Origin of the sequence: Vibrio sp. S11_S32 (assembly GCF_014694465.1) — a bacterium.
GTDB lineage: Bacteria > Pseudomonadota > Gammaproteobacteria > Enterobacterales > Vibrionaceae > Vibrio > Vibrio algicola.
Genome location: NZ_JAAUWS010000016.1, coordinates 1 through 57,671, shown reverse-complemented (window position 1 = coordinate 57,671; position 57,671 = coordinate 1). Strand labels below are relative to the sequence as shown.

The following is a 57,671-nucleotide window of genomic DNA, read 5'->3' as shown; positions in this document are numbered from 1 at the left end:
GGTGTCAGGTATCGCACAAGCCAAGGATTGGAAAACAGTGCGCTTTGCAACAGAAGGCGCTTACCCTCCATTTAACTACACTAAAGCTGATGGTTCATTAGCCGGTTTTGATGTCGATCTTGCCAACGCCATCTGTAAAGAGATGGAAGCGCAATGTAAAATTATGGCGCAAGATTGGGATGGTATAATTCCAGCGTTACTCGCACGTAAATACGATGCCATTATTGCGGGTATGTCTATTACCGAAGAGCGTAAAAAGAAAGTGGGCTTTACTCATAAGTACGCGTTGATCCCAAATAAATTTATTGCCAAGAAAGGCGCCGATTTAACCTTTACTAAAGAGGGACTTAAGGGCGTGAAAATAGGGGTGCAGCGTTCAACCACTCATGATCAATACATTGAAGATAACTATAAAGGTATCGTCGATGTCTCTCGCTACGGCACCTTTGATGAAGCTTACCTTGATCTTGAAAGTGGCCGTATTGACGCCGTATTTGGTGATGCATCAGCACTACAGAGCGGTATGCTAGATAAAGTCGAAGGTTATGAGTTTACTGGCCCATCATTAACCGATGAGAAATGGTTTGGTGACGGTTTTGGCATTGCGGTACGTAAACAAAACCAAGACTTAGCCGATCAAATTGATAAAGCGATTGCATCATTACGAGCCAAAGGTATTTATCAGAAAATTGCGGCTAAATACTTCGATTACGATGTTTACGGTAAATAAAACCGTTAACCCATTAAGAGGTTGTTTTCTGTTTATTTGGAACTCGACCTCTCATAAAATTAGACGCTTATGATATTTGATTTTTTACAAGGTTATGAAGAGACCATTTTAAAAGGCGCGATTGTAACCATTGAAGTTGCGGTGCTGTCTTTAGTAGTGGCAGTAATATTAGGTATGTTAGGCGCACTCGCTAAGTTATCGCCTTACCGTTGGGCACGAATGATTGCCACTTTGTATACCACGATTATCCGAGGGATCCCTGATCTGGTCTTGATGATGCTGATCTTTTTTGGTGGGCAAATTTTGCTCAATAATTCTCTTTATTCTTTGAATGAACAATTAAATGATTGGATGACAAGCTATAACACAGCGCATGAGTGGACGGCTTATTTACCCGATTATATTGATGTAAGTCCTTTTACTGCTGGTGTATTGACCATAGGTTTCATTTTTGGTGCTTACATGGCAGAAACCTTCCGTGGTGCTATTATGGCGGTGGATAAAGGTGAGCTAGAAGCGGCAAAAGCGTATGGAATGAGTGGCAGTCTAGCGTTTCGACGCATTTTATTACCACAAATGATCCGTCATGCTATCCCTGGTTTTGGCAATAACTGGTTGGTGTTATTAAAAACAACCGCGTTGGTCTCCATTATTGGTTTAGACGATATGGTGCGAGTGGGCGCATTGGCTGCCGGTTCAACCAAAATGCCTTTCACTTTTTACATGACGATCGCCGTTATCTTCTTATTTTTCACTAGTGTTTCAATTGCGTTGCTCAGGTTACTGGAACGCAAGTACACATTACATACGAGGTAAGGATGGATTTTTCAGTCATCATTGATAGCTTGCCTTTGTACTTAGAAGGCTTATGGACCACATTCTGGTTGGTGGGTTTATCGCTTATTATTGGTTTATTTATTGCTATTCCAGCGGGCGTGGCAAGAAGCAGTAAAAATAAATTAATCAACTTTCCTGTGTGGTGCTATAGCTACTTTTTTCGTGGTACGCCTTTATTGATCCAGTTATACCTGATTTATTACGGTATGAATCAATTTATGCAAGTCAAAGATACCTTGTGGGAGCATGCTTGGTTTTGTGCTTTAGTCGCTTTCGTTTTAAATACCGGAGCGTATACCGCCGAAATTATTGCAGGTGCGATTCGTGGCTTAGATAAAGGTGAGATAGAAGCCGCTAGAGCTTATGGTATGTCTAATTGGAAAGTGTATCGACGTATCATTCTACCGAGTGCCTTACGTCGAGCATTACCGGCATACAGTAACGAAGTCATTTTTATGCTACATGGTTCGGCGATTGCAGGTATTGTGACCGTAATGGATATCACCGGCGTAGCACGTTTAGTGAACTCAAGAACTTATGCGCCATTTGAAGCGTTCTTTACCGCTGGAGTGTTTTATATGATCTTAAGTATGTCGCTCATTTATGCGTTTAAATTAACCGAAAAACGATTACTGGCGTACACCAAACCATTAAGTTAAATGCCGATACTTACCTAGTCATAATGGCAATTATTTTGAGCATAGCTTAAGTTATAAACCAAAAGCGCCGACTTTAAATGTATTTAGAGTCGGCGCTTTTCTATTTTTATCTTTTGTTTTCTTTAATTTAATTTAATTTAATTTAATTTATTTAAATTCCGACCAAATTGGCGCGTGATCAGACGGCTTTTCAATGCCGCGTAATTCATAGTCGATCCCTGCATCAATACATTTAGCCGCCAGAGATGGGGTGGCTAAAATTACATCAATACGCAGGCCGCGGTTATCATCAAAGCCGCGTGAACGGTAATCAAACCACGAATATTGATCATCCACATTTGGGTGTAGGTTACGGAAAGTATCTTCAAACCCCCAATCCATTAATGTTTTCAACCATTGACGCTCTTCTGGCTGGAATGAACATTTACCGGTTTTTAGCCAGCGTTTAGCGTTCGGCTCACCAATACCAATGTCGAGATCAATTGGGCTAATGTTAATGTCACCCATCACGATCACTTGCTCTTCGTTGTTATGATTGGAGTTCAAGTGAGTCATTAAATCGGTGTAGAACTGGCGCTTATAAGGGTATTTAGTTTCATGGCTGATATTATCGCCTTGTGGGAAATATCCATTCATTACCGTTGTTTTTTGACCGGATGCATCTTCTAACGTCACCATGATCATGCGGCGTTGGTGCTCATCGGTATCGGTTGAAAAACCACGTTGTACTGCAACTGGTTTTTGTTTACACAGCATTGCCACGCCGTAATGGGCTTTTTGACCATGAAAATAAACGTGATAACCCATCGCTTCGACCGCTTCAACTGGAAACATTTCATCGTGAACTTTGATTTCTTGTAAGCCAATCACATCGGGTTGATGTTTATCAATAATGGCTTGCAGTTGATGAAGGCGGGCACGAAGGCCATTAATATTAAAGGAAATTACTTTCATTAGAATTCACTGTCCTGTGTTGGGTTTGTTCCATCTTAAAGAGATAAGTTCAAAAATAAAAGTGAGCGCGCTGATATTATTAGGCACGCTCACTTAATCGCTCGATTCTTTACCTAATCTTTATGTATTCAATATTGCAAGATCACTCAGTAAACCAATAACCACGGTTAAGCAACCTGATCAATAACTGCATTGCTTCAGGGAAGGCGGTTAATTGATTTAAAATTTTGTGATTAATCTCATCTTGCTCGGTAATAAACGGAATGAAGTTGAGCAAGCTTTCTTCGAGTTCAAATACCTCACCATTAACAAAAAGAGTGAGCGGATTGTTTTCATGGTACAGCGCGCGTAAGCCTTGCACTTTAAATAGGCTTTCACCCGACTCAATATGCTGCATAAACTCATCAATATCCCACTCATCTTCAGGCTGAACAATATTGAGTTGATGGCGTGATTGGCTCAGCATGCAACCTAAGAAGTTATTTAATAATTCTGGTTGTTGCGAAGCTTTTTGCAGCATGGAAATCATGATGTCAGCATCCGCGGTTTGGATCATGCCGTGCTTATCTTGTGCTTTTTGTTCAGGGTTGTGCAGGTGAACATCGCCAAGATCGCAAGCTAATACGTAATCGGCAAAATTGCTGACCAGTTCTTGCTCTTTTGGTGAGCGGTAACCAACCGAATAGCTCATTGAGGCTTCTAAAGCATAGCCATCGTGTGGGAAACCCGGTGGAATGTATAAGATGTCGCCCGGCTCTAATACATCATCAATAATTGCATCAAAACCTTCGATTTGACGCAGCGCTGAATGGCGACACACTTCTTGATATTGGCCTTCATCTTTAGCGCCGACACGCCAATGACGCTTACCTAAGCCTTGGCAAATAAATACATCATATTGATCGATATGCGGACCAACGCCGCCATCTGGCATGGCAAAGCTCACCATTAAGTCATCAAACAACCAACCCGGCATGCTTTTAAATGGTGCCAGCATATCGTTGGCTTGTGGGTGCCAATGGTTACTAGCTTGCACGATCAAAGACCAGTTAGTTTCGCCAAGCTCGGTAAATTTTTCTTCGCTAAATGGACCATGTTCAGCTTGCCAATCGTCATTTAAATTAGAAATAAAGCGCGAATCGATTTCTTCTTCCATCGCAAGACCGGCTAATTCGTCTGGGCTGATTGGATCGACAAAACCTTCTTCTGGAGTATTAAAGAAGAGACCGCCTTTGATGATGGTCGGTTTTTTCTGCCAATATTCAGTCAGAAATTCAGATAACGAAAATGATAATTGGTACATGGTAAGCCTTAGAAAAAGAGAAGCGAAACAGGGGCGCGATTGTAGCAGAAAAAGAAGAAAGGGAGTATTTATACCAATTAAAGTAATTATCAGATCATCTCATGACGTAGATTGGAATTAGAAATGGTTGAATTGAAAACAACAAAAAGGGCTAGCCTAAGCTAACCCTTTAGAAAGAAACGGCGGGAATAATTAAAGCTGATCAGTCAACTTTATTGCATCGCCAATGTAGTTAGCGGGTGTCATCAGTTTAAGACGCGCTTTTTCATCTTCAGGGATCTCTAGCCCATCGATGAATGCACGCATGCCTTCGCCATCAACACGCTTACCACGAGTCAGTTCTTTTAACTTCTCGTAAGGTTTTTCAATACCGTAACGACGCATCACAGTTTGTACTGGTTCGGCTAATACTTCCCAGTTTTTATCTAGCTCTGCTTCTAGCGCGGCGCGGTTAACTTCAAGCTTGCTAATACCACGCATTACTGAAGAATAAGCGATTACTGCATAGCCACAACCAACGCCTAAGTTACGTAGAACGGTGGAGTCGGTAAGGTCGCGCTGCCAGCGGGAAATCGGCAGTTTTTGCGCCAAATGACCAAAGATAGCATTGGCCAAACCAAGGTTACCTTCTGAGTTTTCAAAATCGATTGGGTTAACTTTATGCGGCATGGTTGAAGAACCAATTTCGCCCGCAATCGTTCTTTGCTTGAAGTGACCCAGTGCAATGTAGCCCCAAATATCACGATCGAAATCGATCAAGATAGTGTTGAAACGTGCTATAGCATCGAATAACTCAGCAATGTAATCATGCGGTTCGATTTGAGTGGTGTATGGGTTCCAATCAACGCCAAGAGATTGAGTAATGAACTCTTCGCTGAATGAATGCCAATCAAGCTCTGGGTAGGCAGAGATGTGTGCGTTGTAGTTACCAACAGCGCCGTTGATTTTCGCTAGGATTTCAACGTTAGCGATTTGCTTGTATTGACGCTCCATACGGTATGCTACGTTAGCCATTTCTTTACCCATAGTAGAAGGTGAAGCAGGCTGGCCGTGGGTGCGAGACAATAAAGGAATATCACGGTATTCCACCGAAAGGCCTTTAATCGCATCAATCACAGTACGGATTTGCGGTAAGATCACTTGGTTGCGTGCTTCTTTAAGCATTAAAGCATGTGAGGTGTTGTTGATATCTTCAGAAGTACAAGCAAAGTGAATGAATTCATTGACCGCGTGCAGTTCTGGCATTGCTGCCACTTTTTCTTTCAGGAAATACTCAACCGCTTTGACATCGTGGTTGGTGGTGCTTTCAATCGTTTTGATACGGTTAGCATCTTCTTCTGAGAAGTTAGCCGCCAGGTTATCAAGGTATTGATTGGCTTCATCACTAAAAGCTGGCACTTCTGCAATGGCTGCTGTGGCGGCAAGCTTTTGTAACCAGCGAATTTCAACGATAGTACGGTATTTAAGTAAACCGTACTCACTGAAGATTTCGCGTAACGCAATCGTTTTACTTCCGTAACGGCCGTCTACCGGTGAAACAGCAGTCAATGCTGACAACTCCATGTGGATCTCCTGAATTAAGTTTTAGTGTGTTTAAATTTGAGGTGAATTGGGTATTGGTTTTTCTTATTATTATGTTAATTAGGTTTTTTATGCACGCGCTAATAAAATTTTCGCTTGTTCGACCATTTTTTTGCGGCCTAACAATAAATGACGACGCTTACCGCCCACTTGACGCCACAATACCGCGCAACGCATGCCGGCTAATAATAGCGCTCGCACTTTATGTTGGTTAGTGGTTTGTTGTAATACGGCTGGCGTTCCCGCAATTTGAATGCGCGGGCCAACAGGGCTTATCACATCTAAATAGACGCTGGCTAAGTTGCTGATTATTTGGTCGTCGAGTGAATCGAAATGTTCGGTTTGGCGAGAGACGGTTTCTAGGCGATCGCCCAGTTGCGTCATGGCATCAGAACGAGCATTGAGCTTACGTTCTAGCGACATAATGCTGATAATGTAACGTGTCGCTTCGGTACCACTTGGGCTATTGTCGATGCCTTTAATTAAGGTTTCTAAGCCAAGTTTTAAATTGGATTCATCGCCAAACACATCTAAGGTGCTGCTTGGATTCATATTAACGATGGTTTTTAATGTTGCTTCAAACGCGTCGTCGTCACAATGCCCGTTTTTCGCCACCTGTTGAACAAGTGCGACGGCTTGGCAGATCCCTGCAAACGCTAAGGTACGGTCATAAAGTGTTTGTGCCACGTGTCGATCTCCAATTGAAACTTATAAATAGGGCCTCCGAATAGGAAGCCCAAAATGATAATGACTTAAAGTCGAGCCTCGATGATACCACCACCAAGGCAAACTTCGCCACTGTAGAACACCGCCGATTGTCCAGGGGTGACGGCAACTTGTGGTTGATCGAAAATAACTCGAATGCTTGGGTTATCTTCTGAAGTGGTTGCGTCCATCGGCTCAATGGTACAGGCAATGTCTTGTTGGCGGTAACGCGTTTTCACTGTGCAACGTAGCGGCTCGGTGATCGCCGTGCGATCAACCCAATCCAATTGAGCGGCGATTAAACCGGTTGATTTTAATAGTGGATGCTCGCCACCTTGAACTGCAATTAATACGTTCCGTTTTAAATCTTTTTCTGCAACATACCAAGGTTCTTCGTTACCACCGCCGCCTTTTTGGCCGCCAATGTGTAAACCTTTACGTTGGCCTAAGGTGTGGTACATCAAACCTTGATGCTCGCCAATCACTTGACCTTCTGGGGTTTCAATTTTACCGGGTTGCGCCGGTAAGTAACGTGATAAGAATTCAGTAAATTTGCGCTCACCAATAAAGCAGATGCCGGTAGAATCTTTTTTCTTGGCGGTGATCAAATCTTGCTCTTCAGCAATACGGCGAACTTCGGGTTTTTCAAGCTCACCGACAGGGAATAAACTGCGCGCCACTTGCTCATGGCTAAGGGTATATAAGAAGTAACTTTGATCTTTATTATTGTCGATGCCACGCAGCATTTTCGGCAAGATGCCAGCCGCTTGTTCTTCGACTGTCGGGAAGGTGCGACGCACATAATGACCCATCGCAATAAAATCGGCATCAAGTACTTCATCGGCAAATTCTAAGAAGGCTTTAAATTTGATTTCTTTGTTGCACAAAATATCAGGATTTGGAGTACGACCGGCTTTGTATTCGGCTAAGAAATACTCAAACACGTTGTCCCAATATTCAGCAGCAAAATTAATGGTATGTAAGTGGATACCGAGTTTGTCACATACAGCCTGAGCATCGGCTAGATCTTCCGCCGCAGTACAATATTCTTCGTTATCATCTTCTTCCCAATTTTTCATGAAAAGGCCTTCAACTTGATAGCCTTGCTGTTGAAGAAGGTAAGCTGAAACGGATGAATCTACACCACCGGACATTCCGACGATGACTTTTTTATCACTATTTGGGGACTTTTGGCTGTTATCTGACATGTATGACTACCACTTAATTTATCTGGGGCGAATTCTAACAGAAAGTTAGCAGTGGTTACACCTTTCTTAATGGCGATTTTGTTACGCTTAACCTAGGTAATATTGTCGTTATAACACTTGATATTGACCTGGCTGCAAGTCACCTAATGTCCAATCACCAATCGAATAACGAATTAAACGTAGGGTAGGGAAACCAATATTGGCGGTCATACGACGTACTTGACGATTACGCCCTTCAATAATGGTGATAGCAAGCCAAGTAGTTGGAATCGATGCACGAAAACGCACTGGCGGATCGCGCTCTTCAATGTGGGGTATCGGCATGAGTCCAACTTTAGCGGGCAAAGTCATACCATCTTTAAGTTCGACCCCACGGCGCAATTTATCGAGGTCACTCTCGCTTGGCGCACCTTCGACTTGAACCCAATAGGTTTTCGGTGATTTAGATTGTGGTTGGGTGATTTTAGCTTGCAAAATACCATCATTGGTGAGGATTAATAACCCTTCGCTATCACGATCTAAACGCCCCGCAGCATACACTTCTTTTATATCAATAAAATCGGCTAAGGTTTTGCGACCTTCACCGTCGGTAAACTGGCTTAAAGTGTCATAAGGCTTGTTAAATAAAACCACTTTACGTTCGGCGGCGCTTATTCTACGAGGTGCATTTTTATTCGGCGGCTTTTTTTTGAAAACGCGGGCTGAATTTTGCTTGTTGTTGGAACGGTTCGGTCGACCTTTAGTGGTCGGATGTGTTTGAATGTTATCCGAACCTTTTGATGCTTTATGGCTGCGTGATGGGGTCGACATGTTAAGTACCTTAAAAAATGTATTGACTAATAAACTCGGTGAGATATAACTAGAAGCCTTGGTATTACTGAATTCATGGTTACTCGAGAGGATGGCCAGAAAGCAATAATTCAAACGTTTTTAATTATCTGATGTTACTTGAAGTGTCACATGAAACGCGAGTAACACGACCATCGAGACGACACTATGAAGCTAATCAAGAAGCACTTAGATGCTATCGAGCGCAACGGAAAACTTGTGCAATACACAGAAGACAGCCTAACTTTTCGCATGACACCGGCCGGACATAAAAGTTGGCAGTTTCGGTATAAATCGCCTGTTACTCACAAAATCAGATTACTTAAGATCGCAGATTATCACATTCTAACGATCACACAAGCACGCTCTATTTGTCGTGATTTGTTAGCTCAAGTAGCGGAAGGGCGAGATCCGCATATTTCGAAGGGTGGCAACATTCCTACACTTAACGAGTGCTTCGAACGCTGGTTAGTTGTTAGTAAGTTTAGTCCTCGGACTGAGCGAACTTATAGAAACATATGGGGCAACCATGCGGGTTATTTAAAGAGCGCGTTATACACGAAGATAGATAGACGTATGGTCATCGACTACGCAAGGGCAAACATTGAGTCGCACGACTTGAAGCGATTTTTCTATACGATAATTGCAGGTGTTACAAAGTGGTGTGAGTCCGAGTATTTAGATATTGATAGCTCACAATTTCAGGGATTGTTAAAGCTGGAACGCAAGCCAGACACAAAAGAAATGAAGTACATTACAGCGGACAGGTTGCCCGAATTTATTGGCGGGGTAAGCAAATGCGGGTTAGATGACAACCGCAAGATCGCGACCCTACTATTGTTAGTGTGGGGCGTTCGTATCCAGTCGTTGCTCAATATGAAATGGGGCGATATAGATCTCGCTGGTGGAGTTGCAACAATATACGAAACCAAAGTTAATACAGTCGTTAGAATTCATATAACTGAGTTAGTAAAGGGTTGGTTTGAGTCTATGCAAAACGGTAGACAGCAGCCAGATCATTATATATTTCACGCTAGACGTAACTTAGAGAAGCCGCGAGATCGGCAGTTTATAACTAGTGTTTATGATGCGATAAACGAGACAGAGACGACCCCGCACCGGTTACGTTATACGTTTAGTTCAGTGCTGAATACAGCAGGTTTTGACCCACTAATGATTGAAACGTGTTTGTCACACAAGGTAATGAGCGACATTAGTCGGATATATAATAAGGCTGATTACTTAGAACAACGCAAGCCCATTTATCAGTATATGAGTGATTTGGTGCAATGTGGCGGATATATTGAACGTGTTGAAATAGTCGAGGAAGTTAATAAAGAATGGCACCAGAGAAGGCTTAAGTTATGATTAGGGTAATAGCATTACTTTCTGTTTTTTCGCTGGTGGTGTTTATGCCGAGTGCGATCGGCAAGACTAACGGTATCGATAATGATAAAATTTTTATGACAATGAATGTAAAGATGAACGACAATAAAACGGTGTCAGCCACTATGCAATGCTACAACGATCAACTGATCAAGTAATCAATATACTTGCTAAAACATTAAAACAGGAGCAACACGATGGAACCTTTAGTACTAAAAATTTTACTTTGGCTAGCTGGTCTAATCATATCGCTATGGGTATTCTCATTCTCAGTATCAATGGGGATGAAGCGTCACTATAAATGGATGCAAACTCACGAGCGAGAAGAAGCTGAGTATGCGAAACGTAAAGCGTCGCGTGAAGAAAGAGAACGTGATGAGTCGGCTGACAAAAAAAAGAATGGTGAGCATTAATAAGTTAGCACTTATTTTGTGTTTTTTTGCTGGTGGTGCTCATGCTGCGCCCGATTTTTCAGCGTTGCGAGCGCAAACAGGAACCGCGCTTGTAAATGAAAACGGCGATCATGTTTTTGAACTAAGCGACGGGCGTCAGATTAAGCTTAAAACAGATAAAGCATTTAATGCAGCGCCTAAATTTGATTACAGCGTAAAGCTACCAGCAAAAACGAATACGCCAACCGATTATAGGGGCAAAAGATACGAAATTAGAACGAATACAGGCAAGCGTTTTTATATACGTGAGCAATAACATACGCAAGAAATTAAAAAGAAGTTAAAATAAGTATTGACTGTAAGTTGTTGATTTAGATCGATATTTTATAGTTTTTCTATGATATAGTGCGATCGTGATTTGGTCGCGCTAATCAATAAAAAAGATAACTCAGTAATAAACCCCGCGCGATCCGCTTTGCTTTTTGCATATAAGTCGGGGGGTTTATTACTGAGTTTTTTTGTATCTAAAGAAAAATAGCGGGCATTAACTGATTATGAAATTTTCTAACAGGCATGAAAAAAGCCGCTTTGGGGGCGGCTTTTCTTAACTACTTATAAGTGTAACTAGCAGATAACCACAACTACTAACTAACGGAACTATTATAACTCATGAGTAACTCAGCGCAAGCCAAGCAGATCGGAAAATCTGACTTTGCGATCAAAAATAAGGCGAATATCATCGCTATGCTACAAAGTGAAAAACCACCTTTTAGCAGTTTAGCTAATCAGATGCTAAAAAGTTGGAACCGCATCAAATCGAACGCATTAGAGCAAGTCAGTTTACCCCAAAGCATCGCCCAGGCCGCACACAAGAACCGTGATCAGTCAATTACTGGTGGATGTTTAAATGTCTTAAAGTGGGAAATGGGAACAGGTAAAACAAAAGATGCTGCTATCTACTGCAAGCAAGCACAAGACAACGGTCATATAGTCGTGTTTGTCGCGCCCACCATTTCATTAACTCGCAACGCCACCAGCCAATTCAATGGCGTCTATTATGACGAGCTAAAGAAGACCAAGACCGACCCAGTACCGCCAGCATTGAAGGCGAAAGGTATCCTTACTTGTGCGCCATCCGCACTATATAGCGAAGGCGTCGTTAATCAAACTATTCAAACGATAGCCCAAGATCACCCCGTCACATTAGTATTAGACGAGTTTACTATCATTCTAGAACGTGCCGCTCGTGAAAATGCGCTACATTCACTAGCAAATCTGATTCAGATTTCACACACGGTCGCGATCCTTGATGCTGATATTAACGAACAGACATTAATATTTTTAAAAAAGTGGTGCCCCGAGCAATACAAGACATTGAATCTATCCATTATCGAGAGTGAACATCAACGAAAGACAGTAGATGTTTATATTGCCGATCCCGACGTCCAGAAGAAGAAGAACACCCCGACGGCATACGATGGATTACTAGCCCAAATAGAAACCGATATTTTAAACGGTAAAAATGTATATGTAACTTGCGACACTGTAAGCAATGTAACCAAGATAGCCGAAATGCTAGACGAGATCGAAGACGTTAAGACGCTGCAAATATTCGCAAAGAACGAGGATAAAAAGTTATCGGCTGGACGAACTAAAAGTCAGATAATAGCCCAAGATAAATGGCTATCAGACCCTACCGAGGAATCATTAAAGTATCAGGCGGTTATTTGCTCACCTAGCGTCGGTTCAGGTGTATCCATTGAGAACGATCACTTTGATTGCGTATATGGCGTCTTTTCTGGTGGCATCGTTACCCCAAAACAGGCTAACCAGATGATCGCAAGGGTTCGAGAGGTGAAGCAAATAAAGCTTTGTGTTGCGTCTAATTTCGATGCAGAACTTCAAATAGATGCAGTAGACAAGCTACATGACACAGCCGAGGCGATCCAAGACACTTTAGGTATCGAGCAAGTATTAACTGATTTCGATAAGTTCAAAGCTCAACTTAAAGCAGTAGAAGACCATGCAGATTTAAACTGGTGGATCTCGTTAATCATACAGCTAATGTGGGCTAACTATGATGTGAACATCAAGGACGCACTAGGCAACACCCCCGAAGCGGTGCAAGCAATGGTATTTAGTGAGCAATTCAAAGCAGCGAAGAAGGCTAAGAAAGATCAGCTGGTGGCTGATTTAATGGCGGTGGCACAATTCAAATATGATGAGCTGCTACGCATGAATGAGCGTGAAAAGGAACTTTATAGCTATTTGCGAGTGATAGCCGAGGAATTGAAACTAGACCATGACGACATGAACGAGGGGATCATTAATACGTGTCTAACGGAAGGTGTAAGCGGTGTTCGCTACCATGTGAGGACAGCCAAGCAGCTATTTAAGGTGGCAAGCATGGACAAGGCACGAACAGCTAAACAAGTTAGCTTTATATTACGGGGCTGGTGGATGGATAGCATCAAACTGGATACCAAAGCACTACTAAATTGCGAGTCAGTAACAATTGATGCAGATCAAATAAAGCAAGCTATCGCTTCGGAACTTGGCAAAACGAAACTAAATAAAGCCACTGCATTACGCGATCTTGGTGTCCTAAATGGCTTAGGAATGGACAAGTATATAACCTTGCTGGAACGTGTCCAGAAGTCGAAAGGCGGCCAATTAAGGGCAGCACAACGAGCAGCCAAAGCCCACTTTGATAGCATGAAAATGGCGCAGATACTTAAGCAAATATTAGGTGAATGTTTCGAAGTTGAGAGCAAGCAAGATCGCTCTTCTCGTGATGGCAGCCAACAAATAACCATTATGATCAAGCCGGAATATAGCAATCTATTGGTAGTAAATGAGGACTATGAGCCACACATAAGCACCCTAGAAGGCGTGATCATTGATATTAATTCCGGTGTAAAAATGCGTAAAGCAGTAGCGGCAAATGGTGCAAATATTACTAAAAAATGGGGTTGGTTGGTGGATGATAAGAAGGCCATATTTACGCTAGATTTAGTCACTTTTCACCACAAAATAACGTGTTAATAAAATGTTAAATATGTTAAATTTCTGGTTTTTAGCTTGTCGCGAAATTTGCGTTTTTCGCGACAACGAAAATAGGCCATTTTTGGACAGTTTATTTTTAGTTATCAGGGAGTTACAAGTAAAAAACCGGTGTTGCTAAGATGCGGTAAATATTAATAATATACCGCATCTTAGCAACACGGCCTAAATCAACCATTTTTACGTGCTACAACATCGACGGACTTATTTTAATTTATTTTTACTTTTACTTTTACCGGCTGGTGGATCTCCTTCAAAAGCAATTACTCCTTTCTCACTGAATACCAAGATGTGCTAATGATAGAAACGTAGGTGAAAAAATAACCACACAGAAAGTCGTGATGATAAAATAACCCATCAAAAATTAAGAGGGTTTTATCATGGTTCTAATTCTGAACACAAACGAAATTAAACGTAAATCAATACGAGTGCATGACATAAACAATTTTATTGATGAACTGAAACAGGCAGGGTTCGATATCGCAGAGGAGCGCGTGATTGATACGAACACGCGCGAATGATGTCAGCAGTTACCGATCTTAAGCCACTAGTGATCATCGTGACGAATGAATACCAAGCCAAAAAGCTAACCGAGATTTTCAAGGATACCGGAGCATATCAAGTTCAAGTCGTAGAGCTGGCCGAGGCGTGATTATGAGCTGGCAGATTGAGGAAGACATCACGCAAGTCTCACACAACGCGGCCAAGCGTATAACGACGCTGGAGCTATCCGGTGACGTGCTGACAACACAGGAAACTAACCACACCGCAGCGTTTGCTTATGGCCTTGAAAGATTAACGAAAGGCCGCATGAGCCGTATTAGCGTTCTTAACGCCATCGAACATATCAGCAAGCAGCTAGACGCATCTATGAAGCGAGAGTTATATGCGTACATCACGATCACAGGGCTTGAGCGTTTAGCACTAGCAGAGCATGAAGTGGAGGAGATAGAACCGGATCCCGTGAAGCGAGTAGGCGAAGAGATTAAGCGATTAAAGCTATTGCTCAAGCGACGTAAGACCCTAAGCCATGACCGCGAGCAATCAATTAATCAATCAATCTATCAGCTAACAGCGTATCGCGAGAAGCTGAAAGACGAGGCAGCCGAGGCAATGCAACCAATCACTAAACAATCAGACCTCTTTAACGTTGGCCGTGGTGTATATATTCAGGTGTCACCGCACGATCTATCAAGACATAAGCGAGGGTTCGCAGTGAACGACAACAGCAACCAGAACAAGACGCTTCAAAGTCAGATTGATAAGCAAACGCACATGATTAAGACGTTGAGACTATCGACCGACGATGAGCCACCAGCACCGCGAAGAGGTCGTAAGTTATCAATGCCGCTGCTATCACTCGAAGCAAAGGAACAACGCACTATGACTATCAACATTACCAAAAGGAAAGAAGATGCTATTTAGTACGCAAGCCCTAAGACGAGCAGTATACGACGATCCCCGATGGCGCAAGCAGCGCATGACACTAATCAGACAAGCCGACTGGACATGCTGCTTATGCGACACACGTAGCCCATATAAAAACGGAAAAGGGTTAGTAGCTGATCACTATCCGGTGCCGTTGGCAGCATGTAAGACACCAGAAGAGGCCATGAACCCAAGTAACATTCGAATAGTTTGCAGGTCATGTCATAACAAAGTATGCAGTCGAGACGATAACGACTACAAGAATGGTGTTAAGCGTGGTAGCAGTCCAACAGGTGGAAGCTTAGACATCAATGATGATTGGTTTGATTACTAACTAAGCCACCAGTACACCACCACGTAAAGGCATCAAACGAGCGATATAAGAAGAGTTAGTTTTATTTAATAGCTGAGACCACCCCGCCACGGTTAGGTGCCTTAGAAGTGGGGAGGGGCACGAATAGGATATCATCATCATGTGCACGGAGCACAATATTAAGTTGGAAAAATGCCGCTTCCCTGAGAGGGGTTAATTTTGAAGTGTGAAATAGATAATTCAGGCGTAAAATAATGGTTTCACCATACCAGAACAATTTTTTAAGTCAATATTTATTTTAAATTTAAGGAATCAATATGGATAACAATCGAAACCGATCTGCGCAGAACATGCAACGCGATAATTTAGCTTATGCAGAAGTGATGGCGACAAAATGCCCTGAGCAGTTGAAAACAAAGGCGCAACAGACGATTTTTGAGAAGTACAAACGCGAGTTACTAAGCTTAAATTCGTCGGAACTGGCAACATTAACCGATCTATGTTTTGTCGAAGATCAGCTTAATGACGTTCAAAAACAAATGAGAAAACGCAACTTTGATTTTGTAATTACCACGGCAAGCGGTGCAGTAAAGCAGAACCCGCTTTTACAGATTGCAGATGCGTTATATACCCGAAAAATGAGCCTGTTTCGTAGCCTAAACTTGATCGCCAGCGGTAAGAATGAGTCTCAGGTACAACGAAAACGAGCAGCAGCAACAGCAGAACGCAACGAACCAACATATCGCCAGACAGTACAACCAAAGCCAAGCGGAAGTAAAAAACCATTGCCGGACTACATCAAACCGGTAAATAAATAAAAGGAATTGCTAATGCTGCATGTAAATGATGAACATCGCGATTATTACGATATGAAACAGATCGACAAGCTCAACAAAGGCCATTTTTCTAAGCGATTGTTAATGAACGCTCGTATTATTGAGCACGATATCGAAGTACCCGACAACATAGGCAGCCGTGACGACTTACTAGGATTTATCAATCACATTTCTGATCATGATATCGACGTCTACAAGTGCCGTTTTCTTATCGACGACATGAGCCATATTTGTAGCAAATCTCCTTTCATTTTAGGTGATCACGAGTTAAGGCTGGTTGGCAGTGGTCGCGAATACTTACTAGAGCTAGATTACATGAACGACTTTGCCGACATGCTACACGGCACTATGATTTATGAAATTTGGGGTGGTAAAAAGTGAAGAACCAACGGAGCCGGAGCAAAGCCAGAAGGCGCATTTTTTACCATAGCCGGTCGGACATATTCCCGAAAATGTCCGACCAGCGCATATACCACGGTCACACACTTTGCCGAAAGTGTGTGACCTAAAACAAAAGCGTGCGGTCTGTCACATAATTCGCCATCATAAGTGCAGAAAATAGATCCGAAAGCAGCTTTTCGCTGTACATGGGTGATATAGTGTATCTCATAGGGTTAAGAAGTGGTGTCACTGGCTCGCGTCCTATAAGGGTTCAACGTGAGCGGCTAGTTAGAAGTTGATCGAGCTACATGTATTTCTGCGGCTGCGGTTCGATTGGCGAAACAGTGACACCAACTTCTTAATCTTAATTTTCAATAAATAGGATTTAAGCAAAATGAAATTTACTTTAAACGCGATTGCATCAAGCGCAGTGGTCGATATTGATGGCGATATCATCGAAACGACAAGTTACGATGTCGATGAAATGAACGCTCGCGCGGCTGATATTCCAATTTTCAGTAACCACGTTTCTGGTACAACGATCGGGTATAACGAAAATTGGCGTATGAGATACAGCGGGAAGGCAAATGGCAATGTGCTTTGTTCGACTATGAATTTTGATGATCACTATGTGAATGGTGAGCAGTCACAGCGCGGCTTTGATAACGCAAAAAGTGGTGCGTGGAGTGCGGTCTCGATCGGCTTTAATGCTAAGCCTGACGGCGGCTATGACGTAATGAAAGACGCAAACGGAAACTTCCAAGGTTTGCGCTTCAAGAAGATTCATATTATTGAGCTAAGCGTGACCGCCATCGGTGCAAACCCTTTAGCAGTTATTCTAAAAAGCGAAGAAGCTATTGCTCTAATGAAGCGCATGAAATCGAACCAACAAAACGCCCCGATCACAATCGCTCAAGCCGCGCGGTGCAAGGGGATTACTAAACGCCAAGCCGCTATTGAGTGGCTCAAATCAATCGAAGAAAATGGAGCTTAAAATGAGCCGACAAATAGTATTAATTTCAGGCGGAGTTCCGTCTTATGCAATCAACAAAAGTGGTGCCGTTAAGTGTCTAGCACGTAACAAGCACCGGCCTGTTAGTGATGCAGAGTTCACTAAAGAACTATCGTCTGGGCGATATACACTGCGCGTGTTCAAAGGTGCAGAACTGACGATTAGCGAAATGTTGGATCGTGTTTAAGTTAACTGATTAGCACCATCTTTATATTAAATTTTAGGAAGTAAAAACTATGTCAAACATTGTAAAACAAGTGATCAAGCAAGCCGCATCACAGAAAGTTGGCGTGTTTAATAAATCGACTGTAAAGCCAATCACAAGCGGTGACGCGAATGTTAAGCCACTTGTGCGTGAACAGCTAGCGGCACTCAAGACTGAACAGAACGCATTCGCAGCAATGACTCTATTGAACCACCCAGCGATCCGAGTTGAACCTATTTCAATGGGTGGCAATCTTACGGTGCCACACGCGGCAACCAGTAGCGATAGTGCAATTTTTATGCCTGAGACCGCGAGAATGTGGCCTATGATTAAGGGAGTATCAACTGGCATAAAATTAAAGCGTCATACGATCGGAGCTATCACAGCGACTACAAATGAATTGTACAAAGCAAACGGTCATGCGCCCGAGTTTTTGACTGGTCTCGTTTCTGGTGCGGTTTCTAAAGGGTTAGAAGATGTATTTTTGGGCGTTCAAGCAGAAGATATCACTCGACCTGCAGGTATTTTGAATCCTACCAAGCTTCGCGGCGGTGCGGTTAAAGCTGTACCGAAAGCTGACGTTTCCGCTTTCGTGCTGGAAACTTACGGCGCGTTACTTGCAAAGTCTGATCATGTGTTTTTCATTGTCGATTCTAAGCAAGTCGGGAATGTTAGCAAAGCATTGGGTGAAGCTTATCTGCCACGCGAATCATATACGATTATCTCAAGTGAAGCGGCTAGTCTGGCTGGTGGGTTTATCGCACTAGGTTCGAGCAGCATCATTGGCGTATTTGACGCTGGATTTGGTATTGATATCGAACTTTCGGGGGCATGTTGCGCCCTAGCCGAAGACGGATCAGGTATTCAAGCGATTGCACAAGACCCGCGTCAACTAGCTACAGCATTAATGCAAAGTGGCACCATCCACTTATCAGCATTTCAGCAAGATTTAACGGTGATTAAAGCCACGGCTGCAATTAGCTGGAATATCGTTGATGCGTCTATTGTTGCCGCCACTATTAGCTAGTTAGCAAAGCATTACAGCGTCACATGTATTTAAAGGCTATCCAGTACGGGTAGCCTTTTTTATTAGAGTCGGATAGACAAGAGATTTGCTATACATCACAGATCTGCAATGTCACCCCGTATGTCACTCGGGCGTTATTTGTAGAGGTTAAAACATTGATATTAAATTAAGTTATGGCATTTAGAAAGTACAAGTACCTTGCAAAAATGTAAACAAAATTAGAGCCTAAGTTTTACTAAAATAGGATTTAAGCTATTATGGTGCGCGCTGAAAACATAATAACAGACTCAATCATTAAGTTTGTTTAAATTCGTCTGAGACAGATCAGAAAGAATACATAACAAAAATTACGTCAGCTTAGCGATAGATTCTAACCCAGATTTTATAACGCAAGAAGGCCATCACGAGGAGAGGATGGATCTCCCAACGATCCCCTCTAGAGACCACCGCTTATTTGCTTCAAACTCTCTGTTTGAAATGCATCGCGGTTCGATAAATATATAGGGAAATTTAATGCCTACTCAAAACACAGATAAACAGCCAACTATTATTTATACCATTACTGATGAAGCTCCAGCTTTGGCAACGCATTCATTATTGCCAATTATTCGTGCTTTTACGGCTTCTTCAGGCATTGCGGTTGATACTCGTGATATCTCACTGGCGGGTCGTATTATTGCTAACTTCCCAGAGTACTTAACCGAAGACCAACGTATTGGTGATGCTCTGACGGAATTAGGTTTGCTGGCCAACACGCCAGAAGCCAACATTATTAAATTGCCAAACGTGTCGGCTTCTATTCCGCAATTGCGCGCTGCGATTAAAGAACTGCAAGCGAAAGGTTATGCGCTACCAAATTACCCTGATGAGCCCAAAACAGACGAAGAACGTTTAATTCAAGAAACGTATGGCAAAATCAAAGGCAGTGCGGTTAACCCAGTATTGCGTGAGGGTAACTCTGATCGCCGTGCGCCACTATCGGTTAAGAACTATGCCAAGAAAAACCCACATTCAATGGGAGCTTGGGCATCAGATTCAACCTCACATGTTGCCAGCATGACAGAGCAAGATTTTTACGGCAGCGAAAAGTCAGTCACAATTAATGGCGCAACATCGGTTCGTATTGAACATGTTGATGCGGCCGGCAATGTGGAAGTACTAAAATCAGAATTCCCATTATTGGATAAAGAAATCATTGATGCCGCGGTGTTAAACAAAGCAGCATTGGTCGATTTTTATGAAAAAGAAATTTCGGCGGCTAAAGAGCAGGGCATTTTGCTTTCTCTGCATTTAAAAGCCACCATGATGAAAGTATCGGATCCAGTGATCTTTGGTTATGCGGTCAAAGTGTATTACAAAGATGTTTTCGCTAAATACGGACGCTTATTTGAAGAATTAGGCGTGGATGTCAACAATGGTTTGGGCGATGTTTACAGTAAGATTGAATCTTTACCAGCCGATCAAAAACAAGAAATTGAACAAGCGATCCAAGCGGTTTACGCAACACGCCCTGCGCTTGCCATGGTCGATTCTGATCGCGGCATTACTAACCTACATGTACCAAGTGATGTGATTGTCGATGCATCGATGCCAGCTATGCTGCGTTCATCGGGTAAAATGTGGAATAACGATGGTCAGCTACAAGATACTAAAGCGATGATCCCAGACCGTTCTTACGCTGGTGTTTATCAAGCGGTAATTGACTTTTGTAAACAGCATGGTGCATTCGATCCAACCACTATGGGCAGTGTGCCGAACGTAGGTCTAATGGCGCAAAAAGCCGAAGAATACGGTTCACATGATAAAACCTTTGCAGCCAAACAAGCCGGTACTATTCGTGTCGTTGATAGCAACGGAAAGGCGCTGTTAACACAAGAAGTGCAACAAGGTGATATCTTCCGCATGTGCCAAGTGAAAGATGCACCTATCCTAGATTGGGTGAAACTGGCAGTGACACGGGCGCGTGCATCGGGCGTTCCGGCTATTTTCTGGTTAGATGAAAATCGTGCGCATGATGCAGAGTTGATCAAAAAAGTGAATGCTTATTTGCCAACCTTTGATATCGATGGTCTCGACATTAAGATCCTTGAGCCAGTAGCGGCAACCAACTACTCACTTGAGCGCATTAAAGAAGGTTTAGATACTATCTCGGTGACCGGCAACGTATTACGTGATTATCTCACTGATTTATTCCCAATTCTTGAGCTTGGTACTTCAGCTAAAATGCTGTCGATTGTTCCGCTTATGAATGGTGGTGGTTTATTTGAAACTGGTGCTGGTGGTTCTGCGCCTAAACACGTTCAGCAAGTGGAAAAAGAAAATCACTTACGTTGGGATTCCTTAGGTGAGTTCTTGGCATTAGCGGCTTCATTGGAGCACTTAAGTATTGTTACCGGCAATGCGAAAGCGAAAGTCCTTGCCGATGCGTTAGATAAGGCAACGGGTCAGTTCTTAGATGAGAACAAATCACCGTCGCGTAAAGTGGGCGAGCTTGATAACCGTGGTAGCCATTTCTTCCTTGCCACATTCTGGGCCAAAGCACTGGCAGAGCAATCAGCCGATCCAGAGTTGGCACAACAATTTACTTCGATTGCAACTGAATTAGCTCAAGGCGAAACGACGATTGTGGCAGAGCTGAACAATGCTCAAGGCGCACCGGGGGATTTAGGTGGTTACTACTTTGTTGACGATGTTAAAGTTTCTCAGTTAATGCGAGCATCGAAAACATTGAATGCCATTATTGATAATATCTAATCCGAAAATAGGATTGACCAAGCAAACAAGCAGCTTATAATGAGCTGCTTGTTTTTTGATGAAAAATAAGTTTAGAGGTCTTATTGATGTTTTCAAGATGTGATGATGCCAGTCACAATGATCAAAGCTTTAAATAAACTAACAGGGCTAGGTATGCCTAAAACTTACCGAATTGATTGAAATAATACCATTCTAGTGTTGTCACCTCTAAATTTTAATTACGCAACAAAGCCTACATAGTGACCAAGCTTAGTGACGAGAATCTAAAAGATAATGAGAACCAAAAAAATAAAAGCGACATAATCGCCGCTCAAATCAAAAAGGTATAAAAATTATTTACTTTGGTCTTCGACCGGCATAACTAAGCTTGCATGAGATCCTTTGGGTCCACTTTCGACTTCATAGGATACTTGTTGGCCAGCTTTTAGTGTGCGGTAACCATCCATCTTTATTGTGGAGTAGTGAGCAAAAATATCGCCTTCCTCTCCTTCAGGGCAAATGAATCCAAATCCTTTGGAATTATTAAACCATTTAACTGTTCCTGTAGCCATGCTGTACATCCCTCATGCTTTTTAACGAAGACCTCGGTTAATTTTTTAACCACTCAGCACATAATTTAGACAATCATTGGCAACAGTCAATAGTTTTGAGTGATAAATGCCCTATGAATAGCAAAATAGTCGCGGATAATTTAACTTTTCATTAACTACTTACGTGCGGTGGCATGATCCAGATATAAACCAAATGAATGGTTGCTTGTTTTTTAGTCTAATTAGTTGCGAGATTTTACCAATAGTGATCTTTTATTTGCAGGGATTGGATTGGTGCATTAGTCTCTTAATTAGAAGGGAATTTGATTGGTCTGTTTCAGTAAGATTATCGCAGCAAGGTGGCCGCAAGTTTTTAATGTGAACCTATACCTATAATCAACAAACTTTGGCCCAACCAGCTAAACCAATCATTAAAGTAGTAAATAAGTAGAATTTTATAATGAGTAATCAATACCAATGGTCAGCACCGGGTCTCGACCTTCTAGAACACGAAAAAACGAAAGTTAAACCCCCGGCGATGTATCACGTAATTTTAAACAATGATGATTACACACCGATGGATTTTGTTATCGAAATTTTGAATCGATTTTTCTCCATGGATTTGGAGAGCGCAACTCAAGTGATGTTGAAAGTACATTTTGATGGTAAAGCAATTTGCGGCACATTTACGGCTGAAGTTGCTGAAACGAAAGTCATGCAGGTTTCAATGCATGCCAAACAAAATGATCATCCTTTGTTGTGCACAATGGAACAGGTGTAAACCTGGCTAAGACTTAGCTTAGCTGTTTTGATTAGATTGGGTCTGAAACAAGCTCAGTCTAAACAGGTAGTAAAGTGAGTTGTTCTTTGGGGAGATAGCTATGCTAAATAAAGAATTAGAAACAAGCTTGAACGGGGCATTCGTACGTGCCAGAGAAAAGCGCCATGAGTTTATGACCGTAGAGCATCTTCTATTGGCATTGCTCGATAACCCATCAGCCAATGAAGCTTTATCTGCTTGCCAAGCCGATATTGATATCTTGCGCCAAGAGCTTGATATTTTTATTGATCAAACCACACCGCTGATTGTAGAAGCGGATGAAGAGCGTGAAACTCAACCTACGCTTAGTTTTCAACGCGTGTTACAACGAGCTGTTTTTCATGTGCAATCTTCGGGTCGTAGCGAAGTAGCAGGCGCAAACGTATTGGTCGCGATCTTCAGCGAGCAAGAATCTCACGCCGCTTACTTATTAAAGAAAAATGATATTAGTCGTTTAGATATTGTTAATTTCATCTCTCATGGCATCCGTAAAAATGATGCTGACACGGGTGCGGATTCGCCTCACTCTCTTAATGAAGATCAAGCTCAAGATAATAACTCAGAAGAAAGGTTGGATAGCTTTGCCACTAACCTCAATGAAGTAGCGAAAAAAGGCCAAATAGATCCATTGATCGGTCGTGATCATGAACTTGAAAGAACCATTCAAGTATTGTGTCGCCGTCGTAAAAACAACCCATTACTGGTCGGTGAAGCTGGTGTGGGGAAAACGGCGATTGCGGAAGGGCTCGCTTGGCGTATTATTGAAGGACAAGTGCCAGATGTGATCAAAGATAGTGTGATTTATTCATTGGATATTGGCTCGCTTCTGGCGGGAACAAAATATCGAGGTGATTTTGAAAAACGCTTTAAAGCCATTTTAAAGCAGCTTGAGAAAGAAGAAGACAGTATTCTATTTATTGATGAAATTCATACCATTATCGGTGCTGGCGCTGCATCTGGTGGACAAGTTGATGCCGCGAACTTAATTAAACCATTATTAAGTAATGGTAAGTTGCGCTGTATCGGTTCGACCACGTATCAAGAATTTAATACTATTTTTGAAAAAGAAAGAGCACTAGCACGTCGCTTCCAAAAGATTGATATTTTAGAGCCATCGATTGACGATACCACCAAGATTTTGATTGGTTTGAAATCGAAATATGAAGAACATCATGACGTGCGCTTTAGTAATAAAGCATTGCGTGCTGCGGTTGAACTGTCGGCTAAGTACATTAACGAGCGCCATTTACCAGATAAAGCCATCGATGTAATGGATGAAGCGGGCGCACGTTGTCGTTTAGCGCCAGTTAATAAGCGTAAGAAAACCGTCAATGTCGCGGATATTGAATCTATTGTGGCTAAAATGGCGCGTATTCCAGAAAAATCAGTGTCATCTTCAGATAAAGAGGTATTAGCCAAACTTGATAGCCGCCTCAAAATGTTGGTATTTGGACAAGAGCCTGCCATTGATGTGCTGTGTGAGGCGATTAAGCTCACGAGGGCAGGTTTAGGGCATGAACATCAACCGGTTGGGTCATTCTTGTTTGCGGGGCCTACCGGTGTCGGTAAAACGGAAGTGACCGTGCAGTTGTCTAAGTTACTTGGAGTGGAATTATTGCGCTTTGATATGTCTGAATACGGCGAACGTCATTCAGTCAGTCGTTTAATTGGCGCGCCTCCAGGTTATGTTGGTTATGATCAAGGTGGCCAACTGACTGATGCGGTGATCAAACATCCTCATTCAGTCGTACTGCTAGATGAGATTGAAAAAGCTCACGGTGATGTATTTAACTTGTTATTACAAGTGATGGATAACGGCACCTTAACCGATAACAATGGCCGAAAAGCCGATTTCCGCAATGTTATTTTAGTGATGACAACCAATGCAGGCGTTAAAGAAACTGAGCGTCAATCGATTGGTCTTATTCAACAAGACAGCAGCCATGATGCGATGTCGGAAATCAAAAAACTATTTACGCCAGAGTTTAGAAACCGTTTAGACAACATCATTTGGTTTAATAGCTTGAGTGAAAGCATGATCTATCAAGTGGTTGATAAGTTTATTGTTGAACTGCAAGCGCAATTAGATGTGCGTGGCGTGTCGATGGAGGTATCAGAAGATGCTCGTCATTGGTTAGCGCATTTAGGCTATGACAAAACGATGGGGGCTCGTCCTATGGGGCGCGTGATCCAAGATAAACTGAAAAAACCATTGGCCAATGAACTGTTGTTTGGTTCGCTAGTGGGGGGCGGTACGGTAAAAATTGGCTTGAAAGACGATAAATTAGAATTTATCTATTCAAATCAAGAAGAAGTGGTACATTAAGCACAATATAAGCCTATTTGTAAGGCACTTGCCGTAACAGTGAAGAGGCAAGTAAGGCATAAAAAAAACCGAAGCTCATGGCTTCGGTTTTTTAATTAGGTCAATTCGATAATGTTAAATCATCAAATTATCATCGTAATGGATGATTAACGAGCACGGAAGACGATGCGGCCTTTAGAGAGATCGTAAGGAGTCATCTCTACAGTTACTTTGTCACCCGTAAGAATACGAATGTAGTTTTTGCGCATTTTACCAGAAATGTGAGCAGTCACAACGTGACCATTTTCTAATTCAACACGGAACATAGTGTTTGGTAATGTGTCAAGGACAGTGCCTTGCATCTCAATTACGTCTTCTTTTGCCATTTAATCCTCTTACCGAAACTTGGCTTATTTTTAACTGTTAGAAACGACAGTTTAAATAGGGGGTAATTATCTCAAGCTCATAAAAATAGAGCCTAAGATCAAAGTTGTTGCGTATTCTACCCTTGCCAACGTTGATTTACTAGCTTTTGATGGTGATGAAAGCGAACTTTGTAATTCATCGCTGGACAATCATCCACTTGGTAACCTAAATATAGCCATTGTTTGGCCAATTTTTTGCATTGCTCTAATTGCAATAAAATACACAAGGTTCCTAGTGATAGCGGGTGATCGGGTTGAAAGAAGGTGTAAAAAGCACTCAAGCAGTCATCAAGGTTATCGGTTACTGCTACCGCAATCAATTTGTCGTCTTCATAGACATGTAAAAATTGCGGCTCCATCCAATCAGTGTGCGAAAATTGGTCAAATGTTTCTTTGTTGGCTGGGTACATACTGCCAGTGCTGTGTCGCTGATTGATGTATTGTTCATAAAGATCGAACCACTGTGGATCCAGCTCAGATTGAAATACCCAACGTAACCCCGCCGCTTTATTTCGTATTCGTTTTTGACTTTTAGACAGTTGAATATGATTGACCGATAAGCGAATCGACTGACAGGCGTTACATTCATCGCAATGCGGTTTGTAAATCATATTGCCACTACGACGAAATCCATTGGCGAGAAACAACGCGTAATGCTCTGCGCTGTGGCAATCATCATCAAGTACCACCGCAATACGTTCCTCTTGCTCTGGCAAGTAGCTGCAAGGGTGGTTCTCAGTTAAACCAATTCTTATATTCGTATTTGACATAATAGTTCTTATTCTTTTGCAGCAGTAGGTGCATGTAACGTACGAGGTGAAAGCAAATCGCGCTCGATGGTTTTAGTGGTCAGTTGTTGTAAGGTTTGAATAAACACTGATCGCTCGAAAATATTCACCCCTAAACTGATTAAATGCGCGTTTTCGAGTTGGCAATCAATCAACTTTCCGCCGATAGAATCAAAATAATAACATAGATGCCAAAAGGCAATTTTTGAGGTGTTTGTTTGTAAAGAGAACATCGACTCACCACAAAAGACCTTTCCAATCAGCAGTCCATATAATCCACCGACTAATTGCTCGCCATCCCATACTTCAATTGAATGGCAATGACCCAGCTTGATCAAGTCAATATAAGCTTGTTGCATCTCGGTAGTGATCCAGGTTTCCTCGGCACTGCGAGTGGAAGCACATAACTCAATCACCTCTTTGGTCGCTTTGTTTAAGCTCACTTGATAATAAGATTGTCGCAAGCACTTTTTTAAGCTTTTTGATGGCGTAAATTCACTGGGTTTTAAGATCGCGCGTTTAGATGGGCTCCACCATAAAATAGGGTCATCATGAGAGTACCAAGGAAATATGCCGTTCTGATAAGCAGAAAGTAAGCGGATAGGCGATAGATCGCCACCAAACGCGAGTAGGCCATCGGGATCGGATAATGCCGTTTCAACCGCGGGAAAGGGCGTGTTGGGGTTTTCAAGGTACGGCAAGTGAATAGTCATAAATTCAATTTTTTGTTCGAGTATTAGATTAAGATATTACAGATGTCAGTTCGAGTAAAATACGGTTAACGAAACACCCGCTAGCCTTAACGCATTTTTTTGGTTAATCTGCCTATATCAGTTTCAATGAAGTACTTGTCTCTTCAGTTAATTTTTTAATATCAAGGAATATCGTCACGTATGGAAACCCTAACGCTACAACCCATTGATAAAATATCCGGTGAAGTGAACTTACCCGGTTCAAAAAGCGTGTCAAATCGCGCACTCTTACTTGCTGCGCTGGCAACGGGCAAAACACGTCTCACCAATTTACTCGACAGTGATGATATTCGTCACATGTTGACTGCTCTGTCTGCTTTGGGGGTTCAATACCAGTTATCACATAACAACACGGTATGTGAGATTGAAGGTTTAGGCGGCGTGTTTAATGCGACTCAACCGCTAGAGTTATTTTTAGGTAATGCCGGAACGGCGATGCGTCCATTAGCTGCGGCATTATGTTTAGGCCAAGGTGAGTTTGTACTTACTGGCGAGCCAAGAATGAAAGAGCGCCCAATTGGCCATTTGGTTGATGCTTTGCGTACTGCTGGCGCGGATATTGATTATCTTGAAAATGATAATTATCCACCATTAAAAATTAATGCGACAGGTTTAAAAGCAGGTACAGTACGAATAGACGGTTCAATCTCAAGTCAATTCTTAACCGCATTTTTAATGACTGCGCCACTTGCACAAGGTGAGGTTCGGATTGAAATTGAAGGTGAACTTGTATCGAAACCTTATATCGATATCACTCTCGATATTATGGCCAAATTTGGCGTGCAAGTTGAAAATCAAAACTACCAGTCTTTTGTTATTCCTGCTGGTCAATATTATCAATCACCAGGCGATTTCCTCGTTGAAGGCGACGCTTCCTCGGCCTCTTACTTTTTAGCTGCTGCGGCAGTAAAGGGCGGGGAGATCAAAGTCACCGGTATTGGCAAAAATAGCATCCAAGGGGATATTCAATTTGCGGATGCGCTTGAGAAAATGGGCGCAGAAATAGAGTGGGGCGATGACTATGTACTGTGTCGCCGTAAAGATCTTAATGCGATCGATATGGATTTTAACCATATTCCTGATGCCGCAATGACGATTGCCACCGCAGCATTATTCGCCAAAGGTACCACCGCCATTCGTAACGTCTATAACTGGCGGGTGAAAGAGACCGATCGCTTATCGGCGATGGCAACTGAGTTACGCAAAGTGGGCGCGCAAGTGGAAGAGGGCAATGATTATATTATTATTACACCACCACAAAAGCTGATCCATGCTGCGATTGATACTTATGATGATCACCGCATGGCAATGTGCTTTTCCCTAGTGGCGTTGAGTGATACTGCAGTGACGATTAATGATCCGAAATGTACCTCTAAAACCTTCCCGACTTACTTTGAAAAGTTTGAAGCGTTGAGTCAGCATTAATCCGTTTAATAAATAATAAATTTCAAGGGCTTCTTTTATAGAAGCTCTTTTTGTTTGAGCCGTTTTTATTTTGATGATTTAAGAACAAAAATCGAATTAAACATGAAGTGAGTCCAACTTTTCGCTATAATTTGGCACATTATTGGTATTCTTCTACTCTCTTGGAGATTTTTTATGTCGTCTCAACATCCGGTTATTACCGTCGATGGCCCTAGTGGCGCAGGTAAAGGCACATTGTGCATGCTACTGGCAGACAAGCTTAACTTCCATCTTCTTGATTCCGGAGCAATTTATCGGGTATTAGCATTAGCGGCTATTCATCATGGCATTGATATTGAATCTGAAGATGCACTTGTTCCAATTGCGACCCATCTTGACGTGCAATTTATTGCTGAGGGTGATTTGGTTAAAGTGATCCTAGAAGGTGAAGACGTTTCTAAAGAATTGCGTAAAGAAGAAACCGGTACTGCCGCATCGAAAGTGGCTTCTCTGCCTCGTGTGCGTGAAGCATTATTACGTCGTCAGCGTGCTTTTGATACTAAGCCTGGTTTAGTGGCGGATGGTCGAGACATGGGAACCGTGGTTTTTCCACAAGCGGAAGCAAAAATATTCCTTGATGCTGCGGCAGAAGAAAGAGCGCTAAGACGCCTTAACCAGTTGCAACTTAAAGGGTTAAGTGGTAACTTTGACCAACTTTTATGCGACATTCAGGAGCGTGATGATCGTGACCGCAACAGAGCGGTAGCGCCTTTACGCCCTGCAGATGACGCCTTAGTGATTGATTCTACGTCACTTTCTATTGAGGAAGTAGTAGAGAAATCGCTAGAATATATCAAATCTAAACTCGCTAAGTAGCTTTTAGCTCGGTGGGTCTTGCGTTTAGGATTAGATCTTAAACGCAGATTTCACTTAGGTTAAATACTTGGCGACAAGGACCGTCGGTCGCAAGGATGATGACTGGCTAATTTATCAACCCCATGCGGTAGGATACCCATGGACGTTTAATTATATGAAGATCTTATTATAATGACTGAATCTTTTGCTCAACTCTTTGAAGAGTCGCTAAACGAACTAGAATTCCGCCCAGGTACTATTGTAAAAGGTACTGTTGTTGCTATCGAGAACGGTTTCGTTCTTGTAGACGCAGGCCTTAAATCTGAATCTGCTATTCCAGCTGAACAATTCAAGAGCGCTACTGGCGAACTTGAAGTAGTTGTTGGTGATGAAGTAGATGTAGCGCTTGACGCGGTTGAAGATGGTTTCGGTGAAACTCAACTTTCTCGTGAGAAAGCTAAGCGTCACGAAGCGTGGATCGTTCTTGAGAAAGCTTGTGAAGAAGCTGAAACTGTTGTTGGTATCATCAACGGTAAAGTGAAAGGCGGTTTCACCGTTGAACTTAACGGTATCCGTGCATTCCTTCCTGGTTCTCTTGTTGACGTTCGCCCTATTCGCGATACTGCTCACCTAGAAAACAAAGAGCTAGAGTTCAAAGTAATCAAGCTTGACCAGAAACGTAACAACGTTGTTGTTTCTCGTCGTGCTGTTATCGAATCTGAAAACAGCGTTGAGCGTGACGAACTTCTTGAAACTCTACAAGAAGGTACTGAAGTTAAAGGTATCGTTAAGAACCTTACTGACTACGGTGCATTCGTTGACCTTGGTGGTGTAGATGGCCTACTTCACATTACAGATATGGCTTGGAAGCGTGTTAAGCACCCATCTGAGATCGTAAATGTTGGTGATGAAATCCTAGTTAAAGTTCTTAAGTTTGACCGTGAGCGCACTCGTGTTTCTCTAGGTCTTAAGCAACTTGGCGAAGATCCATGGGTAGCAATCGCTAAGCGTTACCCTGAAGGTCACAAACTAACTGGTCGTGTTACTAACCTAACTGACTACGGCTGCTTCGTAGAAATCGAAGAAGGCGTTGAAGGTCTAGTACACGTTTCAGAAATGGATTGGACTAACAAAAATATCCACCCATCTAAAGTGGTTAATGTTGGCGATGAAGTTGAAGTTATGGTTCTTGATATCGACGAAGAACGTCGTCGTATCTCTCTAGGCCTAAAACAATGTAAAGCTAACCCTTGGCAGACTTTCGCTGAAGCGCAAGCTAAAGGCGACAAAGTAACTGGTAAGATTAAGTCTATCACTGACTTTGGTATCTTCATCGGTCTTGACGGTGGAATCGACGGTCTTGTTCACTTATCTGACATTTCTTGGAATGCTCAAGGTGAAGAAGCGGTTCGTGACTACAAAAAAGGCGACGAGATCTCTGCAGTTGTTCTAGCAGTAGATGCTGATCGTGAGCGTATTTCTCTTGGCGTTAAGCAAATGGAAAACGACCCGTTCAATGCATATGTTGCTGACACCAAAAAAGGTACGCTTGTAAACGGTACTGTTACTGCAGTTGACGCAAAAGGTGCTACAATTGAACTAATTGAAGGTGTTGAAGGTTACATCCGTGCTTCAGAAGCAGCACGTGACCGTATCGAAGACGCATCTCTAGTGTTCAGTGTTGGTGATAGTGTTGAAGCGAAATTTACTGGTGTAGACCGTAAAAACCGCGTAATCAACCTATCTATCAAAGCTAAAGACGAAGCTGAAGAGCAAGAAGCAATGGCTACTCTAAACAAGGTTGATGAATCTTCGTTTGGTAACGCTATGGCTGACGCATTCAAGGCTGCTAAAGGCGAATAATACTGCCTATAGAAGGGAGCCGCTATGGCTCCCTTTTTTTTGATAAAGTTAGAGTAGAATGAGGGAATCACCTATGACTAAGTCTGAATTAATTGAAAGGCTCTGTGCACAACAGACACACCTATCAGCTAAAGAAATAGAAGATGCTGTAAAGGATATCCTTGAGCATATGGCTAATAAACTAGAAGCAGGTGATCGTATAGAAATCCGTGGTTTCGGAAGTTTTTCTCTGCATTATCGTGAACCACGTGTTGGACGTAATCCTAAATCGGGCGAAAAAGTGGAACTGGAAGGTAAATACGTTCCTCACTTTAAGCCAGGTAAAGAGCTTCGCGAGCGTGTGAACAGCAGTATTTAAATCATTGCAAGATGAAAAAAAGCGGCATACCTTTATTGGTTGCCGCTTTTTGTTTTTTAACTCGAAGTTTAATCGAGGAATATTGTTGATATATTGACCATAGTTGAATGTTGTAAATGATAGTTATCACATAAGAAATTCGCCAAGTTATGACCGGTATTAACCTTTCGAATAATATTTTGTGCTTTCTACGATTGGTATTGGAGTGTCACCGGAATTTGCTGCATAATTAGAAGTATTGTATGGACGCTGATGAGTGCTAATAATGAAAGTTATAAAAATAATAATAGCGATTGCCTTATTTCTTATCGCCCTTGCTTTAGGGGCTCAAAATCAAGAGATGGTAAAATTTAACTATTTGATTGCTCAAAATGAATTTCATTTATCTACCTTACTGGGTGGTGTCTTCATTGTCGCTTTTGGCCTTGCTTGGTTGATCTTTGGTAGCTTATATTTAAAATCCAAATTAACCATTGCACGTTTACGAAAGCAATTAGCGAAAAGCAAAAAATCAGTGTCTTCTTCTTCATCACTACCTGATATTAAAGGTTAGGTTTATTCGTTAATGCTAGAGCTACTGTTTCTACTATTACCTATTGCAGCCGCTTATGGCTGGTATATGGGTCATCGTAGTGCTCGACATGATAAGCAAGAACAATCCCATCAGATCTCTCGACAATACGTCAAGGGTCTTAACTTGCTGCTGTCTGAACAATCTGACAAAGCGGTTGATCAGTTTATTGAACTGCTTCAGATCGATGATGAAACCATAGATACCCATCTCGCGTTGGGCAATCTATTTCGTCGTCGTGGCGAAGTTGACCGCGCTATCCGTATTCATGAGAATTTGATTTCTCGAGAAGGCTTAACCATAGATCAAAAAAATATCGCACTACAACAATTAGCCAAAGACTATATGGTTTCAGGTTTTTTTGACCGAGCTGAAAAAATATTTGAACAATTAGTTGAAGAACCTGAGCATAAAGAACAAGCATTGCTGCAACTGGTTACGATTTATCAGCAAACTCGTGAGTGGAGCAAAGCGATTCAATATGGTGATGCTTTAGTTGCCATGGGCAGAAAAAGAATTCGTCGTGATTTGGCGCATTTTTGGTGTGAACTTGCGATGCATGAAGTCAGTTTAACCAATACCTCAAAAGCTATTTTGTATTTTAAACGCGCACTCACCGAAGATCCAAAATGTGTGCGAGCTAATATTGCGCTAGGTAATATCTATTTAGAATCAGAAAGTTACAGTGAAACAATCCAATGTTTAGAGAAGGTTCTTGAACAAGATATTGATTTTACTTCAGAAGTACTACCAACACTATCCGACTGCTATCATCAAATTGGCAATGATGCCGGTATGCTGGAATTTTTACGCAAATCGATTGGGTTAAAAGCGGGGGTATCCTCCGAGTTAATGTTGGCTCAAATGGTGGCTCAGCATGAAGGTATAGCTTCGGCTCAGACATTATTAACGAAACAACTGATCAAAAACCCAACCATGAAAGGCTTCTATCGCCTAATTGATTATCATATTGCAGAGGCGGAAGAAGGTCGAGCAAAGGACAGCCTCACCACATTACAAGAGATGGTAGGGGGGCAAATGAAGGCAAAACCTCATTATCAATGTCGTAAATGTGGCTTTGCGACTCATGCGCTTTATTGGCATTGTCCTTCGTGTAAAGGCTGGGGACTTATCAAGCCTATTCGTGGGTTAGATGGTGAGTAAAATTAAGCGATAATAACCAATATAATATAATCGCTAAACCATTGGTCGTTAGTGGATGACATTTCCATTTAGCGGCCAATTGTTTATCTATTATTCGATATATAAAGTTAGGAGTGACAATGTTAGATCCAAAAGTGATAGTAGCCTTAGACTATGAGAATCAAGCTGATGCGTTAAGCTTTGTTGATAATATTGATCCTAACAGCTGCCGTTTAAAAGTTGGCAAAGAAATGTTCACTTTATTTGGCCCGGAATTTGTACGTCAACTGCACCAACGTGGATTTTCTGTTTTCCTAGACTTGAAATTTCATGATATCCCAAATACTTGCTCAAAAGCAGTTCGCGCGGCAGCAGAACTGGGCGTCTGGATGACCAATGTGCACGCCAGTGGCGGTGAGCGTATGATGACCGCATCACGCGAAATTCTAGAACCGTATGGAAAAGATCGCCCACTACTGATCGCGGTGACGGTACTCACGAGTATGGAGCAATCTGATCTGGCCGGTATTGGTCTAGATGTCGAACCACAAACTCAAGTACAGCGTTTAGCGATGCTAACCAAAAATAGTGGTTTAGATGGAGTTGTGTGTTCAGCTCACGAATCAAGCCTGCTAAAACAAGCGTTAGGGAACGAGTTTAAGTTAATCACACCAGGCATTCGTCCTGCTGGCAGTGCGGCAGGGGATCAACGTCGAATTATGACTCCGTCGGATGCGATGCAAGCCGGTTCCGATTACCTAGTGATAGGGCGCCCGATCACGCAAGCGAGTAATCCAAACCAAGTGCTGATTGATATTAATGCCACGCTGGCTTAATTAACTGTAGTGGAGAAAGTAATAGGTGGTGTTGAATGAAAGCACCACCTACGTTTACTTTTAGTTAGTTAGTTAGTGAACCAGTAAGGCTATAAATCATTATTTCTTTCACTGGGAATATCACTTAAATATTCTACGAATTCCACCTCAAACCCCGCAGGATCGATGAAATAAACATTACAACGAAATGGATTATCGGCGCCTGGTTTGGCAATAGAGTAGCCAGCTTGTTGCAGGCGCTCAATCGTAGCACTCAGGTTATTGGTCACATAAGCAAAGTGGGCCAAGCCGGTTTGATGACCACTTAAGTCTCTATTTTCTCCTACACCATTATCACTGAGTGCAATATAGTAATCGTCATCCCCAAAGTGCAACCAATGTCTTGGCTTGCCATTCCAATCGCTATCTCCTTCACTGCGAATACTCCAATGCGGAAATGCAGCTTGATAAAAATTGAGCATGGCAGGAACATCACTGACCACCAGATTGATGTGTTCTAAATACATTGCTTTCATCCTTGTCATTGTTATTTTCACACACTTTGATTATCTTTAATTGAGCGGAGCTGTGTTATACTTTGTGCTCAAGTGAAGAGGTAAATCATGACAAAACCACTACTATTCCATAAATCATATCAACATCCAACCAGTACTGAGTGGGTGGTATTTGTGCATGGTGCAGGTGGCAGTTCTGCGATTTGGTTTAAGCAACTTAAAGCTTACCGTGAACACTTTAATATCCTACTAATTGATTTGCGTGGTCATGGCCGCTCAAATAAAATCATTAAAGATATTATAACCAAAAGTTACTCCTTTAAAGATGTAACCCTCGATGTTATTCAAGTCATCGATCATATGAAAATTGCATCGGCGCACTTTGTTGCAATTTCACTTGGCACTATTATTGTGCGTAATTTAGCAGAGTTACAGCCTGAACGAGTAAGAAGTATGGTATTAGGTGGGGCAATCACCCGTTTAAATACCCGTTCTCAAGTGTTAGTTAAGCTCGGCGATATGTGCAAACATGTCTTGCCTTATATGTGGTTATACAGCTTGTTTGCCTATGTCATCATGCCTCAATCGAGTCAAAAAGAATCACGTCATTTATTCATTAATGAAGCCAAAAAACTGTGCCAAAAAGAATTTAAACGTTGGTTTAAGCTGTCTGCGGATGTGAACCCTATGATGCGCTACTTTCGTGAACGAGAATTAGCGATCCCAACCCTTTATTTGATGGGGGATATGGATTACATGTTTATTCGCCCAGTGAAAGAGATGGTTAAAAAACATAAGTTAAGCCAATTATGCGAGCTGCCAAATTGTGGTCATGTTTGTAATATAGAAAAACCGCAAGAATTCAATTTTCATTCCATCGCTTTCATTCATCAACATAGCAACGCCATCAACACAGCAACGTGACAGCTTAAAAATTCGTTTGTTGTGGGTTTACGCAGAGTAGATTATTCGACTCTTTGAGCTTCACAATTCCAGCATAAAGAAAATTGTGCTTCTACCATCTCGCCACAGGTATCGCATTGCCAATCAGGCGCATATTCAACCGGTTGCGTTTCGTAATCGGAGATGATCGTTCTTGCTTGTGACTCATCTTGTTGATGCAATAACCAAATGTAAGGGTCGGTTTCATTGCTAAATGGGATTTCACCTTTAAGACTAAATAAATCTTCCGCGTATACCTTCGCTTCAATTCCTTGGCTTTGCAATAAACCACATACGATATGCGCCTCAATTGGGTTACTGGCACTGTAGATTTTCATTCTGATCCCTTATTACGTGATTGAGCGTGCAGGTTAAGAGTGTGAAACCCTGACCAAATTCGATTTGCAGTGGTGATAAAGCACAGCGAGGCAAAAATATAGGCAAATATTGCGAAGTGCTGCGGCCATAAACAACAAATAATAAATAATGCGATTGTCTCGCTGCCTTCGGTGATCCCTGCGATATAATACAAAGACTTATTTGGGTAAATAGGGTTATCAATCCCCAATTTTGCCGCCACTGATGCAAAGGCTAAAAAACTGCTTCCTGTACCGACAAACGAAACTAATAGTATTGCACCCGCAATGGCATTTTGGTGTGGCTCGGCCAGAATAAACCCTAATGGCATTAGCGCATAAAACATAAAATCTAAGCTGATATCTAAAAATCCGCCAGCTTCGGTGATCTTGCTTTGTCTGGCGATCGCCCCATCTAATCCATCAGCAATGCGATTAATAATAATGAGGAGCAACGCTAAAGTGTAATGCTGAGACCAGAGTGCAGGCAGTGCCAATAGACCAATTAAAAAGCCCACGACAGTAACTTGGTTGGCGCTAATATTGCGCTTGATGAGAAGGTTAGCCCCTACAGTTAAAGGCTTTTTAATGTAAGGAATAATATGTTTATCGAACATGCATTTTGCTCTTGGTTAAATGGTCGTCGTTTTTGATTAATGTATTGGCTAAGTTACCAGCGTTATTACTTAATTGCCCCCATTCCAAGATAGATCCTGAAGGCGGTGCATCATTGCGATCATGACTTACCATCAAGGTTGGAATTTGATGCTCAGATAATTGGGCAAAGACCCATTGTCGAAAACTGCTACGAGAGTGTTGATCTAACTGACTAAAAGGTTCATCGAGTAAAGCGACTTTTGGTTTGGCTTGCAACATACGCAATAAACTAATGCGGGCCCTTTGCCCTCCCGATATTCGTGTTGGCATCGAATAAGCCAGTGGTTGTAATTCAACCTCTTGAAGGCAAGCTAATGCAAGGGATTTTCGTTGCTGTTTCTTGATGTTGTCCGGTAGGGCGATGGCGATATTTTCCCAAACATTTAAGTGCGGAAAGAGTAAATCATCCTGGAATAACAACCCGACTTGTCTTAGGTGCGGCGCTAATAAATGAATGTCATCACCATCAATACTCATATTCCCTTTGAGAGTAAAATCGGCGGCTAAATGTCCAGCTATGGCACTGAGTAGAGTCGATTTTCCGCAGCCGCTTGGTCCCATGATAGTGATAATTTCACCGGCTGGAATACTAAGATTTACCCCACGGCATAAATACTCACCGTTGTGAGCTTGGATATCGAGGTCTTGTAATACTAAACTCATTTCAGCAGCCTTTTGTGAGTATTTGGATGCAAGCCTGATGATTGTTTTGTTTGATGTGTCGATGTCATCGAGGCTGTTTTTGGGCGGACTCTTGATGTTGCAGTCCAAGCATGGAAGCTCAACTTGCTTAAATATCGCCGATACTTATTGGCACTCAGAGCAATAACAAAAAAGATCAAAGGTAATAAAGCTTGCCACAGGGCATATAAAGCCATAATGCGGCGATCATGGCCACTGGATAATGCAACCGCTTCGGTGGTTAAAGTGCTTATCCGTCCCGCGCCTAACATTTGAGTTGGCAAGTATTGAGCTAAGCTGACACTGATGCCAACCGCCCATGCAAACACAATAGCATTAAATAAGATCGGCATTTTTACTTTTAACCATGCTCGCCATGGAGACAAGCCTAAACTTTGCGCCGTTTGAGTAAGCCTGATTGGAAAGCTTTTCCACGGGCCATCAAGCGCCATATAAATATAAGGGAAAGCAAAAAAGCAATGGGCCCATAATACCCAGAGATAATAAGGCGAACTTTCAAACCACAAGGTGGCCACTTGAATACCAAATAATAACGAAAGTTGCGGGATCAACATCGGCAGTGCAATAAGATACATTGGAAGTGCCAAACGATATTTCTGACGATATTCATGCGCGATAATCGCTAAAATTAACGCGGCTAAACTGCTGAGTAAGGCAATATAAACACTGGTGAGTAAAGTTTGCTGAATATACGGCCACTCGCTGAACCAAAAACGCCCGCTCCAATGTGAGGGCAATAGGTCGGGAAACGACCAACGCAAAGCAAAGGTCCAAATTAAGATCATTGGAATAACGGCAATACTGACTGATGCAATGATAGGAAAGGTCAGATTGGCAATGCGCCAACGCCGTTTACTGGTCGAGTCTGTGCGTCGTCCACGGATTAACCATTGTCGTTGATAGCTTAAAAAATAAACTTCAAGCGCCCATAAAAAGGCAATTAATGCACTGCATAGCAGAAAGAGGATCGCCGCGCCTGCCGCCGCCCTAGGGAGTAAAGCCAGATCGGGTTGGTTAAACCATTGCCAAACCAACACCGCAAAAGTAGGAGGGTTAGTCGGGCCGACTATCCAACTGACATCGACTACTGAGGCAGAATAAGCGATCACAGTAAATAATGGAAAGCGTATGTGTTTCCACCATTGTGGCAAGATAAAACGCCACCACGCTTGTGTATTTGAGTACTGCAAACTGTGCGCAACTTGTAGTGTTTGTTTTACTTTTAGATTATTTAAAATAGGGATGCTCATTAGCAATAGAAAAGGGGTTTCTTTGATAGCTAATGCGATAGAAAGACCGATAGCATATTGATCCGGTACAGAAATCCAAGTGGATCCCGAGTGAGTGTCAAGCAGTGATTCAATCAGCCTTGCCAGCCATCCAGTATCGGAAAATAAAAATAAAAAACCGATGGCAAACGCAACATGTGGCAACGCTAATAGAGGGGCGAGTGTTTTTTCTATTCGTTGCCATGCTTTAGTTTGCCAGTAGCTTTGCAAAATACTAAAACAAGCGATAGCGGCAATAAAGGTACTCAATAATGCGCTCCACACCGAAAGCATAAGTGATTGCCATACTCCCGGCCAATCAAAAACTTGTATAAAAGCTAAGAGATTAACATGATGGCTTCCCAATACCGGAATGTAGTTAAATGCAGGTAGCACCATGCCGACCACCCCAGGCAGTAATGGAAAAATAGCAATCATTAACACCAACACATAACCGACTCTAAGCATACGACTCCAATGAGTGTGGGATTGTTTTTTGTTGATAAATCTTTATGCAAGTCAAGCTATTGACCATATCGTTGTAGCCAAGCTTGTTCTAAAGCGCTTTGCCAACTTGGGTGAGGCTCTGCAACCGATGGGAATAATTGAGTCTTTTTAGCATCGCCCATTAGGTGTTTCGCTTGTAATACTGATGGGTCGCCCCAGACATCAAGATCGCCTTTGTGGGATTGTGCGGCAGGGCTGAGTAAGAAATTAATCACCACCAAAGCGCCTTCTTTACTCGCAGCATTCCAAGGTATGGCTAAAAAGTGAATGTTGGACAGTGCGCCAGATTGCCAAGCAAATGTACTGGTAGTGGTGGCAAGTTTGCCCGCAGCTTGAGCAGAAAAAACTTCATTGGGGTTAAAAGTTAGTGCCATATCAATTTGACCGTCATCAAGCATTTGGATGAGTTCAGGTTGATTAATAGGGAATTGCTTACCTTGTTTCCAAGCCACTGGGTGCAGTTGATCTAAATAGGCCCACAAAGGCGCCGTTACGGTAGCGAAATCCACTTCTTCGACAGGTTTATTGAGTACGGTTGGATCACTCGCCAGTTCAATTAATAAGGCTTTTAAAAAGCTAGTGCCATGAAATTGCGGCGGTTTAGGGTAAGTTACTTTACCTGGGTGGGCTTTGGCATAGCGAAGTAGGCTTTGCGCGGATGTTGGTGGTTGGTTTAAGGTATTTTTGTCATAGATAAATACCAATTGACCGACACCCCATGGCGCTTCAAGCCCTAGCGTTGGTTCTGAGAAATCTTTTTCGACCGGCAGCGTTTTATCCACCAGTGTCCAGTTCGGCAGTTGATGAACAAAGGGGCCTAATAATAAGTGATTTTGTTTCATTGACTTAAAGTTTTCGCCATTGATCCAAACCATATCAACACTACCAGATTGATCTTTTCCTGCGGCTTTTTCAGCGATTAAGCGAGCGGTGGTTTCTGCAATATCGGTAACCTTAACATGATGCAAATTAACCCCATATTGCTGTTTAACTTGTATGCCAACCCAGCGTAAATATTGGTTGATTTCCTGGCTGCCACCCCAAGCATTAAAATACACATTTTGTCCTTTGGCTTTCGTTTCTACATCGGACCAAGTATTGTCATTAGCAGAAGCACTAAAGCTTGATAAGGTACTTGATACCGCGAGTAAGCAAACAAATAAAAAACCTTTCATATCCATCCTTGTCGTTTATTCCATGTTGCAATTTTATTCTAGTAAAGTAGACACTCGCATAAGCAGAAAACTTTCATCAAAATAGATAATACCCATTCCATTTAATATTTAATCAATTTGAATACGTCGAAAAGACGCTGCTCCGTCCTTGGTCGCTTGAGAAAAGGACATCCATAGCCTTAGACACTTTTCTCTGTACTCAATTTTGAAGGATCATTAAATTTATGGAATTGGTATAACGTATTGATAGCACAATTTTAGGTATAAAAAAGGCCTGCACAGTGGCCGACCTTGGTATAAAACAATCGAATTAATTCAATTTTTTGACGGTTGAGCGTTCGATGATTTCAGGAACCATTTCAAATACTTGCTTGGCGTGGGCTTTATCTTTAATACGTTCAAGTAAAATTTCAATCGCCGTTTTACCTAAACGTCGCTTAGGTTGGTGAATTGTGGTTAATGGCGGCGAAAAATAAGGGGAGAGATCAATGTTATCATAGCCAATCACTGAAATATCTTCAGGCACTCGCAGATCTTTTTCTTGTAGGCGACTCATTAAACCCAAAGCCATAATGTCGTTAAAACAGAACACAGCACTTGGTTTTTTATCCATCGCTAAAATTTTATCCGCTGCGATAACCGCAGTATCACACTCAAAGTTACCTTCAAGTAGCCATTCATCTGGTATGGTTAAACCTTTTTCTGCCATTGCACGTTTACAACCGGCAATACGTTCTTTACATGCTGCTTTCTCAAAATGACCACTTAAACAAGCAATATCGGTATGGCCGTGATCGAGCAGGTAACGAGTGGCTAAGTAACCACCTTCTTCAGAATTATCGACGATTTTATCGGCTTTTGATGTCTCAGGGCCCCAATCCATCACGACTTTTGGAATGTCAGGATGACCATCAAGCATTTTTTGTAAATCTTCATCCAGATCAGAACACATCACAAGTAACCCATCGACGCGTTTGCCGGCCAACATGCGAACATAATCACGTTGCTTTTCTACTAAACCGCCAGTATTACATAAGATCAAGGTATAGCCTTGGCGATAACAATAGCTTTCGACACCTTCAACCACTTCGGCAAAGAATGGGTTGGTTGATTGAGTGACTAACATACCAATGGTGCTGGTGGTATTGCATTTTAAACTACGTGCGACGGCGCTTGGGGCATAATTTAATTCATCAACGGCTGCCATCACGCGCTCTTGAGTTGCTTCTGCTACAAAGCGAGTTTTATTGATCACGTGCGAAACGGTTGTCGTAGACACCCCTGCAATACGTGCGACGTCTTTAATTGTAGCCATAATGATTTCCTTAATGCCGGCGGAAAAAGCCAGCGAATCGATATTGAATTTAATAGTGATAGCTATTTGGGTTGGAAAATGTGTCGCAAAAATCCATAAATAGATACGAGCAAACCAGTGTTGTAATTAATTGTGTTAAAAATCAGGGTGTTATTTTATAATTATAATTTTTTGAAGAGGGATCTTAGTCTTAATTTTAACCGCTGACAATCACCAAGTGATAATTTCTTACTATTTGTTTGAGTCTTGCATTATCAGCGCCAATAAAATAATAATTTAAGCACTAACCTATAATAGTTAAAAGCGGTATCGTTTGCATCAAGTAAGATAGAAACAAATGTCGACATGGATAAAATTGGGAAGTGAAGGTTTGGCTAGTAGGCCAGAGATAGACCTACTATTGTTAGCTTAGAGGCTTATACACTGGTTGGTTGCACCGCGGTTTTTTCATCGGACAAACTGTTGCGAATAACCTGCCACCAACGACCCAGTTGCTCGTGCCAATAACGCTCACTTTGCTCCAGATATTTCGATTGAGGGGTGAAGCGTTCCCAAGCTTGATTGATGTTATCGACCGCTAAATAATTGGTTGGCGCAGGGATCGGATCCAAATCAGCAGAATGAAAATCATTTAGTGCGCGTTGCATATGACTGGCCGATGTTACTAACACTAAACGTTTATTACCCACAAAGCCGGCGGCTTGATGAGACTCTTCCCACGTATCTTTGGCACTTTCTAATAAAATAATATCCGCTTTCGCTATTCCTAACGATACTGCGACATTGGCCATCATACGTGCATTGCTGACCGATGAACCGGCGGCGTAACCCGATAAAATCAATTTAGCACCGGGATACATGCGTAAAATGCGGATCCCTTCTGCTAGGCGCATTAAGCCAGTTCGAGATAATTCGGAGGTTGGGGGGATTTCATCATCGACCGTATGGCCACTGCCAAGAACCATCACATAATCAATCGATCCTTCAACCGGTAAAAATGCAGTGTATTGGCGTTCGGTTGGTTTTAATAAACTGGTGGCGACGGGTTGGAAAGATAAAAGGAAGATCCCTAATAAAGAGATAAAAGTGAAGATACAACCAGTACCGCGTCGTGAGGTAAACATGATCAAAAATAGGCCTAAAAAGCCAATGATCAGTAATGCAGGCAGCGGCATCATAAAGGATGACACGATTTTTTTTAACTCAAACATTATAGATAGTCCGAAAAGTAATCATTTGGTCAATAAATAGCAGTAATTTCTTTATTCCTGAATTTGCTGTGACAGAATACACGCAATGTTCAGTTATCTTAAAATAAAAGAATGAATAAAGACCGAAACTTTGATGATATTGCACAAAAATTCGCCAAAAATATCTATGGTTCTGATAAAGGTGAAATCCGTCAGACAATTATTTGGCAAGACATGGAACAGATCTTAAATAAATTAGATGCTGATCTCAAAAAACTTAGCATTTTAGATGCCGGTGGCGGTTTGGCACAAATGTCACAAAAGGTGGCACAACTCGGTCATCAGGTTGTTCTATGTGATATTTCCAGTGAAATGTTAGCACTAGCCCAACAAGATATCATATCAAATCAACTGGAAGCACAATTTACCTTTATTCATTCAGCATTACAAAACTTAACTGAGCAGTTCGATAAACCCGTTGATCTAGTTTTATTTCATGCAGTTATGGAATGGCTCGAAAATCCACAACAGGTTTTACAAACAGTATTAGAGAAAGTGAAGCCGGGCGGTATCGCATCGGTAATGTTTTATAATCATCATGGACTGGTTTTGAAAAATGTAACTTGTGGTAATATCCCCCATATTTTGCAAGGTATGCCACATCGAAAACGATTTAAGTTGCAACCGCAAAAAGGTCTGTATCCACATGAAGTGTATCAATGGATAGAAAACGAAGGCTTCATTATTAAAGGTAAGTCAGGGATCCGCTGCTTCTCTGATTACATTGGTGATCAACAATATATGGGTGATTATCAACTTGAAGATATCGTGGCATTAGAGCAACAACTGTGTCGCACTGAGCCTTATCTCTCATTAGGTCGTTATATTCATGTGTGGGCTCAAAAAACACTGTGAAAGAAAACGGATGTATGGCCAATTGGTATCAATCAGTTGGTATAAACAGGATAAACAGGAACGAGAATGAGTGAAATAACTCAAGACGTTGTCGAGCCGAATATCAGTCAGCAGCCATTAGATGAGCTGGTTGGTTGGGTTAAACAACACGATTTTTCATTAGATCTTAGCCCCGAAAGATTGGCATTTTTGATCTCAATTGCGGTATTGAGCAATGAAAGCTTTGATCAAGAGCTGGGCGAAGGTGAATTACACGATTCATTTAAAATCGTTACCCGTCAGTTTGAAGAAACCGGTGAAGCATCTGCTTTTCGCGCCAACAATGCGATTAACGAATTAGTGTCACAACGCCTGATCAGCCGTTTTGTCAGCGAAATGACCGATGGTGCAAGCATATATCGTTTATCACCGCTGGGTGTTGCGATCACCGATTATTACGTTCGTCATCGTGAGTTCTCTAAACTCAAATTGTCGATCCAACTGTCATTGGTGTCGGATGAAATGTCGAAAGCGGTCGAATCGGCGCAGCAAGCGAGCACTCTAGGTCAATGGCAGAAAAATGTTTACGGCGTGCTCAAATATTCAGTCAGTGAGATTTTTGATCGCATTGATTTGAACCAACGCGCGATGGACGATCAGCAAATTGAAATCAAAGCGCAAATTGCCGAGCTATTAAATCAAGATTGGCGTGAAGCGATCAGCAGTTGCGAGAATTTATTGTCCGAAACCTCCAGTACGCTCAATGAATTACAAGATACCTTGCAAGCCGCCGGTGATGAATTGCAATCCCAACTGTTGGATATTCAACAGCTGATTTATGGCCAAGACGATCTAGAACTTATTGATACGATCTTATTTTCACTGCAAACCAAGCTAGACCGGATCATCAGTTGGGGCCAGCAAGCGATTGATTTGTGGATTGGTTATGATCGCCATGTGCATAAATTTATCCGTACCGCGATTGATATGGACCAAAACCGCGCCTTCAGTCAGCGTTTGCGTCAATCGGTTACCGATTACTTCGACGCACCTTGGTATATGGTACATTCCGATGCTGAGCGTTTGCGCGATATGCGTGATGAAGCGATGTTGTTGCGTGACGATGAAGTGACCGGTTTTGTTCCCGATGAAGTGGAATATGAAGAATTAAGCGTGGTAGACGATGAACTGAGTCTGCGCGTAGAAGCGATGCTAAAAGCCCACCAACAAACAGGGCAAGCTATCGATCTCGGTTTGGTACTGCGCGATTATTTGGCGGAACACCCAACCACTCAACATTTTGATTTAGCCAGAATGGTGGTCGATCAAGCGGTAAGAATGGGGTATTCGGAATCCGATTACCAAGCAATTCAACCTGATTGGCAAGCAATTAATAACTTTGGCGCAAAGGTACAAGCAAATGTCATCGATAAATACTGATTATATGGCTCCAGACACCGTCGACTCTCAAGACGTATATATGCCAGAGCAACTGGTAAAAGCATTATCTAATTCTCTTTTTCCTGCACTCGACAGCATGCTGCGTGCCGGACGTCATATCTCAAGTGACGATATGGATAACCATGCCTTTTTAACTGATTTCGACATGGAATTGGCGACTTTCTATCAACGTTACAATGCTGAGCTAGTCCGTGCGCCAGAAGGGTTCTTCTATTTGCGCCCACGTTCGACCTCATTGATTGGCCGTAGTGTATTATCAGAGCTTGATATGCTGGTAGGGAAAATCTTGTGTTTCTTATACCTAAGCCCAGAGCGTTTGGCGCATGAAGGTATTTTTACCAATCAAGAATTATATGAAGAACTGATCAGTCTCGCCGATGAGAAAAAACTGATGCGTTTGGTCACTAACCGCGCGGCAGGATCCGATCTTGATAAAGAAAAACTGTTTGAAAAAGTGCGCACTTCACTGCGCCGCTTGCGTCGAATTGGCATGGTTTTACCGGTTGGAGATGATAATAAATTTCGTATCAGTGAAGCAGTATTTCGTTTTGGCGCAGACGTGCGTATTGGCGATGATGTTCGTGAAGCGCAACTTCGTTTGATCCGTGATGGTGAAGCGGTGACTGATCTGTCAAAGGTCAATCCACAAAGCGAAAGCGATGACAACGAAGATAACCCAACTCAAGCTAATGACGTTAACCCAGAAACGCAACAAAATGAGCAACAAGAACAAGCAGGTGACTTATGATCGCAAGAGGTAAATACCAATCACTCACCATGATCAACTGGAATGGCTTCTTTGCCCGTACTTTTGATATTGATGGTTTAGTGACCACACTTTCTGGCGGTAACGGTGCAGGTAAATCCACCACCATGGCGGCTTTTATTACTGCGCTTATCCCTGACCAAAGCTTACTGCACTTTAGAAATACCACGGAAGCAGGTAGCTCACAAGCATCTCGTGACAAAGGTTTATTCGGTAAATTACAACCGGGCAGTTGTTACGCCGCGCTGGATGTTGTCAACTCTCGTAACCAACGCTTATTGTTTGCAGTACGTCTGCAACAAGTGGCAGGGCGAGATAAGAAAGTCGATATTAAACCTTTCCTTATTCAAGGCCTGCCAAGCCACGTTAAACCAACTGATGTGTTGATCGAAAATTTAGCTAATGGTCAGGCGCGTGTGCGTTCATTTAACGAATTAAAAGATATCGTGGCAGAATATGAAGGAGTGTTATTAAAAGCATTCACTTCGGTGGCAGATTACCATAGCCTAATGTTTGATATGGGCGTTTTGCCGAAGAAATTGCGCAACACCGGCGATCGTTCTAAGTTTTATCGTTTAATTGAAGCGTCGCTTTATGGCGGTATTTCAAGTGCCATTACTCGTTCATTGCGTGATTATTTATTACCGCAAAATGGCGGAGTGAAAAAAGCCTTCCAAGATATGGAATCGGCGCTGCGTGAAAACCGCATGACGTTGGAAGCGATTAAAACCACTCAAGCCGACCGTGATTTATTCAAGCACTTGATCACCGAATCGACCAACTATGTTGCTGCCGATTACATGCGCCATACCAACGATCGCCGCACTAAACTCGATCAAGCCTTAGCATTACGCGGTGAATTGAATCAATCGAGTACCACACTGCGTTCACAAGCGCATTTACTGACTCAAGTTCAAGCAGAACTCGAGCAATTGGTTGAGCAAGAATCCGGTTTAGAGCAAGATCATCAAGCTGCATCTGATCATCTGCAGTTAGTGCAAACCGCGCTGCGTCAGCAAGAGAAAATCGAACGCTATCAAGAAGATTTAGAAGAGCTGAGTGAGCGCTTAGAAGAACAAATGATGGTGGTGGAAGAAGCCGCTGAGCAAGTCGCGATGGCCGAAGAACAGGCCGATGTTTCAGAACAAGAAGTGGATAGCTTAAAATCGCAACTGGCGGATTACCAACAGGCGCTCGATGTACAGCAAACCCGCGCTCTGCAATATCAACAAGCGGTGCAAGCATTAGAAAAAGCCCAGCAATTAACCAATAATTCGCAGTTAAGCGCAGAAGTGGCACAAACCCACTTGTCGCAATTAAAGCAGCAAGAAGCCGATCAAACCTCAGCCTTGCTATCGCTTAAACATAAATTGGATATGTCGTCAGCGGCAACCGAACAATTTGAGCAAGCATTGGCTTTAGTCAAAACTATTGCCGGTGATATTGAACGTAGTGATGCGTTGCCACAAGCCAAACAAGCAATCCAACAAGCACAACAAGCACAGCAATGGTTACAAAACGAATCACAATGGCGCGCGCAACATCGCGATCTTGAACGTAGCTTAAACGAGCAGTCACAAGCGGTGTCACTGGTGGACGCATACCAGCAGCAACATCAAGTCCGCCTTGATGATGAAATGGTATTAGAGCAAGAGCGTGAACGTCATTTGGATGTGATTGAAACCGTTGAAATGGCGCAAGAAGAATTGCGCGATGTCCGAGGTGATTGTCGTCGCAGCCAACAAGATGCTGAGCATGAAATCCAAATCTTGCAAAAACAAGCACCGGCTTGGATCGCAGCCAATGACGCATTAGACAAAATTCAACAACAAACCGACGGCGAGCTAAGCGATAGCCATGCGGTTATGGCGCAAATGCAACAAGTGTTGGAGCAAGAAAAACAGCAATCAATCATTAAAGAACGCCTAGCGAACCGTCGTGATGAACTTGAGCGTGATATCGAACATTTAGCGTCGCCATCAGGCTCTAACGATCCACGTTTAAAAGGCTTAGCGGACACTTTAGGCGGGGTATTGCTGTCTGAAATTTATGATGATATTGCGATTGACGATGCACCTTATTTTAGCGCCATGTATGGTCCATCACGCCATGCGATCGTGGTGTCTAATCTAGACGGTATTAAAGAACAATTGCTTGAACTAGAGGATTGCCCTGACGATCTTTATATTATTCAAGGTGATGTTGATGCCTTTGATGATGGTGATTTTAATGCCGATGAACTTGATGGCGCGGTATGCGTACAACTCAACGATCGTCAACTGCGTTATTCTCGCTTGCCAGAAATTCCATTATTTGGACGAGCAGCGCGTGAACAACGGTTAGAGCTTTTACGCGCAGAGCGTGATGAAGTGGCAGAGAACTTTGCGAAAGCCGCATTTGATTCACAAAAACTGCAACGTTTATACAGCAGTTATAATGAGTTCGTGTCTCAGCATATTCACGTTGCGTTTAACGCCGATCCAGAGCAGCAACTGGCACAAATACGCGATGGCTTAAATCAAGTTCTGCGTCAGCTAGCCGATCTTGAAAGTAAAGAGCAACATCAACGCAGCCAACTGCAAACCAGTAAACAAGCGATGGTTAGCTTAAATAAATTAGCCAGCGTGATGCATCTGATTGAAGATGAAACCCTCAATGATCGCTTTGATGAACTGGAAAAAAAGCTCGAACAGTTAGCAGAATTCCAACGTTTTATGCAACAACACGGTAAAGCGGTTAATCAATTGAGCAATGTGGTGTCGGCATTAGAGATCGATCCACAACAATTTGATGCACTTAAGGCCAATTACCAGCAAGCCGATACGCAATTGCAAACGCTAAAAACGCAAATATTTGCTATCGCGGATCTGCATGAGCGTCGCCATTACTTTGCTTATGCCGACTCAGTCAGTTTGCTTGACCAAAGCAGTGAGTTAAGTGAGCAGCTTAAAATGAAGTTGACCCAAGCGGAGCAAAATAAAGTCCGTGGCCGTGAAGCATTCAAACAAGCTCAAGCGCAATTGAACCAATACAATCAATTACTGGCATCACTCAAGTCTTCGCATCAAGCGAAACTAGAAACCGTACAAGAATTCAAAAAAGAGCTGCAAGATCAGGGTATTACGCCAGATTTTGGCGCACTAGAGCGAGCCCAAGAACGTAAAACCGAATTGCATGAACGCGTCCAAGTCTCACGTCAGCGTAAGAGTGAATTTGAACGTACCTTAACCGCGACTGAGCTTGAAATGAAAGCACTCAGTAAGCGTGTTAAGAAAATCGAAAAAGAATACCAAGAGCTACGCAAGTTTGTGGTTAATGCCAAAGCCGGTTGGTGCAGCGTGATGCGCATTGCTCGCTTAAATGATGTAGAACGTCGCTTGCATCGCCGAGAGTTAGCGTACCTATCAGATAACGAACTGCGCTCAATGTCAGATAAATCATTAGGGGCATTGCGTTTAGCGGTCGCCAATAATGAAACTCTGCGTGATTCGCTACGTTTATCTGAAGATAATGCCCGCCCAGAAGGGAAAGTATTGTTCTATGTGGCGGTGTATCAACATCTGCGTGAACGTATTCGCCAAGATATCATTCGCACCAACGATCCGGTTGAAGCGATTGAAGAAATGGAAGTGGAACTGGCGCGCTTAACCGAAGAGCTTACCTTGCGTGAAAATCGCTTGGCGATCAGTTCAGGTTCAGTGGCAAGCATTATTAAGAAAACCATTCAGCGTGAGCAAAACCGTATTCGGATGCTAAATCAAGGCTTATCGAATATTGCCTTTGGTCAGGTGCGTGGGGTGCGGTTAAATGTAGGCATTCGCGAAAGTCATCAAACCTTATTACTTGGTTTGGCGGAGCAGCAAGAGCAACATCAAGACTTGTTTGATAATCCACGTTTGACCTTCTCTGAAGCGATGGCGAAATTGTTCCAACGAGTAAACCCTCATATTGATATGGGGCAACGTTCGCCGCAGATTTTAGGCGAGGAGCTGCTTGATTACCGTAATTACCTAGAACTGAGCATCGAAGTCAACCGTGGTTCAGAAGGGTGGTTACAAGCAGAATCAGGCGCATTATCGACCGGTGAAGCGATTGGTACTGGTCAGTCTATTTTGCTGATGGTGATCCAAAGCTGGGAAGAAGAATCTCGTCGTTTGCGCAGTAAAGATATTGTGCCGTGTCGTTTATTATTCTTAGATGAAGCCGCCCGTTTGGATACCAAATCGATCAATACCTTATTTGAACTGTGTGATCGTTTGGATATGCAATTATTGATCGCCGCGCCAGAGAACATCAGCCCAGAAAAAGGCACCACCTACAAACTGGTTCGTAAAGTGTTTAAAGATCATGAGCACGTGCATGTAGTTGGGTTGCGTGGGTTTGGTAATGAGCCGAAAATCACCAATGAGAATAACGAAAAAGAAGTATTAGATACGGTGGAATAAACTATAGAATGGCGTCATCCATATAATGGATCATGCGTACTAACATAAAGATAAAAACGAACGCCTCAGTCTGACTGGGGCGTTTTTTAAACAGTATATTCCTCATTTTAGTCACGACCTGATCATCATTGCCTGCTTTTTAAAAATACCAATAGCTGAGATAAAAGTTATCGCCTAGCGCTTAATCGGATTAGAACAGAAAAAAAATCCCCGCACTAGGCAGGGATCATTGATTCGGTGTCACTATTTCTTATGCTTTAGAAGACAGCACATGCAGAAGTTTTAAAGCATGCTCAGACGCTTCAATGCCTTCGTCGGTTAAATAGCCGCCATCAGCAAGGGTACATAAATTCTTTTCAAATAAGCTCTTAACCGCAGCTTGTAGTTCAGCATCCGCATCACTGCGAACTTTAATGCCAGTTTGTTGACTCGCTGGGTTAAATTGAAGTAACAGGTTTAATTCAGCCACATTTTCAGTTTTAAATTTCATAGTGTTCCCTTAGCTTTAATCATGCTCTTACAATAGGTTGCAACACGGCATTTTGGCAAGCAGTAAAAGGTGCTTTTGGTAGTTTGTTCACTTTAAATTGACTTGAGTGCTGATTATTACAGCAAAATTGAATTACGCCACGCGCTATCTCCTGTTCGAGCGACTTCTCGTACAATAAATAGTGCAGCTTATTTCCCCACAAGCGATGACAAATTTTCAAATTCAGGTAAAGTATCACCCCAAATTATCTTTAATAGCTTGAGTGGCAGAATACTGCGCTGAGGCTGTGACATAAACCGTTGTAATAGGAACATAAACCATGATTCAAGTAGTCGGTCATAAAAATCCAGACAGTGATAGCATTTGTAGCGCATTAGTTGCGACTGAATTATTAAAAGCTCGTGGTCTTGAAGCCAAACCTGTCCGTCAAGGTGAGCTTAACCGTGAAACGCAATATATCCTTGAGCAAGCCGGTGTTGATCAACCTGAAATGTGTACTGGTGTCGCGGGGCAAAAAATCTGGCTGGTGGACTACACCGATATTTCTCAAGCGCCAGATGATATCGCAGAAGCTGAAATCGTTGGTATTGTCGATCACCACCGTTTAGGCGATGTGATGACGGTTAATCCATTAGAAGCGTGGATTTGGCCTGTGGGTTGTACTTGTACTATCCTTTTCAACTTATTCAAAATGGAAGAAACGGAAATCACTAAGCCGTTAGCTGTGTTGATGATGTCTGCCATTCTTTCTGATACGGTTGGTTTTGCCTCTCCAACGTGTACGCCAAAAGATGAAGCAGCAGTAAAAGAGTTAGCTCAAATTGCTGAGATTGATAACTTAGACGAATTCATCAAAAATCTTCTGATCGCAAAAACCGATATCGAAGGGTTAACGGCGGCGCAATTGGTTGAGAAAGATTTAAAAGCTTACCCATTTAATGGCCGCGATGTTGTGGTTGGTCAAGTTGAATTGGCAACCATGGAACAAGTCGATGGTATGTTTGATGCATTAAATGCCGACCTTGAGCGTCGCTGTGAAGAAGATGGTTTAGCGTTTGCTGCGCTTATGCTAACCGACATCACCACCAGCACCACTGAGTTGCTATTTAAAGGTGAATGGTCAAGCAAACTAGAGAAGCACCTAAAAGAGGGTTCTTTAGTGATGGAAAATACCTTAAGCCGTAAGAAGCAGGGTTGGCCATGGCTGCAAGGCGAATTAGTCTAAAATACTCTTCATAGTTAGAGAGCTAAACATGAAAAAGGCGAGGGTGACTCGCCTTTTCTATACGTAATAAATGGCAACAAACCCCTATAAATAGGAAAACAATATGACTCAAGAACTTGATGCAGCAACAATTGAAAAAATCGGCCAATACGACAGTGAAAAACGTTTTCAATATTGTGTCAAAGAAGTGGTAGCGAACCGAGAAATCTGGATCTTAGTTGATCAAGATGGTTGCGTCATGCTTAACACCGAAGACGAAGATTGTGTGCCTGTGTGGCCAAATCAAGAATTTGCACAAGCTTGGGCGACCGGCGATTGGCAAGAGTGTCAACCTGAAGCGATTTCATTAAACAAATGGCACAGTCGCTGGAGTCATGGTTTAGAGGACGATGAATTGTCAGTGGTGGTTTTCCCAAATGCTGACCAAGAAGGGGTAATTGTATTCCCTGATGAGTTTGATTTTGAATTGAAGAAACAAGCTCAAAAACGCTGAATATTGGTCATCGTTGGATTTGAAGCGTCGTTGACTGCGTTCAATTGTCGCCTAGCTTTAATTCAATTATTTCACATGACTCGGCGCACTGTAAAAGTGGTTCTCGATCAGTTTTTGGCTGATCGGATGCTGCGGATGAGCGATCACTTTTACGGTTTCCCCTGATTCCACCACTTCGCCTTCATGCATCACAATCAATTTATCCGTAATGTGTTTTACCACTCCGATATGCTGAGAGACATACACAAACGAAATCCCCATTTCTTCTTGCAGTTCTAGAAATAGATTGATGATCTGTGAGCGCATCGCCATATCAAGCCCATTTAAAGCCTCGTCAGCGATGATCACCGATGGTTGCAATACAATGGCTCTGGCCAAACACACACGCTGCTTTTGACCTGTAGCAAGCATTTGTGGGTAGAAATGAGCATGCTCAGGCAGTAAGCCAACTTTACGCAAGGTTTCTTTAACTCGTAGCGCTCGAGCTTCTGGCGACATTTGAGTATTGCGCTTTAATGGCTCTTCTAAGATACGACCAATTTGAATACGCGGATTAAGCGAGCTATTAGGATCTTGGAATATCATGCGGATCAATTTACATCGGGTTGAATAATCTTTATTAAATAACTGCTCACCATTGACAAATATCTTGCCATGGCTTGGTTTAATCACGCCCGCCAACATTTTTGCTAATGTGGATTTTCCTGAACCATTTTGTCCAATAATACCAACCGTTTGTCCTGCTTCTAAAGTAAAAGAAATAGGTTTAACTGCTTGGTGAATTTGACGACGAAATATACCTGATCGGGTGACAAAGTTTTTGGATAAATCGATGACTTCTAATAATGCACTCATTGTGGTTTCTCCATATTTAATGGGAAATGACAGCTGAATTTATGAGTTTTGATTTTTTGGCGTGGCGGTACATTGACACATTTTGTTTGTGCATAAGGGCAGCGAGGACCTAAACGACAGCCGATCGGTAAGTGTTGTAATGGCGGAATTGACCCAGGCAGTGAAGGCAGGCGACTTTTATGTGGGATCCATTCGTTAAAATCAGGCATCGCATGTAACAACGCCACCGTATATGGGTGTTTTGGCGCATTGAGAATATCTTTGGTTTTAGCTGATTCCACCGATTGACCACAATACATGACAGTAATTTGCGTCGCCCATTGAGTAATGGTGGTTAAATCATGGCCGATCAGCATTAAGGTCACTTTGTTGACTTGATTCATGCGGCTCAGTAAACGCAAAATTTGTGATTGAGTGATCGGATCTAAATCGTTAGTCGGTTCATCGGCAATTAAGATCCTAGGTTTAGATGAAATCGCCATCGCGATCATGATTTTTTGGCATTGACCATCGGTGAGTTCATAAGGGTAGGATCGCATAATTTTACGGTGATCTTTGATGCCCACTTTATGCAGTAATGCTTTGGCTAATTTATGACGCCAATGCCAACGCTGCCACCACTTTCCTTCAAAAGAGGCGGCCGGAATCGCTTCTCGTAATTGATGGCCGATTTCTTCTGATGGGTCAAGACAGCTACTGGCTTCTTGATAAATCACCGCAATATCACGCGCGATCACACGGCGTCGTTCTTTAGCCGTCAGTTGTAATAAATCAATTTTATCGAGCCGCATTCGGTCGGCGGTGATTTTCCAGTTGTCTTTGGTGAGTCCAACAATGGCTTTGGCAACAAGGCTTTTACCTGACCCCGATTCGCCCACTAAACCACGAATTTCACCTTCATTTAGGGTTAAACTCATTCGATCAACCGCTTTGACCGTGCCGTGAGGGGTTTCAATTTCAATGGTGAGATTTCGAATATCTAATAACGGCATTATTCAGTTCCTGCGCTTAGGGCTTGACGAATACCTTCACCCATTAGGTTAATCATAATGACCGAAAACATAATAAAAATGCCGGGTAGGGTGACTGTCCAAGGAGCACTATAAATAAGATCAATCGAATTCCCGAGCATGGTACCCCATTCCGGCATTGGGGCTTGCGCGCCTAAACCTAAAAATCCGAGTGCACTAATTTCTAAAATAGCAATCGAGGCTGCCATCGTCATTTCAGCGGCAATAACAGTGGTTAAGTTGGGTAGAATGGAGCTCCATAATAGATGAAAAGCATTGGCGCCATCTAGCCTTGCAGCAATATTATAATCTTTAGCCACTTCAGCGTTTACGGCTAAATATAAAGAGCGAATAAAACGGGGGATCAGCGCTAAGCACACTGCGAGTAGAATATTTAATTCACCGGGCCCAAGAACTGCGACAAAAATAATGGCGAGTAAAATAGCAGGGATCGACATTACGGTATCAAGTAAGTGGTTTAATACGCTTGAAAGTAACCCTTTGGTCATGCCAGCAAAAATGCCAATTGCACAGCCGATAAAGGTGGCAACTAAGGTAATGATGATGCCATAACCAAAGGTCAGTTGTGAGCCTATTAATAAGCGGGAAAGTATATCGCGCCCTAATTCATCTGTACCTAAAAAGAACTCGACACTACCGTCATGACTCCATGATGGTGGCTGTAAGGTATGGCTTGAGTGTAATAATGGATCGTGTGGTGCTATCCAGTGGGCACCAATGGTTAAAATTACTAGGGCAATAAAACACCACAGCGCAAACATAGCCAAACTATTGCTACGATAATGACGCCAAAAGCGTTCAAACTGTCCCGGAACTTGATCTTCTTGATAGATATTATTTGACAGCATGCCACTGCTTCCTTATGTGAGGATTAACAAGTGCGCCAATTAAATCCGAAAGAATATTAACGATAAGTACAAAAGTTGCTACCACCATTACGCCCGCTTGAATAGAGACATAATCCTTATTAGCCAGTGCCTCTAATAACCAACTGCCAATGCCCGGCCAGTGGAAAATGGATTCGGTAATAATGGCATAAGTCAGCATGCTGGATAATTGCACCCCAACCTTGGGAATGATTGGTGGGATGGCATTGCGTAGCACGTGATGAAAAATGATTTCAAATGAAGACAGACCTCGAGTACGCGCCGCCCGAATATAGTTTTGTTTACGGACATCGGCTACAGACGCGCGCATTAAACGGATCACTTCGGTGGTCGGAGGGAGGGCGAGGACTAAGCATGGCAGCAAGAGATGCATGGCAATACTATGCAGAGTTTGGCTACGCAATGGGTCGTCACTTAAAAAGGCATCAATGACTGAAAAACCCGTAATATACGGTACATGGTAAATTAAATCATAACGACCAGAGACAGGAGTAATGCCTAAATCTAATGAAAAGAACATGATCATCATTAAAGCGAGCCAGAATATCGGCACTGAATATCCGACCATAGAACTAAAAGAAATAATAGTATCAATGGGTTTACCTTGGCGAATACCAGCAAGTGTGCCGATAGGAATGCCGATAACCAAAGCAAACAGCATGGCAAAGAAACACAGCTCTAACGTGGCAGGGAAAACGCTTTTAATCTCTGCGAGCACCGGAACGCCGATGGCATTGGTGCCTAAATCGAGGTGAAATAATTGAGTTAAATAATCGAACCAGCCTTGAAAAAAAGGCTGCATCGCTGCTTGAGAGTGCGGGTCAATACGCAAAATACTGAAACCAATTAATGTTAGCATCAGTAGCGTAATGATAAATAAATTCATTCGTCGTAAGGTGTACACGAACATCTATGGATTCCTTGCCATGGGTAATGATCCCGATATATTTGAAGCCGCAACTTAAGAGATGGAAGGGCATAGGTGACATCAGAATAATAAGCTAACGATCATAACTAATTCTACGCCATTTGTCTCGAATAGTCAGCGGCTTGAATAGGTTGATTTCGAGTTTAAAATGAGCCGCCTAATGCGATTTTGGCGAAATATTATATTTTTTCAGCATACCGCGTAATTGATGGTAGCTCAGGCCAAGTAAATCGGCGGCATGACGTTGATTATATTTGGCTTGTTGCAATGCCGATTGCAGTAAATCGCAATCTTGTTGTGCTTGCCATTGTTTATAATTAATTGGGAGTTCAATATGGTTAAGCTCAACTGCTGGGTGAGAATCTCCTGTTATCTCCATTTCTGCGGTGTTATTCGATACATTGTTGGTGACAGTGTCACTTTTTGCGAAAGGGTTAAACTCGATTTGTGTGATGACTGCGCTAGATAGGCCATGGCGATAGACGGCGCGCTCGACCACATTTTTTAATTCTCGTACGTTACCTGGCCACGAGTAACTTAATAATTCTTGTTGAGCTTGCGTGCTAAACCCTGCAAACATCTCAAAACCGAGTTCTTGGCACATTTGAATGGCAAAGTGTTCAGCCAACAGTAAAATATCCTCAATACGCTCACGCAACGGTGGCAGGGTGAGTACATCGAACGCAAGCCGATCCAATAAATCGGCACGAAATTCACCCTTGGCGGCTAATTGGGGTAAATCGCTATTGGTGGCGCAAATGACCCGTACATCAGCGCTGAGCATTTTACTGCCGCCAACCCGCTCATATTCACCGTATTCAATCACGCGCAATAATTTTTCTTGCACACTCATCGGGGCAGTGGCAAGTTCATCAAGAAATAACGTCCCAAGTTCGGCGCGCTCAAAACGACCCTTATGCTGGTTTTTAGCCCCAGTAAAGGCGCCAGATTCATGACCAAATAATTCAGAATCAATTAACCCGTCAGTAAAAGTCGAGCAATTAAGCGTGATTAACGGTTGTCGCCATCGTTTAGAAAGATAGTGTAAACGCTGAGCGATCAATTCCTTACCAGTACCGCGCTCGCCCACAATCAGTACCGGTCGCTTAATGGCAGCCAATTGAGATGTTTTATCGAGTAGCGCGAGGAAATTACTAGATTGACCGATCAAGTTTTGTACTTTCATAACAATAATCCATTTGGTTGCATCTAAGTAAGCGTTCACCAGCACCCTATTGACAGGCGAATGTGACGATCATCACTTGATCTACAATTGCCTATTGAACGATCCTTTTTATGCTTCATTATCTTCACATGAGCAGAAAAAAAGAACCTAAA

57 protein-coding genes (1 of these 57 running past the window's edge) are annotated in these 57,671 nt (G+C 42.5%); 33 read left to right on the top strand and 24 right to left on the bottom strand.

What is annotated here, in order from left to right; genetic code table 11:
- The 3 genes from HC723_RS09955 to HC723_RS09945 all read left to right on the top strand — a co-directional run.
- Positions 1-730: the 3' portion of an ABC transporter substrate-binding protein gene (locus HC723_RS09955; RefSeq protein ID WP_153446882.1), read on the top strand. The gene continues 41 nt to the left of window position 1, outside the view; only the last 730 of its 771 coding nucleotides appear in the window; its start codon lies beyond the left edge, outside the window; the stop codon is at positions 728-730.
- Between the two features lie 69 nt (positions 731-799).
- Positions 800-1,546, top strand: a complete 747-nt coding sequence (locus tag HC723_RS09950) for an ABC transporter permease (protein WP_194704529.1) — start codon at positions 800-802, stop codon at positions 1,544-1,546.
- 2 nt (positions 1,547-1,548) lie between these two features.
- On the top strand, positions 1,549-2,226 hold the full coding sequence (locus tag HC723_RS09945; protein WP_153446883.1) for an ABC transporter permease: 678 nt from the start codon (positions 1,549-1,551) through the stop codon (positions 2,224-2,226).
- A 147-nt stretch (positions 2,227-2,373) separates the two neighbouring features.
- On the opposite strand, the gene xthA is transcribed toward HC723_RS09945, so the two are convergent.
- From xthA to HC723_RS09915, 6 genes are all read right to left on the bottom strand, one after another.
- Complete coding sequence (gene xthA / locus HC723_RS09940; protein ID WP_190338960.1) at positions 2,374-3,180, bottom strand: exodeoxyribonuclease III; 807 nt, start codon at positions 3,178-3,180, stop codon at positions 2,374-2,376.
- Between the two features lie 142 nt (positions 3,181-3,322).
- Positions 3,323-4,483, bottom strand: a complete 1,161-nt coding sequence (locus HC723_RS09935; protein ID WP_190338959.1) for a ribosomal protein uL16 3-hydroxylase — start codon at positions 4,481-4,483, stop codon at positions 3,323-3,325.
- 192 nt (positions 4,484-4,675) lie between these two features.
- Positions 4,676-6,046: an adenylosuccinate lyase gene (gene purB / locus HC723_RS09930; protein WP_153446929.1), complete on the bottom strand. Its 1,371-nt coding sequence runs from the start codon at positions 6,044-6,046 to the stop codon at positions 4,676-4,678.
- A gap of 87 nt (positions 6,047-6,133) precedes the next feature.
- Positions 6,134-6,751 (bottom strand): high frequency lysogenization protein HflD, encoded by a 618-nt coding sequence (gene hflD, locus HC723_RS09925; protein WP_190338958.1) that lies wholly within the window; start codon positions 6,749-6,751, stop codon positions 6,134-6,136.
- 65 nt (positions 6,752-6,816) lie between these two features.
- The gene (gene mnmA / locus HC723_RS09920; RefSeq protein WP_153446931.1) at positions 6,817-7,977 is read right to left on the bottom strand and encodes a tRNA 2-thiouridine(34) synthase MnmA; all 1,161 of its coding nucleotides are present in this window, start codon (positions 7,975-7,977) and stop codon (positions 6,817-6,819) included.
- A gap of 108 nt (positions 7,978-8,085) precedes the next feature.
- Complete coding sequence (locus tag HC723_RS09915; RefSeq protein ID WP_153446932.1) at positions 8,086-8,787, bottom strand: pseudouridine synthase; 702 nt, start codon at positions 8,785-8,787, stop codon at positions 8,086-8,088.
- Positions 8,788-8,973: 186 nt separating this feature from the next.
- Here HC723_RS09915 and HC723_RS09910 point away from each other — a divergent pair, with 186 nt between their 5' ends.
- From HC723_RS09910 to HC723_RS09850, 14 genes are all read left to right on the top strand, one after another.
- A complete protein-coding gene (locus HC723_RS09910; protein WP_190338957.1) occupies positions 8,974-10,173 on the top strand; it encodes a tyrosine-type recombinase/integrase in 1,200 nt (399 codons plus the stop codon).
- Positions 10,170-10,349: a hypothetical protein gene (locus HC723_RS09905; protein WP_190338956.1), complete on the top strand. Its 180-nt coding sequence runs from the start codon at positions 10,170-10,172 to the stop codon at positions 10,347-10,349. Before HC723_RS09910 ends, HC723_RS09905 begins: the two co-directional genes overlap by 4 nt.
- A 39-nt stretch (positions 10,350-10,388) precedes the next feature.
- The gene (locus HC723_RS09900) at positions 10,389-10,604 is read left to right on the top strand and encodes a hypothetical protein (protein ID WP_190338955.1); all 216 of its coding nucleotides are present in this window, start codon (positions 10,389-10,391) and stop codon (positions 10,602-10,604) included.
- On the top strand, positions 10,567-10,899 hold the full coding sequence (locus HC723_RS09895; RefSeq protein ID WP_190338954.1) for a hypothetical protein: 333 nt from the start codon (positions 10,567-10,569) through the stop codon (positions 10,897-10,899). Before HC723_RS09900 ends, HC723_RS09895 begins: the two co-directional genes overlap by 38 nt.
- A 353-nt stretch (positions 10,900-11,252) precedes the next feature.
- Positions 11,253-13,628: a hypothetical protein gene (locus tag HC723_RS09890; RefSeq protein WP_190338953.1), complete on the top strand. Its 2,376-nt coding sequence runs from the start codon at positions 11,253-11,255 to the stop codon at positions 13,626-13,628.
- A 535-nt stretch (positions 13,629-14,163) separates the two neighbouring features.
- Complete coding sequence (locus HC723_RS17700) at positions 14,164-14,298, top strand: hypothetical protein (protein ID WP_274601936.1); 135 nt, start codon at positions 14,164-14,166, stop codon at positions 14,296-14,298.
- Between the two features lie 2 nt (positions 14,299-14,300).
- Positions 14,301-15,071, top strand: a complete 771-nt coding sequence (locus HC723_RS09885) for a hypothetical protein (RefSeq protein ID WP_190338952.1) — start codon at positions 14,301-14,303, stop codon at positions 15,069-15,071.
- Positions 15,061-15,408, top strand: coding sequence for a hypothetical protein (locus HC723_RS09880; RefSeq protein ID WP_190338951.1), 348 nt, complete (start codon positions 15,061-15,063; stop codon positions 15,406-15,408). Before HC723_RS09885 ends, HC723_RS09880 begins: the two co-directional genes overlap by 11 nt.
- A gap of 296 nt (positions 15,409-15,704) precedes the next feature.
- Positions 15,705-16,205 (top strand): hypothetical protein, encoded by a 501-nt coding sequence (locus HC723_RS09875; RefSeq protein ID WP_190338950.1) that lies wholly within the window; start codon positions 15,705-15,707, stop codon positions 16,203-16,205.
- A gap of 12 nt (positions 16,206-16,217) precedes the next feature.
- Positions 16,218-16,604 (top strand): hypothetical protein, encoded by a 387-nt coding sequence (locus HC723_RS09870; RefSeq protein ID WP_190338949.1) that lies wholly within the window; start codon positions 16,218-16,220, stop codon positions 16,602-16,604.
- Positions 16,605-16,998: 394 nt separating this feature from the next.
- Complete coding sequence (locus HC723_RS09865) at positions 16,999-17,598, top strand: HK97 family phage prohead protease (RefSeq protein WP_190338948.1); 600 nt, start codon at positions 16,999-17,001, stop codon at positions 17,596-17,598.
- Position 17,599: 1 nt separating this feature from the next.
- Positions 17,600-17,803 carry a hypothetical protein gene (locus tag HC723_RS09860; protein WP_190338947.1) on the top strand — a complete coding sequence of 68 codons (204 nt, stop codon included), beginning with the start codon at positions 17,600-17,602 and terminating at the stop codon, positions 17,801-17,803.
- 49 nt (positions 17,804-17,852) lie between these two features.
- A complete protein-coding gene (locus HC723_RS09855; RefSeq protein WP_190338946.1) occupies positions 17,853-18,848 on the top strand; it encodes a hypothetical protein in 996 nt (331 codons plus the stop codon).
- Positions 18,849-19,361: 513 nt separating this feature from the next.
- Positions 19,362-21,602: an NADP-dependent isocitrate dehydrogenase gene (locus HC723_RS09850; RefSeq protein ID WP_190338945.1), complete on the top strand. Its 2,241-nt coding sequence runs from the start codon at positions 19,362-19,364 to the stop codon at positions 21,600-21,602.
- Between the two features lie 332 nt (positions 21,603-21,934).
- Here HC723_RS09850 and cspD read toward each other — a convergent pair whose 3' ends face one another.
- The gene (cspD, locus tag HC723_RS09845; protein ID WP_190338944.1) at positions 21,935-22,153 is read right to left on the bottom strand and encodes a cold shock domain-containing protein CspD; all 219 of its coding nucleotides are present in this window, start codon (positions 22,151-22,153) and stop codon (positions 21,935-21,937) included.
- 439 nt (positions 22,154-22,592) lie between these two features.
- Between cspD and clpS the strand changes: the two genes are divergently transcribed.
- Positions 22,593-22,913 carry an ATP-dependent Clp protease adapter ClpS gene (clpS, locus tag HC723_RS09840; RefSeq protein ID WP_190338943.1) on the top strand — a complete coding sequence of 107 codons (321 nt, stop codon included), beginning with the start codon at positions 22,593-22,595 and terminating at the stop codon, positions 22,911-22,913.
- Between the two features lie 100 nt (positions 22,914-23,013).
- On the top strand, positions 23,014-25,278 hold the full coding sequence (clpA, locus tag HC723_RS09835) for an ATP-dependent Clp protease ATP-binding subunit ClpA (RefSeq protein ID WP_190338942.1): 2,265 nt from the start codon (positions 23,014-23,016) through the stop codon (positions 25,276-25,278).
- Positions 25,279-25,424: 146 nt separating this feature from the next.
- Here the strand turns inward: clpA and infA are convergent, their stop codons facing one another.
- The 3 genes from infA to aat all read right to left on the bottom strand — a co-directional run bounded on the left by infA (position 25,425) and on the right by aat (position 27,183).
- On the bottom strand, positions 25,425-25,643 hold the full coding sequence (gene infA / locus HC723_RS09830; RefSeq protein WP_001040192.1) for a translation initiation factor IF-1: 219 nt from the start codon (positions 25,641-25,643) through the stop codon (positions 25,425-25,427).
- Between the two features lie 116 nt (positions 25,644-25,759).
- On the bottom strand, positions 25,760-26,452 hold the full coding sequence (locus HC723_RS09825) for an arginyltransferase (protein ID WP_190338941.1): 693 nt from the start codon (positions 26,450-26,452) through the stop codon (positions 25,760-25,762).
- A gap of 8 nt (positions 26,453-26,460) precedes the next feature.
- Positions 26,461-27,183, bottom strand: a complete 723-nt coding sequence (aat, locus tag HC723_RS09820) for a leucyl/phenylalanyl-tRNA--protein transferase (RefSeq protein ID WP_190338940.1) — start codon at positions 27,181-27,183, stop codon at positions 26,461-26,463.
- A gap of 180 nt (positions 27,184-27,363) precedes the next feature.
- Between aat and aroA the strand changes: the two genes are divergently transcribed.
- The 7 genes from aroA (at position 27,364) to pyrF (ending at position 34,252) form a co-directional block, all read left to right on the top strand.
- Positions 27,364-28,647 (top strand): 3-phosphoshikimate 1-carboxyvinyltransferase, encoded by a 1,284-nt coding sequence (aroA, locus tag HC723_RS09815; RefSeq protein ID WP_190338939.1) that lies wholly within the window; start codon positions 27,364-27,366, stop codon positions 28,645-28,647.
- Between the two features lie 174 nt (positions 28,648-28,821).
- Positions 28,822-29,502, top strand: coding sequence for a (d)CMP kinase (gene cmk / locus HC723_RS09810; protein WP_190338938.1), 681 nt, complete (start codon positions 28,822-28,824; stop codon positions 29,500-29,502).
- A 171-nt stretch (positions 29,503-29,673) separates the two neighbouring features.
- Entirely contained in the window at positions 29,674-31,344 is a 1,671-nt protein-coding gene (gene rpsA / locus HC723_RS09805; protein WP_153446954.1) for a 30S ribosomal protein S1, read from the top strand.
- Between the two features lie 73 nt (positions 31,345-31,417).
- Complete coding sequence (gene ihfB / locus HC723_RS09800) at positions 31,418-31,702, top strand: integration host factor subunit beta (RefSeq protein ID WP_153446955.1); 285 nt, start codon at positions 31,418-31,420, stop codon at positions 31,700-31,702.
- Between the two features lie 265 nt (positions 31,703-31,967).
- Positions 31,968-32,255 carry a LapA family protein gene (locus tag HC723_RS09795; protein ID WP_190338937.1) on the top strand — a complete coding sequence of 96 codons (288 nt, stop codon included), beginning with the start codon at positions 31,968-31,970 and terminating at the stop codon, positions 32,253-32,255.
- A 12-nt stretch (positions 32,256-32,267) separates the two neighbouring features.
- Positions 32,268-33,437 (top strand): lipopolysaccharide assembly protein LapB, encoded by a 1,170-nt coding sequence (gene lapB, locus HC723_RS09790; RefSeq protein ID WP_190338936.1) that lies wholly within the window; start codon positions 32,268-32,270, stop codon positions 33,435-33,437.
- A 119-nt stretch (positions 33,438-33,556) separates the two neighbouring features.
- Positions 33,557-34,252 carry an orotidine-5'-phosphate decarboxylase gene (gene pyrF / locus HC723_RS09785; protein ID WP_190338935.1) on the top strand — a complete coding sequence of 232 codons (696 nt, stop codon included), beginning with the start codon at positions 33,557-33,559 and terminating at the stop codon, positions 34,250-34,252.
- An 89-nt stretch (positions 34,253-34,341) separates the two neighbouring features.
- On the opposite strand, the gene HC723_RS09780 is transcribed toward pyrF, so the two are convergent.
- Complete coding sequence (locus tag HC723_RS09780) at positions 34,342-34,758, bottom strand: VOC family protein (RefSeq protein ID WP_153446959.1); 417 nt, start codon at positions 34,756-34,758, stop codon at positions 34,342-34,344.
- A gap of 96 nt (positions 34,759-34,854) precedes the next feature.
- Between HC723_RS09780 and HC723_RS09775 the strand changes: the two genes are divergently transcribed.
- Positions 34,855-35,670, top strand: a complete 816-nt coding sequence (locus tag HC723_RS09775) for an alpha/beta fold hydrolase (protein ID WP_153446960.1) — start codon at positions 34,855-34,857, stop codon at positions 35,668-35,670.
- A 41-nt stretch (positions 35,671-35,711) separates the two neighbouring features.
- Here HC723_RS09775 and HC723_RS09770 read toward each other — a convergent pair whose 3' ends face one another.
- The 7 genes from HC723_RS09770 to elyC form a co-directional block, all read right to left on the bottom strand.
- Positions 35,712-36,026 carry a putative signal transducing protein gene (locus HC723_RS09770; RefSeq protein ID WP_190338934.1) on the bottom strand — a complete coding sequence of 105 codons (315 nt, stop codon included), beginning with the start codon at positions 36,024-36,026 and terminating at the stop codon, positions 35,712-35,714.
- Positions 36,023-36,661: a CDP-alcohol phosphatidyltransferase family protein gene (locus HC723_RS09765; RefSeq protein ID WP_190338933.1), complete on the bottom strand. Its 639-nt coding sequence runs from the start codon at positions 36,659-36,661 to the stop codon at positions 36,023-36,025. Before HC723_RS09765 ends, HC723_RS09770 begins: the two co-directional genes overlap by 4 nt.
- Positions 36,651-37,364, bottom strand: a complete 714-nt coding sequence (locus HC723_RS09760; protein ID WP_190338932.1) for an ATP-binding cassette domain-containing protein — start codon at positions 37,362-37,364, stop codon at positions 36,651-36,653. The genes HC723_RS09765 and HC723_RS09760 overlap by 11 nt, the downstream gene beginning before the upstream one ends.
- Entirely contained in the window at positions 37,361-39,139 is a 1,779-nt protein-coding gene (locus tag HC723_RS09755; protein ID WP_238925447.1) for an ABC transporter permease, read from the bottom strand. Before HC723_RS09755 ends, HC723_RS09760 begins: the two co-directional genes overlap by 4 nt.
- Before the next feature lie 56 nt (positions 39,140-39,195).
- Positions 39,196-40,353, bottom strand: coding sequence for an ABC transporter substrate-binding protein (locus tag HC723_RS09750; protein ID WP_190338931.1), 1,158 nt, complete (start codon positions 40,351-40,353; stop codon positions 39,196-39,198).
- Positions 40,354-40,663: 310 nt separating this feature from the next.
- Entirely contained in the window at positions 40,664-41,668 is a 1,005-nt protein-coding gene (locus tag HC723_RS09745) for a substrate-binding domain-containing protein (protein WP_153446965.1), read from the bottom strand.
- Positions 41,669-42,084: 416 nt separating this feature from the next.
- Positions 42,085-42,879 carry an envelope biogenesis factor ElyC gene (gene elyC / locus HC723_RS09740; protein WP_153446966.1) on the bottom strand — a complete coding sequence of 265 codons (795 nt, stop codon included), beginning with the start codon at positions 42,877-42,879 and terminating at the stop codon, positions 42,085-42,087.
- Between the two features lie 111 nt (positions 42,880-42,990).
- On the opposite strand from elyC, the gene cmoM reads away from it, so the two are divergent.
- The 4 genes from cmoM (at position 42,991) to mukB (ending at position 50,424) form a co-directional block, all read left to right on the top strand.
- Entirely contained in the window at positions 42,991-43,773 is a 783-nt protein-coding gene (cmoM, locus tag HC723_RS09735; protein WP_153446967.1) for a tRNA uridine 5-oxyacetic acid(34) methyltransferase CmoM, read from the top strand.
- A gap of 66 nt (positions 43,774-43,839) precedes the next feature.
- Positions 43,840-45,192, top strand: coding sequence for a chromosome partition protein MukF (mukF, locus tag HC723_RS09730; protein WP_190338930.1), 1,353 nt, complete (start codon positions 43,840-43,842; stop codon positions 45,190-45,192).
- A complete protein-coding gene (gene mukE / locus HC723_RS09725; RefSeq protein ID WP_190338929.1) occupies positions 45,173-45,961 on the top strand; it encodes a chromosome partition protein MukE in 789 nt (262 codons plus the stop codon). The genes mukF and mukE overlap by 20 nt, the downstream gene beginning before the upstream one ends.
- Positions 45,958-50,424, top strand: coding sequence for a chromosome partition protein MukB (mukB, locus tag HC723_RS09720; RefSeq protein WP_190338928.1), 4,467 nt, complete (start codon positions 45,958-45,960; stop codon positions 50,422-50,424). Before mukE ends, mukB begins: the two co-directional genes overlap by 4 nt.
- 250 nt (positions 50,425-50,674) lie before the next feature.
- Here the strand turns inward: mukB and HC723_RS09715 are convergent, their stop codons facing one another.
- Positions 50,675-50,914 carry a TIGR02647 family protein gene (locus HC723_RS09715; RefSeq protein ID WP_153446970.1) on the bottom strand — a complete coding sequence of 80 codons (240 nt, stop codon included), beginning with the start codon at positions 50,912-50,914 and terminating at the stop codon, positions 50,675-50,677.
- Between the two features lie 319 nt (positions 50,915-51,233).
- Between HC723_RS09715 and HC723_RS09710 the strand changes: the two genes are divergently transcribed.
- Positions 51,234-52,139 carry a manganese-dependent inorganic pyrophosphatase gene (locus HC723_RS09710; RefSeq protein ID WP_190338927.1) on the top strand — a complete coding sequence of 302 codons (906 nt, stop codon included), beginning with the start codon at positions 51,234-51,236 and terminating at the stop codon, positions 52,137-52,139.
- A gap of 103 nt (positions 52,140-52,242) precedes the next feature.
- Positions 52,243-52,632, top strand: coding sequence for a DUF2750 domain-containing protein (locus HC723_RS09705; protein WP_190338926.1), 390 nt, complete (start codon positions 52,243-52,245; stop codon positions 52,630-52,632).
- A 66-nt stretch (positions 52,633-52,698) separates the two neighbouring features.
- Here HC723_RS09705 and HC723_RS09700 read toward each other — a convergent pair whose 3' ends face one another.
- The 5 genes from HC723_RS09700 to pspF form a co-directional block, all read right to left on the bottom strand.
- Complete coding sequence (locus tag HC723_RS09700; RefSeq protein ID WP_153446973.1) at positions 52,699-53,487, bottom strand: peptide ABC transporter ATP-binding protein; 789 nt, start codon at positions 53,485-53,487, stop codon at positions 52,699-52,701.
- The gene (locus HC723_RS09695; RefSeq protein WP_153446974.1) at positions 53,484-54,479 is read right to left on the bottom strand and encodes a peptide ABC transporter ATP-binding protein; all 996 of its coding nucleotides are present in this window, start codon (positions 54,477-54,479) and stop codon (positions 53,484-53,486) included. Before HC723_RS09695 ends, HC723_RS09700 begins: the two co-directional genes overlap by 4 nt.
- Positions 54,479-55,366 (bottom strand): ABC transporter permease subunit, encoded by an 888-nt coding sequence (locus HC723_RS09690; protein WP_190338925.1) that lies wholly within the window; start codon positions 55,364-55,366, stop codon positions 54,479-54,481. The genes HC723_RS09695 and HC723_RS09690 overlap by 1 nt, the downstream gene beginning before the upstream one ends.
- The gene (locus tag HC723_RS09685; protein WP_190338924.1) at positions 55,353-56,315 is read right to left on the bottom strand and encodes an ABC transporter permease; all 963 of its coding nucleotides are present in this window, start codon (positions 56,313-56,315) and stop codon (positions 55,353-55,355) included. Before HC723_RS09685 ends, HC723_RS09690 begins: the two co-directional genes overlap by 14 nt.
- 175 nt (positions 56,316-56,490) lie before the next feature.
- Positions 56,491-57,519 carry a phage shock protein operon transcriptional activator gene (gene pspF, locus HC723_RS09680; RefSeq protein WP_190338923.1) on the bottom strand — a complete coding sequence of 343 codons (1,029 nt, stop codon included), beginning with the start codon at positions 57,517-57,519 and terminating at the stop codon, positions 56,491-56,493.
- Between the last annotated feature and the right edge of the window lie 152 nt (positions 57,520-57,671).

Excerpts from the sequence above, each read along its gene's own strand:
- HC723_RS09710 (WP_190338927.1), top strand. The coding sequence starts at position 51,234 with ATGATTCAAGTAGTCGGTCATAAAAATCCAGACAGTGATAGCATTTGT.
- HC723_RS09860 (WP_190338947.1), top strand. The coding sequence starts at position 17,600 with ATGAGCCGACAAATAGTATTAATTTCAGGCGGAGTTCCGTCTTATGCA.
- rpsA (WP_153446954.1), top strand. The coding sequence starts at position 29,674 with ATGACTGAATCTTTTGCTCAACTCTTTGAAGAGTCGCTAAACGAACTA.
- pspF (WP_190338923.1), bottom strand. The coding sequence starts at position 57,519 with ATGAAAGTACAAAACTTGATCGGTCAATCTAGTAATTTCCTCGCGCTA.
- HC723_RS09935 (WP_190338959.1), bottom strand. The coding sequence starts at position 4,483 with ATGTACCAATTATCATTTTCGTTATCTGAATTTCTGACTGAATATTGG.
- HC723_RS09695 (WP_153446974.1), bottom strand. The coding sequence starts at position 54,479 with ATGCCGTTATTAGATATTCGAAATCTCACCATTGAAATTGAAACCCCT.
- clpA (WP_190338942.1), top strand. The coding sequence starts at position 23,014 with ATGCTAAATAAAGAATTAGAAACAAGCTTGAACGGGGCATTCGTACGT.
- HC723_RS09910 (WP_190338957.1), top strand. The coding sequence starts at position 8,974 with ATGAAGCTAATCAAGAAGCACTTAGATGCTATCGAGCGCAACGGAAAA.
- HC723_RS09945 (WP_153446883.1), top strand. The coding sequence starts at position 1,549 with ATGGATTTTTCAGTCATCATTGATAGCTTGCCTTTGTACTTAGAAGGC.
- HC723_RS09895 (WP_190338954.1), top strand. The coding sequence starts at position 10,567 with ATGAGTCGGCTGACAAAAAAAAGAATGGTGAGCATTAATAAGTTAGCA.
- clpS (WP_190338943.1), top strand. The coding sequence starts at position 22,593 with ATGAGTAATCAATACCAATGGTCAGCACCGGGTCTCGACCTTCTAGAA.
- ihfB (WP_153446955.1), top strand. The coding sequence starts at position 31,418 with ATGACTAAGTCTGAATTAATTGAAAGGCTCTGTGCACAACAGACACAC.
- HC723_RS09700 (WP_153446973.1), bottom strand. The coding sequence starts at position 53,487 with ATGAGTGCATTATTAGAAGTCATCGATTTATCCAAAAACTTTGTCACC.
- cmoM (WP_153446967.1), top strand. The coding sequence starts at position 42,991 with ATGAATAAAGACCGAAACTTTGATGATATTGCACAAAAATTCGCCAAA.
- aroA (WP_190338939.1), top strand. The coding sequence starts at position 27,364 with ATGGAAACCCTAACGCTACAACCCATTGATAAAATATCCGGTGAAGTG.
- mukB (WP_190338928.1), top strand. The coding sequence starts at position 45,958 with ATGATCGCAAGAGGTAAATACCAATCACTCACCATGATCAACTGGAAT.
- HC723_RS09775 (WP_153446960.1), top strand. The coding sequence starts at position 34,855 with ATGACAAAACCACTACTATTCCATAAATCATATCAACATCCAACCAGT.
- mukE (WP_190338929.1), top strand. The coding sequence starts at position 45,173 with ATGTCATCGATAAATACTGATTATATGGCTCCAGACACCGTCGACTCT.
- HC723_RS09715 (WP_153446970.1), bottom strand. The coding sequence starts at position 50,914 with ATGAAATTTAAAACTGAAAATGTGGCTGAATTAAACCTGTTACTTCAA.
- HC723_RS09870 (WP_190338949.1), top strand. The coding sequence starts at position 16,218 with ATGCTGCATGTAAATGATGAACATCGCGATTATTACGATATGAAACAG.
- infA (WP_001040192.1), bottom strand. The coding sequence starts at position 25,643 with ATGGCAAAAGAAGACGTAATTGAGATGCAAGGCACTGTCCTTGACACA.
- HC723_RS09745 (WP_153446965.1), bottom strand. The coding sequence starts at position 41,668 with ATGGCTACAATTAAAGACGTCGCACGTATTGCAGGGGTGTCTACGACA.
- HC723_RS09690 (WP_190338925.1), bottom strand. The coding sequence starts at position 55,366 with ATGCTGTCAAATAATATCTATCAAGAAGATCAAGTTCCGGGACAGTTT.
- HC723_RS09875 (WP_190338950.1), top strand. The coding sequence starts at position 15,705 with ATGGATAACAATCGAAACCGATCTGCGCAGAACATGCAACGCGATAAT.
- HC723_RS09770 (WP_190338934.1), bottom strand. The coding sequence starts at position 36,026 with ATGAAAATCTACAGTGCCAGTAACCCAATTGAGGCGCATATCGTATGT.
- HC723_RS09890 (WP_190338953.1), top strand. The coding sequence starts at position 11,253 with ATGAGTAACTCAGCGCAAGCCAAGCAGATCGGAAAATCTGACTTTGCG.
- HC723_RS09750 (WP_190338931.1), bottom strand. The coding sequence starts at position 40,353 with ATGAAAGGTTTTTTATTTGTTTGCTTACTCGCGGTATCAAGTACCTTA.
- HC723_RS09705 (WP_190338926.1), top strand. The coding sequence starts at position 52,243 with ATGACTCAAGAACTTGATGCAGCAACAATTGAAAAAATCGGCCAATAC.
- HC723_RS09850 (WP_190338945.1), top strand. The coding sequence starts at position 19,362 with ATGCCTACTCAAAACACAGATAAACAGCCAACTATTATTTATACCATT.
- HC723_RS09950 (WP_194704529.1), top strand. The coding sequence starts at position 800 with ATGATATTTGATTTTTTACAAGGTTATGAAGAGACCATTTTAAAAGGC.
- aat (WP_190338940.1), bottom strand. The coding sequence starts at position 27,183 with ATGACTATTCACTTGCCGTACCTTGAAAACCCCAACACGCCCTTTCCC.
- cmk (WP_190338938.1), top strand. The coding sequence starts at position 28,822 with ATGTCGTCTCAACATCCGGTTATTACCGTCGATGGCCCTAGTGGCGCA.
- HC723_RS17700 (WP_274601936.1), top strand. The coding sequence starts at position 14,164 with ATGATGTCAGCAGTTACCGATCTTAAGCCACTAGTGATCATCGTGACG.
- HC723_RS09760 (WP_190338932.1), bottom strand. The coding sequence starts at position 37,364 with ATGAGTTTAGTATTACAAGACCTCGATATCCAAGCTCACAACGGTGAG.
- HC723_RS09765 (WP_190338933.1), bottom strand. The coding sequence starts at position 36,661 with ATGTTCGATAAACATATTATTCCTTACATTAAAAAGCCTTTAACTGTA.
- mukF (WP_190338930.1), top strand. The coding sequence starts at position 43,840 with ATGAGTGAAATAACTCAAGACGTTGTCGAGCCGAATATCAGTCAGCAG.
- HC723_RS09915 (WP_153446932.1), bottom strand. The coding sequence starts at position 8,787 with ATGTCGACCCCATCACGCAGCCATAAAGCATCAAAAGGTTCGGATAAC.
- HC723_RS09825 (WP_190338941.1), bottom strand. The coding sequence starts at position 26,452 with ATGTCAAATACGAATATAAGAATTGGTTTAACTGAGAACCACCCTTGC.
- HC723_RS09900 (WP_190338955.1), top strand. The coding sequence starts at position 10,389 with ATGGAACCTTTAGTACTAAAAATTTTACTTTGGCTAGCTGGTCTAATC.
- mnmA (WP_153446931.1), bottom strand. The coding sequence starts at position 7,977 with ATGTCAGATAACAGCCAAAAGTCCCCAAATAGTGATAAAAAAGTCATC.
- HC723_RS09855 (WP_190338946.1), top strand. The coding sequence starts at position 17,853 with ATGTCAAACATTGTAAAACAAGTGATCAAGCAAGCCGCATCACAGAAA.
- purB (WP_153446929.1), bottom strand. The coding sequence starts at position 6,046 with ATGGAGTTGTCAGCATTGACTGCTGTTTCACCGGTAGACGGCCGTTAC.
- HC723_RS09880 (WP_190338951.1), top strand. The coding sequence starts at position 15,061 with ATGCTATTTAGTACGCAAGCCCTAAGACGAGCAGTATACGACGATCCC.
- xthA (WP_190338960.1), bottom strand. The coding sequence starts at position 3,180 with ATGAAAGTAATTTCCTTTAATATTAATGGCCTTCGTGCCCGCCTTCAT.
- HC723_RS09885 (WP_190338952.1), top strand. The coding sequence starts at position 14,301 with ATGAGCTGGCAGATTGAGGAAGACATCACGCAAGTCTCACACAACGCG.
- HC723_RS09905 (WP_190338956.1), top strand. The coding sequence starts at position 10,170 with ATGATTAGGGTAATAGCATTACTTTCTGTTTTTTCGCTGGTGGTGTTT.
- HC723_RS09780 (WP_153446959.1), bottom strand. The coding sequence starts at position 34,758 with ATGTATTTAGAACACATCAATCTGGTGGTCAGTGATGTTCCTGCCATG.
- HC723_RS09755 (WP_238925447.1), bottom strand. The coding sequence starts at position 39,139 with ATGCTTAGAGTCGGTTATGTGTTGGTGTTAATGATTGCTATTTTTCCA.
- HC723_RS09865 (WP_190338948.1), top strand. The coding sequence starts at position 16,999 with ATGAAATTTACTTTAAACGCGATTGCATCAAGCGCAGTGGTCGATATT.
- HC723_RS09685 (WP_190338924.1), bottom strand. The coding sequence starts at position 56,315 with ATGTTCGTGTACACCTTACGACGAATGAATTTATTTATCATTACGCTA.
- elyC (WP_153446966.1), bottom strand. The coding sequence starts at position 42,879 with ATGTTTGAGTTAAAAAAAATCGTGTCATCCTTTATGATGCCGCTGCCT.
- pyrF (WP_190338935.1), top strand. The coding sequence starts at position 33,557 with ATGTTAGATCCAAAAGTGATAGTAGCCTTAGACTATGAGAATCAAGCT.
- cspD (WP_190338944.1), bottom strand. The coding sequence starts at position 22,153 with ATGGCTACAGGAACAGTTAAATGGTTTAATAATTCCAAAGGATTTGGA.
- lapB (WP_190338936.1), top strand. The coding sequence starts at position 32,268 with ATGCTAGAGCTACTGTTTCTACTATTACCTATTGCAGCCGCTTATGGC.
- HC723_RS09795 (WP_190338937.1), top strand. The coding sequence starts at position 31,968 with ATGAAAGTTATAAAAATAATAATAGCGATTGCCTTATTTCTTATCGCC.